This is a genomic window from Bacteroides sp. OM05-10AA (genome assembly GCF_003439055.1).
Classification (GTDB): Bacteria; Bacteroidota; Bacteroidia; order Bacteroidales; family Bacteroidaceae; genus Bacteroides; species Bacteroides intestinigallinarum.
Genome location: NZ_QSUR01000013.1, coordinates 70,822 through 128,492, shown reverse-complemented (window position 1 = coordinate 128,492; position 57,671 = coordinate 70,822). Strand labels below are relative to the sequence as shown.

The window sequence follows — 57,671 nt, the reverse complement described above, 5'->3', positions numbered from 1 at the left end:
ACCATTTCTTCCGGCTGGTAGCCGACCACACAGGTATCCTTGACAGTCAGTGTGGTAGTGTCAACACGTGCTACATACCCCAGTCTGGCGTTAGGATCTATTTTGACAGGGCCTGCATACGAACTGACGTATGCATATTTATCTTTAAAGACGATATAACGGCAATTAGGTATGGAAATTTGCGTGATGTGTTTTGCTGTTTCTACATTCATCACTTCTACGAAATGAGAACAGTTGATGATGGCATATAACTTATTTCCATAGATTTGGATATCATTTCCCACATCCCCCAATTCTTGTACGACTCCCGGGTTCCGTTCCGCATAGATATTCTTATGATAGATACCGGTTTCGTAATCAAAGTAATCAAGGGTAGCCTTGTTGCTTCCCATATTTCCTTCATTGAGTAGAAAGAAACCTTTGACAGAGGTACCGCTTACTCCGGGGGTAACTTGGTTGGGAGTTGACGGAATAATGCGTTCATCTTCGCGACAAGAAGTCGACAGAAGAACAAAACAGATAATGATGGATAGAACAGATATTCTCATAACATGACGTTTAATTTGATTTTAAAACTTGTACCGGGCATAGGATAGCATTGCACTACATCATATTGCTGATTGAAGATATTATTAATTTCTGCCGTTACACGTATTCCCGTTTTCCCCCATTGAAAAGTTTTAGATAGGGAAAAATCGTGGGTATACCAGGGCTGTGCGTAGTTCTCCGGGATATTGGCGACTGCTTCATAACGTTCACCTGTATAAATGAAACTATAGTTACAGGACCATGTTTGGTAACTTCCATTGAGGATGATGGAACCTCCATGCCAAGGTATATAAGGAATCTGGCCTCCATACCATTCACTGGTAGGATCGGTAAAATCCTGTGCCTTTTGATAGGTGTAATTGAAGAGAGTGCTAAGTTCCACCTTTCCGAAGCCCCATTCTCCTCGTATGGCTGCGTCTAATCCCCGAATTTCCACATGTCCGAGATTAATCATAGTCCAACGGAACTGGTTGGAGGTAGGCATGGCAATGATTTTATCATCTACTTCATTATAGTAACCATCTATTTGTAAGTCCAGGCTTTTCAGCCAATGGTTATTCCAGGTGTGAGAGAAAGTGATACCCACATCGTATTGAGTGGTATATTCTGGTTTTAAGTCCTTATTGCCTATAAAAGTATAATACAAATCATTGAGAGTCGGCATGCGAAAGACTTTCTTATAAAAGGCCCGTACATTCAGAGGGAGCTTGGTCAATGGTTGCCAGGTGGCTATGACAGACGGAGTGTATTTGTTTTTGGTGCCTGCATTGGCTCCTTTGGTACGTGTATTGTCGTCGACATGAGTATATAACAGGCTCGCCTGCAACATGAGGCGGTTGAAGTCAAAGGACGTGGCAGCAGAAGTCAGGATTGTATTACGGGTTGGATAGACAAAATCTATGAGATCGGCCCGTAATGTATTCCATTGAAAATCGTTGGATAATGACATACTCCACCAGGGATAGATGGTGAATAAATGGGCGGCCGAAGCATAGATTTCTTGCTGTCGGTAGTGATTGTCTACATACATGGTGGTGACATCCAGTCTGGGATCGGATAAATAGTGGAGATAGTCATAAGCATATTTTCCGTTGGCTAGCAGACTGTACCAAGGCTTAAAATAGTTTTGAAAAGATCCTTGCACAAACAGATTGGTATCCCATTGCCGGTCCTGATGGCGAAACTTACCCGGTTCTTCTCTTACCGCAGCTCCGGGGTATCCCCGTTCCGAGTTGTATAGGTATGCTTTGGCTTTCCATTCTCCTTTGGGGACTTTTCCGAAGAATGCATTCTCCAAACGTAACATTCTTACGTCTCCATTTTGACGAACAGCTGTTGTGTCGTAACCATCTTTCTTGGCGTATGTGAATTTATATCGTCCTGATGTATACATATACTCCGTACTGATGGAACTGCTTATTCGTTCGTTGAAACGGTGTTCCCAAAGTAGTGACGGATTGATGGTGGAGAATGAACCGCCTTTCACCCCGATGTTCAGATTGTTTTTCTTTTCCCCTTTGAATATGGGCTTTCGTGTCTGCATATATATGGCACTTGCGGAACTATAATCTTTGGCAGGTTGGAAGATGGCACTTTTTTGACCATTATACAGTGAAATGACTTCCATATTATCTAATGAAAACCGGCCTAGATCGACGACTCCATTTTGCGCATTTCCTAATTCAATACCATCATAAAATACTCCGACATGATGACTGCCCATACTTCGTATATTGACGGTTTTTAGTCCTCCAATACCTCCGTAATCTTTTATCTGTACTCCGGAAAAGTAGCGCAAAGCATCAGCAACGGAGTAAACATTGAGCTTCTCCAGTTCTTTGCCGGACAGAATCTGTACAGGAGACATCTTTTTTTGCATCCGGTTGCTGTAGATAGTAACTTCTTTGAGTTTGAGAAGTGTATCAGACAGAGAAGTCTGATGCCGAACCCTGGACTGGGAAATGGCCGGTAATGTGGTAAATAAAGATAGAATCAAACATAATATCCACCGTAAATGGATACAATGCTTATGGTATGAATGGACTTGAATAGAAAGCATGTCTTTTATTTTATAGGTATAAAAAATCCGTTTGTTCAGATCTGAATTCAATCTACACAAACGGACATATAGCTATTATACCAAATAAAAGATAATTGCTTATTTTCTATTTGACTACTACCCGAAATCCCGCAGGTGTAAATCAGAGCATCAAGGCAGGTCTTCTGACTCATCCCATTTTGCAACGCCTTCCCAGATAAACTATCCAGTGACTTTCGTGTTGCAATTTTGCTCTCTGATTACAAGGAGCGGAGATTTACAGCAGCAGGTTCTGTTGCCGGTTTACACGGCATTCCCTTTTCATTCCTTAACAACGTGAAAGTTGTTCAAGGAAACCTTAACGGCACAAAGTTAGAAAGTTTTTATTAATTAGTTTGTTTTATTCTAAAAAAATATCCCACTGACCAATAACAAATATTCCGGCATCTGATTCTGTTTTCCCCATTTGTTAATAATCAATTGGATGGAAAAAGGATATATTAATATGTTATCCCAACGACAGAATCAATATTTGTGCCGTCAATACTCGCAGAAACATGGTGAGCGGATATACCGTAGCGTAACCAACGGCAGGTGCATCACAGGAGGTCAGGTCATTGGAGTAAGCCAATGCCGGCGGATTGGTAGTAGAACCAGCCAGAACCCCGATAAGCGTGAAATAATTCAGCTTGCAATAATACCGTCCTATCAATCCTGTAATCAGAAGTGGCAGGATGGTTATAATGACTCCGTAGCCTACCCATACATATCCTCCGCCATGAATGACTGTGTCTACAAAGCCTTCGCCTGCTCCCAAACCTACGCAGGCGAGGAAGATGGAAATACCGATTTCACGAAGCATCAGGTTGGCACTCATGGTGGTATAAGTAATCAGCTTGTATTTCGGACCGAAACGGCTAATCAGGATAGAAACGATGAGCGGACCGCCTGCCAATCCTAGTTTCACAGGTTGTGGAATTCCGGGAAATGCGAAAGGAAGACTTCCCAGAATACATCCTAAAGCGATACCTATAAAGATAGGAATCAGGTTCGGATGATTTAAGCGTTTCATGGAGTTGCCAAGTACTTTCTCTGCATGGGCAACAGCCAGTTCGGAACCTACAATGGTGACACGGTCTCCCATTTGTAACTGTAATTGTGGAGAGGCTACCAAGTCTACTCCCGAACGATTGACGCGGGTGATGTTTGCTCCGAAGTTATTTCTGATTTTGAGTTGTGAAAGCGTTTTCCCGTTCAATTCCGGTTTAGTAATCAGGATACGGCGTGAAATGAGCTCTTTGTTCAGTTGTTCCCATTCCATTTTGATTTCCTTTCCGAAGAATACAGTGATTGCTTCCACGTCAATCGGGGTAGAGATCACTAATATGATATCCCCTACATGTAGGGTTGTCTCGGAATTAACCAATTCGGTTTCTCCACCTTCGCGGTGTTTGATGCGGGAAATGACAAATTTACGGTTCAGTAACGGGCGGAGTTCTTTAATCTTGATACCGTTTACCGATTCGTTTCTCACCTCGATGGAGATAGGGCGTACAGTAAGTTCCTGAAGATGTCCCAGACCGACTTCTGCATCTTTTTCTTCTTGAGCAGTATTGATGCGCAGGAGATATTTCAAAGCAAGCAGTGAGAGGATGATACCTACTACACCCAGCGGATAACTGACAGCATATCCTAAAGCAATTTCGGGAGCGTCTATACCATTCAAATCACTGTTGGCCTGTTGTGCGGCTCCCAGTCCCGGAGTGTTGGTGACGGCTCCGGACAGAATACCTACCATTGTGGTAATCGGAGTTCCGGTGGTGAAGTGCAGGATGATAGTAATGGTTACTCCTAATACTACTACTAGCATGGCCAGCATATTCAAGGTGAAGCCACCCTTTTTGAATGCCGAAAAAAAGCCGGGCCCCACTTGCAAACCAATTGAGTAAACAAACAGAATCAATCCGAATTCTTTTAGAAAGTGGAGCAGGTGTTCGTCCAGATTCATGTTGAAATGGCCGAATACGATTCCGACAAAGAGTATCCAGGTAACTCCCAGAGATACTCCCCGCACTTTGATTTTTGCAAGGATGATTCCAAACGCTATGGTTAGTGACAGAATCAGTACGGAGTGTGCCACTCCGCCGCCCCAAAGATTGGGGTAACCTTCAAATAAATTTCTTAGAACTTCCATTGTGATTATTATATGATGATATTTAGTTTAGCTAAAAGTACCCCCGGAGAAATCACTTCTGCGGGGATACGCACACATTGAGCATGACGGTCTAATGCCGTCCTTTTGATATTTTAGCTAGAGAGAATTTATCCTCCTTCAATCATTTCCGATGTCATGACTACTCGATTCTTTTTTTACAGTCTGCCGTTTTCCTATCCCACGAGTAAAAACAACTATAAAGGTATGAATGGCAGGTCTTCTGACTGACTCCCTTCCTGATGCCTTCCCGACCTTGACTATCGATACCTGGTCAGTGGTAAAAGTAAATATCAAGAAGTTGAATGGAGTTTCACAGCAGCGGGACTGTCCGGGATTTACACCCGATTCCCTTTTAATTCAGATAGTTGATATGGCTATCTGAAACCAATTCGGGGGCAAAGATAGCGAATTTATATAGGAACCCAAATGAATGCTACCTATTTATTTTATACACAGTCTGATTCTTGTCGGATATCTGTTTGTTTATTTGATGCGTACTCTCATCTCCTGCACATCAAACGTGACGGATTCATTTCGGAAAAGTCTTTCTATATGTCCGCTGGCCACCATTTCCGGAGTAGGCAGCGTGTACATCTGCGGATTATCTATGAGCATGATGGAGTCGCAAAGCGATAAAGCGATGTCGAGGTCATGAGTGGAGAATAAGACACATTTTTTTTCTTCCTGTGCCAGTTTCTTTAAAAGCAAACAGAGCTCGTAGCGGTTAGGTAAGTCCAGGAAGGCGGTCGGCTCATCAAGCAGGATGACGGGAGTATCCTGTGCAAGAGCACGGGCAATCATGATTCGCTGACATTCGCCATCGGACATTTTATCCATTGTCTTTTCTGCATAACCGGACATACCGACTAGCTGCATAGCGTCATCCACCCGCTTTTGGTCTTCCGGTTGCAGTTGGCCGATCCAGTTGGTATAGGGAGCACGCCCTAAGGCTACTACATCTTTACAGCAGAGATTGGCGATGCGTACTTTATCGGTGGTGACAAAGCTGATATTCCGGGCTAATTTTTCCGGTTTCAATGAAGCTATGTTTTTTCCTTGCAGAGTAATTTCTCCTGATTGAGGCTTTTCCAGTCCCATCATAGCACGGAGCAGGGTGCTCTTTCCCGTTCCGTTTCGTCCCAGCAGGGCAACGAGTTGTCCGCCTGTGATTCGGGCATTTACCGTTTCCAACAGCGTGCGCTGTCCATATCCTAATGTCAGTTCTTTAAGTTCTATCATTTGAATCTACGCAAGTTTTTAGCAATTACCCATAAAATAACCGGAACACCTAGCAAGGCGGTGATGCAGTTAACCGGAAGTAGGAACTTCTTGGCGATGATGTCGCAGAGAAGCATGCTGATAAGCCCTGTCAGCATGGTGCCGGGGACCAGTATCCGGTGGTCGGCATTGTTGAATAGCAGTCGTGTGACATGCGGTACTGCCAGGCCGATAAATCCTACCGGACCACAGAAAGCGGTGACCGTTCCTGTCAGCAGTGCGGTAGAAACGAAGATGAACGTGCGTGAACGTTTTATGTTCATTCCCATCGTTCGTGCATAATTTTCACCGAGCAGTAGCAGGTTCAGCGATTTGATACAGGCTACGGAAATCAGTAAGCCGATACATAGCATCGGTATCATAATTCCCAGTTGGGTGACTGTGATATGGCTAAGAGATCCCATTGACCAGAGTGTGAACATTTTCAGTTGTTCGGCAGAACTTAGGTATTGGAGTATCTGAATGATAGCGCCTGCTACGTAGCCTATCATAACTCCCATAATCAGCACACCGAGAATGTTTTTTACTTTCCGGCTGATAATGGCTACTCCCAATAAGATTATGGCAGTTCCTATCCAGCCCGAACCTACGATACCCAGCGACTGAAGAATTGGAAACTCCGCCCATCCAAGTAATGGAGCACCTAGTATGAACAGAGCTACGCCCAGTCCTGCACCGGAACTTACTCCCAGCAGGTAAGGATCTGCCAACGGATTCTGGAATACTGTTTGCATCTGTAAACCGCTAACGGAGAGTGCTATTCCTATCAAAGCCGCTACCACTACCCGTATGAAACGGATAGAAAGGAGAATATTCCGTGTCATTTCGTCACATTCGCCTCCGGTGAGTACAGCCCATACCTTGGTGATAGGAATATATGTATCTCCCGTTGCCATGTCTATCAGTAATAACAGTATGGCAACTATACCCAGTGTAATGAATAAAAAGGGAGTACGTTTATCAGGCTGTTTCATTCCAGGTGTCTGTAATAGTAAAGTGAATCGGATACGAGTTCGGGGTGAAAGATATGAATCAGATCACGCAATACGACGTCGGGACGTACCACTGCAGATTCCCAGTAGTCATTACCTCCTGTCGGTGTTGTTCGTAAATTGTTGTTGTAAACAGTTTTTTCGCGTACAGCTTTGGCGTCTACAAATTTAGGATTGACCGTCTTTAATTCATCCAACGTAGAAGCCATGCCTACATTAATCCAGTAGTCGGCCTTTTGTATCAGTTTGTAAGCTGTTTCCAGTCCGATGGGAGTGGAACTGTTAGAAGTGTTTTCTTTGTAGATGTAATCCGCACCTGCATCAGTTACCAATTGTGCCATGTAACTTTGTGTGGAAGGCATCACCCAACTGTCGTTCCACGGGGTATTGAGCATAACGGTAGGACGTTGCTCTACCGATTCGGTGAGCGCTTTCAAAACTTGATAACGTTTAGGGATTTCACGGAATATTTCGATGCCTTTTTCCCTGCTGTCTGTTAATTCGGCAAGAGCTACCAGCCATTCGGCTTTACCAAGCGGTGATTCCTCCAAATATTCTCCTACATACATATAAGGTATATACAGTTCTTTCAGTTTGTCTGTTACGGCAGTTTGCGCATCTCCGATACCGTATAACAGGACAACATCCGGTTTCAGTCCCAATAATAACTCATAATTCATTTCGGGACCCATGTCCTTGATAGAATCTTTGTGTGCAAGAATATATGGATTGGATACATAGTCGATGCCCGATACTCCGACAATTTTGTCCACTTGACCTAGAGCGTCGAACATGGCGATGTAGGAAGAAGCCATACATACGATACGTTTTGCTCCGGCAGGAATCGTAGGACCGGTAAATCCGGCAGGCGCTTGTTCACCGTTGCGGGAAATGAAATAAGACATTTTCACGTCCTTGGCTCCCTGCCATGGGTTGGAAACCTGAATAAGTGTGCTGGCGGTATTGTCCGCACCCAGAATCTTGAATCCGGTTGCGTATTCAGGTGTATAGACATCCTGTTTGAAAGCCTCGAGAGAAGTCTTCTTGTTGGATATACAACTAGCCAGGAAGAGAAGACATAGCCATGTGAGGATTGAAATAGGAGATTTCATCTTTATTCGTGTATCTTTTAAATGAATAAATAATTTTCGGTGTCTGAAGATTGACATTGCGGGGCAAAGATAAGTATCTTTGGAGATATTCTTTCTTTTTTTATTGCATTTTCTCCGAAATCATTCCTATTTATGTATCTTTGCAAGGTGAATTTTGGTGTCACTTTTCCGATGCTACGGAAAGAGTGGTGAAAAGGGAATCAGGTGAAAATCCTGAACAGACCCGCTGCTGTAAGCTCCGCTGAAGTTTTCCTGCAATACTCAAATCCACTGTCTCGATCATGAAGAGGCGGGAAGGGCGTCAGGAAAATGGAGCAAGTCAGAAGACCTGCCAGAATGAAGTTTTCGATACTTTCCGGGAGTAAGGTTCGAAAAATACTTGAATAATCTGAAGATTAATCTTATAGATAAAATATGAGCAGATATAATAGTATGCGGCTGAAAGGAAAATACTGGCCGGTTGTTTGCCTTTTGTTATTTCTCGTTTCTTGTGGACAGAAGAGTAAAAACAATACGCAGGCAGTCGGAGTGGCGGTTAGCGCCTCTGATTCCTCCCGGATCATTCTTCCGGAATATGCTGAAGGTTTCGAAGTGCAATATGTAGAGGGAGGGTGTCTGGTGACCATTCAGGACCCGCAGAAAGAAAAGGGTAAAGGGGAAATTTATCAGTATGCGTTTGTCAGGGATAAGGAAGCCTTTGCGAAAAATAAAGTATCCGCTGATTATGTAGTGCAGCCCGTTCCGATTAAGAATATCATTTGTATGACTTCGTTGCAGCTATCCAATTTTATAAAACTGGATGAGCTGGATCATGTGGTAGGTATCACAAGCACCCGCCATTTGTTTAATGAGGAAGTAAAACGCCGGTTGAAAGAGAAGAAAATTCGTAAGATAGGGATAGAGGGGAACTTTGATAATGAAGTCATTATCTCCATGAATCCCGATCTGATTCTGATTTCTCCTTTTAAACGGGGAGGATATGACGCATTGAAAGAGGTAGGTATTCCTTTGATTCCGCATTTGGGATATAAAGAGAATTCTCCCCTCGGGCAGGCAGAATGGATTAAGTTTATCGGTCTGCTGATTGGAGAAGAGGAGAAAGCAAATGCGATCTTTGATTCGATTAAGACTGAATATAATACATTGAAGCAGCTGACGGCAAAGATTGAGAAAAAGCCGGTTGTTTTTAGTGGTGAGCTGCGTGGCGGCAACTGGTACGCCGTAGGAGGGCGCAATTTCCTCGCACAACTTTTCCGGGATGCCGGTGCTGATTATTTCCTAAAAGATGATCCGAATACAGGTGGAGTGACTTTAGACTTTGAGACTGTTTACAGTCGCGCGGAAAGTGCTGATTATTGGCGGATATTGAACAGTCATAATGGCACGTTCACTTACGACGCATTGAAAGCGCAGGATTCCCGGTATGCTGATTTCCGGGCATTCAAAGATAAAGGAGTGATTTATTGCAATCTCAAGGAGAAACCTTATTATGAGAATGTTCCCACTCATCCGGAAGTGCTGCTGAAAGATTTGATTAAAGTATTTCATCCGGAACTGCTACCGGAATATACTCCCGTTTTTTATGAGCTTTTAAAATGAGAAGGGTATGAAAACTCCTGTCTGGTTGTTGATGCTTCTGTTGGTTGGATTGATTTTTGTTCTTTTCTTCCTGAATCTCGTATTGGGTTCTGTATCTATACCGTTTCGTGCTGTATGGGATATTTGCCTGTGGGGAGATCATGAGAACCACATCTGGACGAATATTATCTGGAAATCGAGAATGCCCCAGGCAGTCACTGCGCTGGTTGCCGGAGCAGGGTTATCCGTCAGCGGATTGCAGATGCAGACAGTTTTCAGAAACCCGTTGGCAGGGCCTTCAGTGTTGGGGATTAGTTCCGGAGCGAGTATGGGAGTGGCTTTTGTCGTTTTATTGTCGGGCAGCCTTGGAGGAGTGGCGTTGAGCAGTCTGGGGCTGATTGGTGAATTGGCGCTGACGGTTGCCGCTATTGCAGGAGCATTGTCTATCATGGCGCTTATTGCTTTCGCCTCACAGAAAGTAAAAGGAAACGTGACTCTGTTGATTATCGGTGTGATGATTGGTTATGTAGCCAATGCCGTGATTGGAGTATTGAAGTTTTTCAGCGTCGAAGAAGATATTCGCGCGTATGTCATTTGGGGATTAGGAAGCTTTTCCCGTATTTCCGGTGACCAGTTATTCCCATTCCTTTGCACAATGGCTGTACTTCTTCCACTCTCTTTTCTGTTGATTAAGACATTGAATCTGTTGTTGCTTGGAGACAGTTATGCGCGAAATCTGGGCTTGAATATCAAACGTGCCCGTTTGTTGGTAATCTCCTGTTCCGGAGCTTTGGTGGCGATTGTAACGGCTTATTGTGGGCCGATTGTTTTTCTGGGACTGGCTGTGCCGCATCTTTGCCGTGCTTTGTTCCGTACTTCCGACCATCGGATATTGATGCCTTCTTCTTTACTGGTAGGGGCGGCAATGGCGTTATTGTGTAATCTGATAGCCCGTATGCCGGGGTTTGAAGGTGCTTTGCCGGTCAACTCCGTCACAGCTTTGGTCGGTGCACCGGTGGTAGTGTCGGTGTTGTTCCGTAAGCGTAAGGGAGAGGTAAATGAATGATAATCAGAACAGGGAGAAACTTAACATGCAAGAGCAAGAAACCATAACTATCAGGAACCTGGTTACAGGCTATAAAGGAAAGCATAAAACGCATATCGTAGCCCGTGATATAAATGCCAGTATTTATGCTGGCGAACTCACTTGTCTGCTTGGAGCCAATGGAGCGGGAAAGTCCACTTTGTTGCATACACTGTCCGGTTTCCTACCGAAATTGTCGGGAGAGATTCGGATCATGAATAAAGAGGTTGAGAAATATTCCGATGCGGATATGTCGAAAGTCATCAGTGTGGTGCTGACAGAAAAGTGCGACTTGCGTAATATGACGGTGGAAGAGATGGTAGCGTTAGGAAGAAGTCCTTATACCGGTTTTTGGGGAGTGTTGAAGAAAGGAGATAAAGAAATTGTTTCCCGTGCGATAGCCGGTGTGGGGATAGAGGTGCTAACCGGTCGGATGATGCATACGTTGAGTGACGGAGAAAAACAAAAGGTAATGATTGCCAAAGCGTTGGCGCAGGAAACACCTGTGATTTTTCTGGATGAACCGACTGCTTTCCTTGATTTTCCAAGTAAAGTGGAGATGATGCAACTGTTGCATCGGTTGTCCCGTGATACGGGGAAAACGATTTTCATGAGTACCCATGATTTGGAACTGGCTTTACAGATTGCCGATAAAGTCTGGATGATGGATAAAGAAAACGGTGTGACTATCGGAACTCCTGAAGACTTGTCACTGAATGGTACATTAAGTAACTTCTTTTCCCGTAAAGGAATCATGTTCGACCAAAATACAGGATTATTTAAAATCAACAATGAATATTCTGTAAAGATGCGTCTTGAAGGGCATGGCCAAAAGTATGCGATGGTCAGGAAAGCTCTTTTGCGAAATGGAATTCTGGCAGGACGTGAGATCGAATCTGATGTTTACATAGAAACAGGTAATCTTCAGACGGAAGGATTTTTGCTGCATTTGCCGGAGAATGAAGTTCGAAAAGCGGAAGACATTGAGGTATTGCTCAAGTTGGTGTCCGGTTATCTAGTGAATAGCAGATATAGTTGATTCAAAAAATCCTCAAAACCGTATAGAAATAAACCTGTCAATAATAGATTTATAATAGGGTAGAGTGAAATTGATATGAAATCTCCCCAGTCTCATTGATTAATAAAATGGCGAGCTCTCCTTTGGGAAAAAGTGGTGTACAGTGTATATGACATAGTTGTACCAACTTGTTGAACAAGATTTCTTTATCTTTCTTGTTTGGTATTCCCCATAGTTCGCGGGCAAGCGTCATTTGTTCGATCAATGCTAAAGTCTCATCTGAACAGCTGCACTGAATAGCTATTTCTTTTAAAAAGTCTTTGTTCATTACCACTTTCTTGCTGTGAGTATCCAAGTGTCCTTCTGCCAGTTTTACCGCTTTTCCTATCATAATCCCCATGCTTACCTTTTGAAAACCAGTCTCTGCTGCTATTTTTAATGTCTCTCCGATAAAGTTTCCGTAATGGACGAAAGCCTGTGGAGGAAGATTCGGATAGAGGCTTCGGACAAATTTCTCACTTTTGGCTCCGGAATTGATAACCAATCGTTCTGTATTAACTGCATAGGCCACTTCCACTTCCTTGCGTATGGCATCGACGAATGCTTCCGAAGAAAAAGGTTTCACAATACCCGAAGTTCCGATAATGGAGATCCCTCCAATAATTCCCAATTTCGGGTTGAATGTTTTCAGTGCCAGTGCTTCCCCTTCGGGAACGCTGATAGTTACGTCCAGCCCTCCTCCATAAAGTAAGGATAGCTCATTGACGATCATTTTCCGGGGAGTCGAATTAATGGCAGGTTCACCGACGGCTAATCCCAATCCGGGGAGTGTGACTTTTCCCACCCCTTTTCCTTGCAGGAAATGTATGCCGGGAGAATCGGAAAAAGATACAGTGGCTACAATCTGATGTCCGTGGGTAACGTCCGGGTCATCTCCGGCATCTTTGATGACACTGGCAGTGGCGGTATTCTCATCCGTTTTTTCTACCTTATATATAGGTAGGACGATCCTTTCTCCATCCGGTAATGTCACTTCCGTTTTTTCTTCAAAACATTCTTCTGTCAATGCTAGTAAAGCGGCTTTGGCTGCGGCTGTTGCGCAGGTTCCGGTAGTGAATCCACTTCTTAGGGCATAAAATCCCGGTACATTTAGTTCAACAGCCCGTCTCAATCCATATTTCCCATTTACTGTAATAAAACCCTCGGGCAGGGGAGGACGGCGGACCACATAAATTTTGATTCCGTTTTTCAGAGCAGCTTCTATTTTTTCGGTGAAGCCTCCCGAACTGCCGCTTTCTTTCGTGATAATCGCTTGCGGGGAAAGTTGCTTAAAAAGGAGTGATTCATCTTCTTCGGGTTGATAGAAAATTAGTTTTTCTTTGGGGAATCCTGCCTTTATGGCAATATCTACGGATTCCGACCGTTCCAGAACCCGAAAGATACAGCCATGCTCTTTCCAGAAACCTTGTAGCTTGGCAATAGTTTGAGTGCCGGTGAGAGCCAGTAGTTTCTCTATACCGTCCTGTTTCATACGGGCGACGGCATCTTCGAAGTCATCACACCAAATGATTTCCTCCGATAATTTCGGATAGATACGTTCCAGGCGCACTACCTTGATGGTTAGTTCTTTTGCCGCGAGGAAGATATTCAGGTGGAGTTGTTGCGCAAATGGATGGGCGGCATCTATTATTAATCGGATGTCGTGTTCACGGCAGAAAGAAATGATTTTTTCTGAATCCATGTTGCCGGTCAGTCGCGTCATATTTCTGCACGTGACTTCCTGAAGGGTGCCACGTGTGGAATAATAAAAGGGTTGTCCTGCTTCATCGAGGGTTTCAGCGGCAGTGCGTCCCTCCGTCGTTCCTCCGAAAATCAGTATCATGGGCGGAAAAGATGTTTGAATTCATCAGCATATAGTCTGGATAATCCCTCCCGGTGGTCGATGGCATTACCGACTACAAGCAGGGTAGTAAGAGTCAGATGGTTGTCACGGACAATTTGAGCAAGATCTTTCAGCTTGCCGCGATATATCTTTTCTTCTTTCCAAGTGAGTTTGTAGCAGGCAGCTACGGGCGTTTCGGGAGAGTAGGCTTGCAAGAGTTCTTCCTGTACCTGCTCCACAATAGCAGCACTTAGATAGATGCACATCGTGCTTTGCGAGCGCGCCAGCAAATGAAGTTTTTCTTTCTCGGGCATCGGTGTCCGACCCTCTCCACGTGTGAGTATAATGCTTTGCACTTCTTCAGGAATGGTGAACTGTGATTTGAGGGCTGCTGCTGCGGCCTGAAAAGAAGAAATGCCGGGAGTGATGTGATACCTCATTCCGTATTGGTCGAAGAATGCCATTTGTTCGGCAATAGCTCCGTAAATACACGGGTCACCTGTGTGGAGACGTACCACAAACAATCCCTTGTCATAGAAAGACTTCATGAGGGTGAATTGTTCCTCCAATGTCATGTCTGCCGAACTTCTAACGGTAGCGCCCGGTTTGGCGTAATACGTCAGTTCGCGTGGCACCAGACTGCCGGCATAAAGAATGAGGTCTGCCTTTTCCAGCATTCTCTTGCCTCTTACAGAAATTAATTCCGGGTCGCCCGGACCGGCCCCCACAATCTCGATATGCCCGTTGTTGCGGTCACTATCAGCAGAAAGTGCTATGGCAAAGGTGAAATTATTTCCTTCGGATAGTATTCCTTTTTGCTTTTCCATCAGCAATCTGCCGTAATCGGAGGCACGGATAGCAGAACTTTCGGCCACCCCATCAACGCCTGTCACTTCTTTCACTTTTTCGGAGGGATTCGGAACGCTGATATCTGCCAGTTCTTCGGCTTTATAAATATGTAGTTCACTGTTTGAGAACTGCGTATGTAATTCTGCAATCAACGGTTCGTCTTTTTTCAGTTCAATCGTTGAAATGCTTTTCACTGCAAGTGGAGAAAGATGGTGTCGCAATAATTCATCTTTCATATAAATGCAGACTCCTTGTGGAGAACATTCTTTTTTGCAGCCTACCCCGATATGAAGCACGGGTGGATAGAACTGCAGTGTCGGGATAGGAGTGTCATATTCCCACGGACCAACAGTGATGAGCAATTGGTATTCCGCCAGCGGTATTTCTTCCAATCTATAATAGATATCTGTATGTTCCGGACGGCTCTGTTCAAGTTCGTCCGTCCCTTTATCCTTGACACTAAGCAGCAGGGCTGTCTTGTGTTTATTCACAAACTGAAAAATAGCCTGATTCATGGAAGCCGGTGTTGCCGAAGTTTTCCATCCGTAACGGGAGGTAAACGTATCCAGCGCCCACAACTGTTGATTATCACTTTGGGTGGTGACGATGGCTTCCCCTCCGGTGATTCCCGCAACGATTCGTGTCAGTTCATTGCCGCCTCCGATATGTCCGGACAGTACGGAGATAACGAAACGTCCGGTACTGTCAACGTTAATCACTGCCGGATCGGCATATTTGTTCCGGATGCAGGAAGCAATACTTCTCACACAGATGCCGAGTGCACCGATAAAAACGATTGCTTTAAAATCGGAAAAATGTTCTTTCATAAACCCGCTGTACGAGGTGATTGTTTCGCATCCCTCTGCTTCTCCTTTGAGGTATATGGCGGATTCTGCTAACTCTCTGCTTATATTCCTGGCTATGGGCAGACTTGACTCGGAGATTAAAATAATTGCTGTCTGAACGCTCTTTTCCATCCTGAAAATAATTAATTGGGGTAATGTTGCAAAAGTACAATAATAATCAGTTTCTTTCCTTGAGAGGTAGTGTAAATTTCGTGTTACTAAAAATATTTTTAGATATGTTATGAGATACAAATTAAATGTAGTAATTTTGCGGCACTTTAGGTGATGTTTTCAATCGTCCGATTGAACATAAAAGGGAATCCGGTGTGAATCCGGAGCAGTGCCCGCTACTGTAACATCCATCTATTGAAAGTTTTACTACTGCCACTGTGCCGGATGCACGGGAAGGCGAACTTTCAGGATGAAGTCAGGAAACCTGCCTAAGGAAGAAACAATAGTTAACTTGTTCTCGGGGCTAAGAACATAAACTATAGAAATTTAAGCATAATCACAAAATGTTGAAAAAACTTATTTTGACCACCATGTTGGTCGGTGTATGTTGTGTTGTGTCCGCTCAGGTTACAATCAAGGGGCGTGTGTTGAATTCTGAAACCGGAGAGCCTGTTGTCGGAGCGAATATTCGGGTGGACCATAGTCTGCAGGGGGGAACTACGAATGCAAAAGGAGAGTTTATAATCAAGGGATTGCCTGATGGCAAACAAACCCTGCAAGTATCACATCTCAATTATGAACCGCAACGGTATTCCACTTCAAAGAGTGTAAATGACGTCGTGATACGCATGACGGAAAGTCATAACAATTTAAACCAGGTGGTAGTGACCGGAACCGGAACACATCGCCGGATGGTGGATAGTCCCATCCCGGTAAATGTATTGACTGCCAAAGATATCAAGGAGGCCAATGTTACGAATCTTGAGGAGGCTCTTACCAAACTCACTTCTAACTTTTCTTTCTCTACCAGCGGTATGGGAACGGAAATGGTGCTTAATGGCTTGAATAGCGATTATATCCTTGTATTAGTGAACGGACGGAAACTGATTGGCGATGATGCGTTGATGCGCATCAACATGGCAAACGTGAAACGAATTGAAATACTGAACGGTTCGGCATCTGCGCTGTATGGTAGTGACGCCATTGGTGGAGTTATTAATATCATCACGGATGATAGCAAAAACAAGATTGACGCATCGAGTACTACCAAGGTGAGTGACCACGGACGTTTTTCGGAAGCTGTGAATCTGGATTTGAATGTTGGCAAACTTTCATCGTATACTTCTTACCAACGCCAACAGTCGGATGGCTGGAAACTTCATCCGATGACCGAAACGGTGAATAAAAAAGGGGAAGTGAAACTGGATCCTACCGATAAACAGGCTTTCACCGGTTATCATTCGAATACGGTCAACCAGAGTTTCTCTTATTCTCTGAATCATAAGACAACGCTGTATGCACAGGGTTCGTACTATAATTTCCTGAATGACCGTCCGGTAACGGAATATAAATATAATATGTATCATGAGAATTATACGTATGGTTTCGGTATGAAGTATATTGTGAATAAGAAAGCATATATCGATGCCGATTTCTATTCGGACAATTACAAATCGGCTTATGACTATATTCAGGAAAGCGGTGACTTTAAGATTGGAGATAAGGAAACCCGTAAGAAACAATATTTTTACCGGGGAAATGTGAAGAGTATTATCAAGGTGAACAGCAAGAACAAACTGTCTGCCGGATTGGAATATCTGGATGAAAAGCTGGAAAGTGAATCGGACAATATCTCTAATAAGACGCTCTACACCATGGCTTTATATGCACAGGATGAGTGGACGATTGCCGAATCTCTGCAAGCAGTAGTGGGATTGCGTTACATTTATAATGAAACATTTGAGGATCACTTCACTCCGACAGCTTCTATTATGTATAGGGAGGGTGGTTTCCGTGGTCGATTGTCTTTTGCAACAGGTTTCCGCACGCCTACTCTTTCTGAAATTTACGCTACGGATCTGGCAAAGACTACCAATCGCTATACTATCGGAAATCTGGAACTGAAACCGGAAGAAAGCAAGAATTTCTCATTGAATCTGGAATATACTCATTCCCGTTTTTCTGTATCAGCAACGGCTTTTGTCAATAATGTGACGGATATGATTAATTACCGTACTTTGAGCGATGAAGAAGCTGCACAATATGGTGATTATGATGAAGTGCGCCAGCGTGACAACATCGATAAAGTGAGAATCAAAGGGGTGAATGTAAATGCAAATGCTTACCTGGGACTTGGATTCAATCTGGGAGCCGGCTATACGCTGTTGGATGCAAGAAATCTGATAACGGACAAACCGATTGACAAAAGTGTCAAGTATGCAGGAAACGTAAATGCGCAATGGTCTAAGAACTGGGGATTGTATGGACTGAACATCAATATGGTTGGTCGCGGACAGGGAAAGAGATATTCCGAAACGTATGACTATGATTCATCCGGTTTTATGCTTTGGGATTTGAATACAGGACATACATTCAATCTGAAATATTTCATTCTGAATGCCGGTTTGGGTGTTGAGAACCTGTTCGACTGGGTAGACGACCGTCCCTGGAATACGAAGAAACCTTATTCGACCATTACACCGGGAAGAGCTTTCTATGCAAGCCTGACGATTCGTTTTAGAAAATAAGGATAAGAAATAATCGATAAGAGAGATGGAAGATTTGAAACCGGTATATATCGTTTCTTTAGGTCCGGGTGAAGCGGGGCTTATCTCTTTGATAGGAGGTGCTACACTATGTCGGGCAAATGCTATTTTTTGTCCGAAAACAAATGCGCGTTCCCGGTCTTCTGTTCTTCTGAAAGAATTGAAGATAAAGAAAGAAGCTATCAGACGCTATACATTGCCGATGAGTAAGAAGCGTGAGATGGCTTATGAGGCTTACGATAAGGTTTTTGAAGAAATAGTCAGCCTGTATTCGGAAGGTTTATGTGTGGCGATAGTGGCTGAAGGAGATGCCGGTTTTTATTCTTCTACCAGTTATTTGGTCGGAAGGCTCAAAAAAGCGGGGATACCTATCAAGCAGATTGCCGGTGTTCCGGCTTTTATTGCAGCGGCGGCTTCCATCGGTCTTTCCATTGTGGAACAGGAAGAACGGTTGACGGTGTGTCCGGGAAAAGTGGACAGGGAACTGTTCAGCCGGATTGCTTCCGGTAGTGAAGTGGCGGTAGTGATGAAACTATCGCAGTGTGAGGAGGAAGTGAAGCATTTTATAAGTTTGGAGGAAGGACTTGTCTGTCATTATTTCGAGAATGTGGGAGCGGACGGGGAATTTTATACGTGTGATAAGAAAGATATATTGGCAAGGGAATTTCCTTATTTCTCTTTAATGATAATAAAAGGTAGATGAAACGAATGAGACAAATATGGTTAGCAGGACTTGTTTTGTTGTCTTTATCCGCAGAGGTAAGTGCACAGAGCAATGTCGCCATGCAGGATTCGATTCCTGAAATAGTGGTGACAGGTACGGGAACGGAACACTATCTGAAAGATGCACCTGTGCAGACGGAAGTGATTAGCCGCAAAATGCTGGATAGTTATGCAGGGGCTACCTTGGAAGATATTTTGAGCGGACTGTGTGCTTCTTTTGATTTTAGTGCTGGTGATATGGGAGCCAATATGCAATTGGGAGGACTCGGCAATGGTTATATATTAATCCTTGTTGATGGCAAGAAGATGCATGGTGATGTAGGTGGACAGAATAATCTGGGCTTGATCGATCCGGCTCGTATTGAACGTATTGAAATTGTGAAAGGAGCTGCTTCGGCACTTTACGGAAGTGATGCTATTGCAGGAGTGGTGAATATTATATTAAAGAAACACCGCGAAAATATTTTGATAGAAAATACAAGTCGCGGCGGATCGTATGGAGAATTCCGGCAGTCGAATACCGTACAGTTCAAGGTTGGTAAATTTACTTCTTCCACTAATTTCCAACTGAAGCATTCAGACGGATGGCAGAATACAACTTATGAAGATCCGAACCGTTATGAATATCCTATAACCAATTCCATCAATAAGACTGTAAATCGCTACACGGACTGGCAAGTGGCACAGCGTTTCGATTATCAGGCTACAAAGGATTTGAGCCTTTATGCTGACGGTAGCTTTTATCGCAAACGGATATATCGTCCTTGCGGAGTGCCTGACTATAAGACTTATGATTTCCTTTATCGTAACTCTTCTGTTGCGACAGGAGGTAAGTTGAAGCTGAAAAATAGCAATAGCATTATGCTGGACGTCAACTATGATAGTCATGCTTATTATTATATGTACACTCGCGAGACTTGGGATAAGGAGTATGATGATAGTGGCAAGGAGATCAGTTTTCCATATTTCCCCGGTGATAAAGGATTGCAAAGCGATCAAAGCCGCTTGTTATTGCAGTTGAAAGGTATATTCAATCTGCCATACTTCAATCGTTTGAGTGTGGGTACTGATACGGAAATCAATTGGCTGGATGCTCCCCGTCGACTGGATGAAAAAGATCAGGTATCCGATTATACGACCTCTTTCTATGCGCAGGATGAATGGACGCCTATTGAACGGTTGAATATCACAGCGGGAGGGAGACTGACAGTGAATCAGAACTTTGGTGTGCGCATCACTCCGAAAGTATCGGCACTTTATAAGTTAGGAGCTTTTAATCTGCGTGCTACCTATTCGGAAGGATTCAAGACACCGACACTGAAAGAATTGCATTACCGTTATATCCGTCAGATGTCAATAATCTCATTGAATCTGGGAAATACGGAGTTGGATCCACAGACCAGCCGTTATGTTTCCGGTGGACTGGAATATAATGGAACTCGTTTCAGTATCAATGTCACGGGATATTGTAACTGGGTCGATAATATGATAACTCTAGTCACTATTCCTCTTTCGCAGGCTCCGGGTGATTTGGTTGTTACCTATGATCCTGCCCGTGTACGCCAGTATCAGAACATGGATGATGCCCGTACTTATGGGGTGGATGTGAATGCCAAATGGACACCGGTCCAATCACTGACTCTAACAGGAGGTTATAGCTATCTGGATACTGAAGCGAATCAATATGATGAAGAAGATCAAGTGATGAAACACGTCATTATTGATGGTATGGCTCATCATCGTGCTACTGTGAGTGCCATCTGGACGTATGCGTGGAGACGGAGTAACTATCGTCTTGGCATTGGAGTTTATGGACGTGTTCAGAGTAAACGTTATTATCAGGATGATGGAAATGGCAAGGCTTATAATCTTTGGAGGCTGAATACCCGTCACCAATTTAAATTGGGTAAACGATGGAATGCAGAGGTGAATGCGGGAATCGACAATATCTTCAATTATTATGAGACAACGTATCACAGCCTGAATTATGGTACAACTACAGCGGGACGAACTTTCTATGGCTCGTTGATGATACAATTCGGACAAAAAAAGACAAGAAATACATGATGTTTAACCCTTTAAAATTTTAAAGACATGAAACAGTTTAGATTTATGATGATGACGGCTTTAGTAGCTGTAATGTCCCTTTCGGCAGTATCTTGCTCCGATGACGATGATGATGTGGCAAAATCCAACCACGATAAGAAGATGGAAGCAGTAACTGCCGAAGTACAAGCCAATAAAAAGCATGATACAGCCTTGCTGCTAGTGACTTTTGGTAGTACGTGGGATGCGCCTCAAACGACTTTCAATAATATGAAAGCGCAGTTTGCTAGTAAGTTCCCTAACATGGATATTTATTTTTCTTTCACTTCGGAGATTTGTATGACCCGCTGCGCGGCAAAAGGTTGGAATTATTATGCACCTTCTTTCTATTTGGAAGCTATTGGTCTGGCAGGATATAAGACGGTTTGTGTGCAATCTCTTCATGTTATTCCCGGCGAAGAATTCCTTCGGGTACAGAATGTCGTGAAAGATTTCCATAATGATGGTGAGCACCCGGAATTTGCCAACGTGAAAGTATATTTGGGTGGTCCGTTGTTGGAAACAGAGGAAGATGTAACCAATGTAGCAAAGATTCTGCATGAAACTTATAAAAGTAAAGTGGAGTCGAATAATATCGTGACTTTCATGGGACATGGAAATCCCGAAAATTATAACTACGGGAATGGTAACTCTCGCTACACGATGATGGAAGCAGAGTTGCAGAAACTTAATTCTAATTATTTTGTGGCTACTGTAGATATGGAAGATAATTATATAGACGATATGATTTCCCGTATGCAGGAGGCTAACAAGAAATCAGGTAATGTGATCTGTCATCCGTTGATGTCTATTGCAGGCGATCATGCTAATAATGATATGAAGGGTGGTGTTGGTGCCACGGCTGAAGAAGGAAGTTGGCGCTATGAATTGTCAAAAGCCGGATATACTTGCCCGTTGGCTAACTGTGATATTAAAGGATTAGGTGATTATTCCAAGATTGTAAGCGTATGGGTTAGCCATATTGAGAAGAAGATCGCTGATAATGATGCAATGTATGATCCGGATGCGGAAGAAGAATAATTAGTTGATTAGTTGAGTGTGAAATAATCATACTGCTAATAAACAAAATAAAGCCAACCAAAATGGTCGTATTTGCTATAAATAAACGGGATCATTTTAGTTGGCTTTTTATATAGTCAGGATATTCTGTGATTTTTTATTCAGAACTATCTCATTACATTTTATCTTGTTTAAGTTTTTATCTTTACCTTTGTTTCAGGTATAATCCTGAAGATGTATGAAAGAAAATAAGATCATAGTAGCAGGTATCGGTCCCGGTAGTCCGGAAGATATTACTCCAGCTGTTGTTAGTGCACTGAAAGAATCAGATGTGGTGATTGGTTATAAATATTATTTTCAGTTTATTACTCAATGGCTGGCAGAAGGAACAGAATGTGTTGATACCGGAATGAAGCGGGAGAAAGCCCGTGCTGAATTGGCTTTTGAATATGCTGAACAGGGAAAAACTGTTTGTGTCATCAGTTCCGGTGATGCGGGAATCTATGGGATGGCTCCGTTGATTTATGAAATGAAACGGGAACGGGGGAGTGAGGTCGAGATCCTCGTGCTGCCCGGTATCAGTGCTTTCCAGAAAGCTGCGTCATTGCTGGGTGCTCCCATCGGTCATGATTTTTGCATTATCTCTCTCTCCGACTTGATGACTTCCTGGGAAATCATAGAAAAAAGAATCACTGCCGCTGCTACTGCCGACTTTGTAACAGCCATTTACAACCCTAAGAGTGAGGGACGTTACTGGCAGCTTCATCGTCTGAAAGAAATCTTTCAGCAATCCCGTTCACCGGAAACGCCCGTAGGTTATGTCCGTCAGGCAGGCCGGGAAGAAGAAACGGTGGTAGTGACCACCTTGCAGGATTTCGACCCGGAAGAAGTGGATATGTTTACAGTGGTACTGATTGGTAATTCACAAACGTATCAGTTCCAGAATCGGATGGTAACTCCTCGCGGATATTATCGCGAACAGGAAAAGGACGAAGTCGGAAAAGGACAGGAGATTATGATGAACTCTTTCCGGAAGATAGAGGAAGAGATGCAGAATAAAGAGATCGACCTTGACCGTAAATGGGCTTTATTTCATGCCATACATACCACAGCGGATTTTGAAATGGAGAAGCTGGTATATACGGATAAAGAGGTTGTAAAGAACTTGTATGAACAGATTGCTTCCGGACGGATTAAGACGATTATCACAGATGTCACGATGGTAGCTGCCGGCATACGGAAAGGTGCTTTACAGCGTTTAGGGGTGGAAGTGAAATGTTTTCTCTCCGACGAACGTGCAGTGGAACAGTCGAAGAAACGGGGAACTACCCGTTCACAGGAAGCTATTCGCCTGGCTGTAGAAGAACATCCGGATGCTCTTTTTGTATTTGGCAATGCACCTACGGCATTAATAGAACTGTGCGATCTGATTCGAAAAGGAAAAGCACACCCGTCCGGGGTTATTGCCGCTCCCGTAGGATTCGTGCATGTGAAAGAGTCGAAATATATGATAAAGACATTCACGGAAGTACCGAAGATTATTGTTCAGGGCAGACGGGGAGGGAGTAATCTTGCTGCTACATTGGTGAATGCGATTTTATGTTTTGATGATGCCCGGACACTGCGCCCCGGCAGAGATGTATAGAAGAGTATAGACATTTTATATGACAGAATGCAGGAATTTCATATCATAGGAATAACAGATAGTCGCGAACTCTCTTTCAGTAAGGAGGTTCAGGCTTTGATTGCCCGTTCTCATGTCTTTTCGGGTGGAAAGAGACACCATGAAATTATGGCTGCCATGTTACCGGAATCATCGGTTTGGATAGATATAACTGTGCCTCTTGACGCTGTGTTCGAGTGTTATGCCGGTTATCAGGAAATAGTAGTTTTTGCTTCCGGTGATCCTTTGTTTTTTGGTTTTGCCAATACGGTGATGCGTAAACTGCCCGAGGCTGTTGTCAAAGTCTATCCGTCTTTCAATTCTTTGCAGCTTTTAGCACACAAAGCTTTGTTGCCTTATCATGATATGCGGACGATTTCTCTGACTGGCAGACCGTGGAAAGCCTTGGATGAGGCTCTTATTTCCGGAGAGACATTGATTGGTTCGCTTACTGACAGAGAAAAAACACCTGCTTCCATAGCTGCCCGGATGCAAGCGTACGGATATGCCAACTACCGGATGATTGTGGGTGAGCAGTTGGGGAATGAAGAGGAAACAGTGGCAGAATATAGTGTGGAGGAAGCGATGGAAAGGCATTTCAGGATGCCGAATTGTGTGATTTTAAAGCGTATTACTGTTCGTGAACGGCCGTTCGGAATTCCGGAAGAGCAGTTTGAATTGTTGGACGGGCGGGCGAATATGATAACCAAAATGCCTGTTCGTCTGCTGTCATTGAGTCTGCTCGATTTGAGAACCAGATCGGTGATGTGGGACGTGGGTTTTTGTACCGGTTCTGTTTCCATTGAGGCGAAGTTACAATTTCCTCATCTCGATATTGTTGCTTTTGAAAAAAGAGAGGCGGGGCGGCAATTGATGGAAACGAATAGTCGTCGGTTTGGTTGTCCGGGAATAACGACGGTGATTGGAGATTTTTTGGATATGCCGTTAGAGAAATTTCCCATGCCTGATGCTGTCTTTATTGGAGGTCATGGTGGCAAGTTGGGAGAAATGATAAAGAAAATAGCTCCTTTATTGCCTGTTGGTGGGACGCTGGTGTTTAATTCTGTATCCGAAGACAGTAGGAATCAATTTGAGAAAGCAATAGACGATAATGGATTGAAACTTGAACAAGTGATCCGACTGACAGTAGACGAGCATAATCCCATTGATACACTGAAAGCTATAAAACGATGAAACAGACCAGTCATTTCTTAATTGGAGCCGCTTCTTCGGGAGGTGGAAAAACAACCTTTACAACAGGGTTGTTAAGACTGTTTCGTGATAGAGGACTGAATGTGCAGCCTTATAAATGTGGCCCTGATTATATTGATACGAAGTATCATGAGATGGCAGCAGGTAATGCTTCCGTCAATCTCGATCTCTGGCTCTCTTCTCAAAAACATGTAAAGGAGACGTATGCAAAATATGCGGCTGCAATGGATGTATGTGTGACCGAGGGAGTGATGGGACTTTTCGACGGTTTCGATGGAATGGATGGAAGCAGTGCGGCTATTGCCGCCTTATTGAATATCCCTGTTGTTCTTGTAATCAATGCCAAATCAACGTCTTATACAGTAGCTCCGATTCTATATGGCTTTAAATATTTCAATCCGTCGGTGCGACTTGCCGGTGTGGTATTCAATCAGGTAGCTTCCGAACGCCATTACTCTTTTTTACAGAAAGCCTGTGAAGATGTAGGCGTAGAATGTTTCGGCTTTCTTCCCCGATTGAAAGAACTGGAAGTACCCTCCCGTCATTTGGGATTGACGTTGGATGCTTCCTATCAGTTTGATAAATTCGCTTCTGTGGTGGCGCAGGCGATTGAAGAGCATGTGGCGGTTGACCGGATTCTTGAAGTATGTAGTGTACCATTGGTTGATTATAATGCACATATCTCGATTCCATCGACAGAAATCTCCAAAGACATTCTTTCTGAAAAAAAATGGAAGATAGCAGTAGCACAGGATGCTGCATTTAATTTCATGTACCGGGAGAACTTGGCTCGTCTGAAAGAATTAGGGACAGTTACCTTTTTCAGTCCCATGAGCGATGAACATCTGCCCGATTGTGATTTAGTTTATTTGCCGGGTGGTTACCCCGAATTTTTCCTGAAAGAGCTGGAAAGTAACATAGCCATCAAGCAACAATTAAAAATGTATGTGGAAAACGGAGGCCGTTTGCTTGCCGAATGTGGTGGGATGATGTATCTTTGTGACAGTATCCGGGGAATGGATGGAAAACAATATGCCATGGTCGGATTACTGCATCAGAGGGCTACTATGGAAAATATGAAATTAAGGCTTGGTTATCGAACCCTCCGGGTAGGAGAGCAGGTATGGAAAGGACATGAATTTCATTACTCTTCCATTGAAAAAGAACTTCCATCCATTGCGGAGGTGACAGATGCAAAAGGAAATCCTGTTTCCACTCCGCTTTATCGATATAAGAATCTGATTGCAGGCTATACACACCTCTATTGGGGTGAAATGAACTTAATGAAACTTTGGGAATGATGAGAAGAATATATACCCGTACGGGAGACAATGGAACTACCGGAATCTTTGGTGGTGAGCGTGTCGAAAAAGATGATATCAGGATTGAGGCTAATGGTACGATTGACGAACTGAATACGGTGATAGGAATAGTCCGCTCACTTCTTCCTGAACAGGATGAATGGCACGAATGGCTGTATGAAATACAGATGGAACTGATGTCATGTATGAGCCATGTGGCTACTCCATCCGTTAAAAGGGGCGAAAACCCGAATACCTTGCGTACGGATCTGACCGGTCTTCTGGAAAAAAGAATGGATATAATGAATGCCGCTATGGAAGATAATGGCTATTTTATACTACCGGGTGGTACACAAATTTCTGCACAATTGCATCATGCGCGTGTTATAGCAAGGCGTGCCGAACGGAGGCTTTGCACATTACATCGGCAGGACCCGGTGCCGCAATCTCTGCTTGAATTCATCAACCGATTATCCGACTTGTTCTTTGTCATGGCACGCTATGAAATGTATCGGCAGCACTGGACTGAAGAGAAATGGAAAGCTTTCGGTTATAAGTGTAAAGCTTCAACCCCTGACCAAAGTAAATAGAAAGATGGAGAAGAAAAAACTAAATTCCTTTATGCTCGCCGGAACAGGTAGCGATGTTGGGAAAAGTATTCTGGCTGCGGCATTCTGCCGCATATTGAAGCAGGACGGATATCATCCTGCACCGTTCAAGGCCCAGAATATGGCTTTGAATTCGTATGCCACTCCCGAGGGATTGGAGATCGGCAGGGCGCAAGCCGTTCAGGCGGAAGCTGCCGGTGTTCCCTGTCATACGGATATGAATCCGTTGTTGTTGAAGCCAAGCTCCGAACATACTTCGCAGGTTGTGTTATTGGGGAAACCAATCGGTGACCGGAATGCGTATGAGTATTTCCGCAAGGAGAGAAGGGAAGAATTACGAAAAGTAGTCAATGAGTCCTATGATCGCCTCGCTACCAGATATAATCCGATAGTGATGGAGGGGGCCGGCAGTATCTCGGAAATTAATCTGCGGGACGTCGACCTGGTCAATATGCCTATGGCAAAACACGCTGGGGCAGATGTTTTTCTGGTAGCGGACATTGATCGTGGTGGTGTATTTGCCAGTGTGTATGGTTCTATTCTATTGCAGACTCCGGAAGAACGTTCATTGATTAAGGGTATTATTATCAATAAGTTTAGAGGGGATATCCGCCTGTTTGAGTCCGGAATAAAGATGATCGAAGACCTCTGCAAGGTTCCTGTGCTTGGAGTAGTGCCTTACTATAAGGGGATTTATATAGAAGAAGAGGACTCTGTGATGCTTGAGTCTAAAAACCGGGAGGCTATGGCCGGAAAAATCAATATAGCTGTGATCTTGCTGCGTCATCTGTCTAACTTTACCGATTTTAATGTGTTGGAACGGGATGAACGGGTGCATTTATATTATACCAATAATGTGAATGAAATAGCGAAAGCAGATATTGTATTGTTGCCCGGAAGCAAGAATACGCTGGATGATCTTTATGAATTGCGCTGTAACGGAGTAGTACAAGCTATTCTGAAAGCTCATCGGGAAGGGGCGACCATCATGGGCATCTGTGGCGGTTATCAGATGATGGGACTGGAAGTACGTGATCCTGACGGAGTAGAGGGAAGTTTTAAATTACTCCCCGGCTTGGGGTTACTTCCTGTTATCACTACCATGCAGGGAGATAAAGTGACCCGGCAGGTGAATTTCACTTTTGATGAGTCGGATACGGTTTGTAAGGGATATGAGATACACATGGGCAGAAGCGTACCTGCTGAAGGATTCTCCCCTTCTCCTTTAAATAAACTGGAGGATGGAAGAGAGGATGGTTACCGGAATGGCCGGAAATGTATGGGAACATATATTCATGGCATACTTGACAACCAGTCATTTATAGATTTCCTGCTCAAGCCTTATGCCGACAAACTGGAACAGCAGACCTTTGACTATGCAACATTCAAGGAAGAACAATATGATAAGTTGGCGGAACATGTGAGAAAACACATCAATATGCCGTTACTTTATAAAATATTAGAAAGAAATGATTGAGGGACACGGAGACGATCTTTATAAATACGGAAAGAAAATAGTTAGCAATTTCAGTTCGAATGTGTATAACCGGATCGATCATTCGGGACTTTACCAACGATTGAATGAGCGGCTCTCTACCATTTGCAGTTATCCCGAGCCGATGCCTTATTCTTTGGAAAGTGAAATAGCCCGGAGGTATTCGCTCACTCCCCGCCAGGTTTGTGTGACTAATGGAGCGACGGAAGCTATTTACCTGATAGCACAAGTCTTTCAAGGACGTATTTCAGCCGTGTTGGGACCAACCTTTAGCGAGTATGCGGACGCATGCCGGGTACATCGACACAAAGTGAAACCTTTTTATTCGTTGGACGCTTTACCGGAAGATGCGGAACTGGTATGGATCTGCAATCCGAATAATCCGACAGGTGAAGTGCGAAATAAGGAAGACCTGAAAGCATTGGTCGATTCTCATCCTGATAAATTGTTTATATTCGATCAGTCTTACGAGTATTTCACATTAAAGTCACTTCTTGGGATTAAAGAAGCCGCTTCCTTTCCAAATGTGATCCTGCTCCATTCAATGACCAAGCAATACGCGATTCCGGGACTGCGGGTGGGCTATTTTACTGCCTCAGAGGGATTGACCGATGACGTTCGTTGCCGCCGGATGCCTTGGTCTGTGAATAGTCTGGCTATTGAAGCCGCAAAATATCTTCTGGAAGAGGGAGACGGCATTTCAGCGGATTTTCCGCAACTTCTGGCAGAACGTGAGCGACTGACAAACCTCCTGCTTGCCACGGGTATGTTGGAAATATGGCCAACTGATACGCACTATATGTTGATAAAACTACGTATGGGGAAAGCGGCGGCCCTTAAGGATTTCCTAGCCGTGAATCATGGAATACTCATTCGGGATGCATCCAACTTTGAGGGATTGGACGAGCGTTTCTTTCGGATTGCTACGCAAACTCCCGAAGAAAATGATAAGCTGGTGAAAGCAATCAGTGAATGGATGGAGCAGATAATGAGTTAAGAGATATTTTTGTTTATGATGAGTTACTTTATCGCTATAGGAGTAGTATTGCGTGTTTTATTGCCGGCCTGGTTGATGGATCGTCTATTCGGTGATCCGGTGTCTTTGCCTCATCCTGTCATCTGGTTCGGCAAGATGATTGCTTTCGGGGAAAAGAGACTGAATAAAGGATCTTATAAGTTGTGGAAAGGAGGAATCATGTCTGTTCTGTTGATCCTGTTCGTTTATTCGGTCACCATAGGAATCGAATATGCCCTTTCTTCTTTAGGAACTCCTGCGGTGATCGGTTTTGATATAATCTGCATTTTCTTTTGTCTGGCCGGAACTACGTTGATTAAAGAGGTTAGAATGGTATTTGAGGCGGTTGATCGTTCTTTGGAAGAGGGACGTATTCAGGTTGCCCGTATTGTGGGGCGTGATACCTCCGAACTTTCTGCACAGGAAGTCAGGACTGCTGCTCTTGAAACTTTGGCGGAAAATTTGAGTGACGGAGTGATTGCTCCTCTTTTCTGGTATTTGTTGTTGGGCGTTCCGGGAATGATGGCCTACAAAATGGTGAATACGCTTGATTCCATGATTGGTTATCATAGTGATCGTTATCTTCTTTTTGGGCGTGTGGCAGCTCGTGTTGATGATGTCGCTAATTATATTCCTGCCCGTCTTACTGCTTTTCTGATGGTATTGGCAAGTGGTCGGCTGAAACTTCTGTCATTTGTGAAGAGATATGGCAGAGAACATGCAAGTCCCAATTCCGGCTATCCGGAAGCCGCTCTTGCAGGTATCCTGAATTGTCGTTTCGGCGGTCCTCATCACTATTTTGGTCAACTCTTTACAAAGCCTTATATCGGAGTGAATGAACGTTTGCTGGACACATCCGATATGCGGATGGGAGTTGCTGTCAACCGTCGTGCAGAAGAGATGATGATTGTCTTGACTGTTTGTTTACGGGCGCTCTTGATATAGAAAAACTCCTCCGTAGGCAGGTACTGCCTGAAATGCTTCTTCCGGTTGAATTATCTTTGCATAAATTTGTGCGCAAATCAATACGCCACCATGAGCGAATACTACTATATTTTCAGCCTCCTTTTGTTTGACTTCGTCTAAAAATGCGGCTACCCGTTTATACTGATCGGCAAACGATTCTCCATTAGTTGCTTTTACATTCAAGTAATCGTCGTACCAGCACTGTAGATTCGGGTCTTTGATTTTATCAAAATACTGCATTTCCCAATCTCCGAAATTAAGTTCCAGTATTCTGGGGTCACGGATGGCATCTCCGAATCCGCAATACTGTGCCAGGCGGGTGCATCTGGATAGAGGACTGGTGTAAGCCATATCAAAGTGAATGGATTCGATTTTAGCTTTGGTTACGGCTGCTTCTATCTCAAATGTAGGACGTAAAGGAACGTCTGACTGACCGTAACAAAGACCTTTAGGAACGTCGACAGAGGTATGTCTGATTAGATAAATATTCATAGGTTTACTTATTTTATATAGATAGACATCACTGCTCCCAGCCAGAAACTTATTTCGCTTAAGAGAAATAATGCACCGCAACAATCTCCGGTATATCCGTTCAGACGTCGTTTCATCATCCGGCAGATAAAGAAGAATACCAGAATAGGAAATATACACACGGGCCAGTAGCTTGGAGGAAGTAATAGGAGAGGCAGTATTCCCCCCATCGCAGACATAACGATCTCCCCCAAATTCATTCTTGTATATACTGTTCCGGATTTGCTATCTTCTTCTTTTCGTGCGTAGGGCAGGTAATTGATGATATTGGAAGAAATGAATTTGCTCCAGGTATCTCCGCTTAGTAATAAGAAAGGAGTAACTGTTAAGGGAAGTGCGACCAGTAGATTGTAAGCAAGCAGATAATAGATGATTAATCCCAAAACTCCATAGCTTCCGATATGGGAATCTTTCATGATGCGTAACGTGCTTTCCCTGTTCGTTCCACCTCCGAATCCATCGAAGAAATCGGCCAATCCATCCTCATGCAATGCTCCTGTGATAAGTAAACGTGAAGTCAGTGCCAGAATTACGGCTACTCCGTGAGGTAAAATAGTACTGGCTCCCCAGAAAATCAATGCCATCATTCCCCCGGTCAGCCAGCCACTAAAACTCCAATAACTGACAACGTGTTTGAAACACTCCTGCGGAATTTCTTTTATTTTCCAGAAAGGCAATCGTGTAAAGAATATGAGGGCGGCAAGTATCTGGTTCATCTTAGAAATATTTAGTGATAGAAGCATGAGCAAATGAATCCATCTCATTCAGCATTTTCACAGCAGAATCTACAATGGGATAGGCACAAACGGAACCGCTTCCTTCTCCAAGTCTTAGTCCGAGATTGAGTAGGGGACGTGCTCCGAGATAGTCCAATAATAGCTTATGTCCGCTCTCGTCTCCCTGATGACCGAATATGGCGTAGCTCATCACTTCCGGATAAAGGCGTGAAGCGGCAAGAATACAATTGGTCATAATAAATCCATCAATTAGAATAACCATTCCCAGTTCGGCAGCTTTGAGCATTGCTCCTACGGCCATTACCATTTCGTAACCTCCGAAACGGCAGAGGATTTCTTCTGTGGAATGCTCTCCCGGATACTGTTCGAGAGATCTTTTCAGAACTTCGTATTTGTGATTTATTCCCTGGTGATTGAGTCCGCTTCCTGCACCTACACATTGATCTAATGGGATTCTGGTGAAGCAAGTCATCCATAGGGAAGAGGACGAAGTATTTCCGATTCCCATTTCACCGAAGCTAATGATATTGCAGCCTTCCTGGTGAGAAGTGTCCACACATTGGGCACCATGCTCCAGGCAGAGTTCCATCTCTCCAGGTGTCATGGCTGCTTCATGAAGGAAATTGCGTGTTCCTCTTCCGACTTTCATGTTAATGATACCTTTTTCATAAGGTAAATCATAATCGACCCCTGCGTCTACAATTTTAAGAGTGAAACCGTGCTGTCGGCACAGGAAGTTAATCCCTGCTCCTCCATGAAGAAAGTTACTGATTTGTTGCCAGGTTACTTCTTTAGGAGATGGGCTGACTTTTTCTTCTACGATGCCATGATCTGCGGCAAAGATTATATTTTGAGGATGAGTTAATCGTGGAGAAAGGGATTGTTGGATCAGTCCGATTTGCAAAGCAATTTCTTCCAGTCTTCCAAGCGATCCTTTAGGTTTGGTCAGATTGTTGATTTTGTCAATTAGAGCTTCTTTGATAGCTTCATCCGGCTTTTGAATATGAAACGTTTTCATGTTTATTTTATTTTTACGGGAATACCACTTGCCATGAGATATACATCGTCGGCATGCGATGCGATATATTGATTGGTCCAACCTTGCAAGTCTGTGAATTTACGTTGCAGTTTGTTCTCGGAAACTCCCCCCCAACCAATCTCATTAGTTACAAATATGAAAGTGGCATCCTGCTGGGTAAATTTGTCGAATTCTTTTTTGACGGCTTCCAATGAGGAGGCAACATTAGAATCAAACTCCATAAAGAAATTAGTGCACCAAAGAGTTACACAATCTATCACTACGACTCTGCCCGTTACATTGTGACGGCTCAATTCTTTTTCTTCTTCTATATTTGTCCATTCAGGACCGCGGTTCTTTTGATGGCGTTCCACCCTTTTTCTGAATTCTTCGTCCCATATCCTGGCAGTGGCCAAGTAAACCGGTGACGTAGTAAGTTCATGCGCTTTATTTTCCGCGAACGAACTTTTACCGGATCGTTGTCCTCCTGTGATTAGTATAATCCTTTTCATTAAGTTGCTGATTGAATAATGGATGGACAAAGGTATAAAAAATAACTCTGGGATTAACCGTTTTACGTAAAAGTTATTAACTTTGTCCCGATTTGTTTTAGATCAACATAAATATCAGACTTAACTACTATTGGATATGAACGCTTGTAAGTTAGTGGGATTGCTTTTGCTGCTACTTTGGGGACATACTGCTCTGTATGCTCAACAAGTGAGAACTGTGCGAGGAAGAGTGCAGACAGTGGAAGCCGGCAGTAATGAGAAGCGGGCATTACCATCTGCCAGTATTGTTATTTTGGCGAAGAGCGATTCTGCCTTTATCAAGGGAATAACAAGTGATAAGAATGGGCGTTTCGTTCTTAATTATCAACCGCAGAAAAAAAAGAAATACCTGTTGAAAGTCTCTTTTATGGGAATGCAATCTGTATACCGGGCACTGGAAGACTCTGTATTGGTGAATATCGGTACAGTGGTATTGAAAGATGATGATATTCAGATTAGTGAAGTGACGATAACGGGAAAATTGCAGGAAGTAGTGATGGAGGGAGATACTACGGTTATCAATGCTGCTGCTTTTAAAACTCGTGAAGGAGCTTATCTGGAAGATTTGGTGAAGCGTGTTCCCGGATTGGTATATAATAAGAAAGATAATTCGTTGACATACAACGGACAGCCCATCAGTGAAATCAATGTAAATGGCGAAGCTTTTTTCTCCGGAGATAAAAAGACGGCACTCGAAAATCTTCCGGCAGACCTGATTAGTAAGTTGAAAGTATATGATAAGAAATCGAAAGAAGAGGAGTTCACCGGAATTAGTTCAGGAGAAAAGAAATATGTACTCGACTTGCAGACTAAAGATGAATTGAATAAAACCTGGCTGACAAATGCAACGGTAGGATACGGGAATAACCAGAAAAAGGATTTTGAGGGGCAAGTGAATTATTTTAGTAAAGACGGAGATAATCTTTCTTTTATCGCACAGTCTACCAACAGATACCAGAATAGTACGTACAAGGATAATATCAACAATTCGGTAGGAATGAATATGACTCATAAATTCGGTAAGAAATTCTCCCTGACCGGAAGTGTGAACTATAATTTGAACCGGAACGGAAATCTTTCTTCCATTTATCAGGAACAGTATTTGCCGGCAGGTAATCAATACTCTGCGTCTACTAACGAAAGTAACTCTAAGGGGCGATCGATTAGTTCTAACTTCATGGGAAGCTGGGAAGTAGATAAACGTACACGTATACATTTTACCGGTAATTTAGGAATCTCTCCTAATAGGAATGAAAACAGTAGCCAGAATGCATCCTTTGATGCTCCTCCCGGCATAAGTCATGAGAGCTTGTTTGATGACTTTGAATCTATTCCCCGGGATATAAAAGTGAACCGTAGTGAGAACCGGTCGCGTTCGGAAAATCAGTCGAACCGTTATAGCTGGATGATGGGTATTATGAGACGTCTGAATGAAAAAGGTACAACGCTGGCATTGAATATCCAGAACTCGGATTCGTGGGGAGATAATGAAAGTTTTTCGCTTTCCAAAACTACTTATTTCCGTCTTGAAGATAAATTGGGTAATGATTCGGTGCTTTATCGTAACCAGTATTTGAAGTCGCCGCAAAAAAATAATTCATGGAGAGTCGGGATTACCTTTGCCCAGCCTATTGGCAAGAAGATGCATTTCCGGGTAGCATATAACTGGGATACTAACTATGAGCGTGATAATCGTGATACGTATGAATTATCTTCTCTGACGAAGTCGGAAGTCTTTGGTGAGCTACCTCCCGACTATGAAGCAGGATATGTGGATAGTTTGAGTAATCGGAGTCATAGTCGTACGAATGGACATAACCTGGATGTGGGACTTAATTACTCTGATGATACCTGGATGTTTAATGCCTCATTGGGGATGACTCCGCAAAAACGTGCCATTGAACGGAAAATGGGAAAGCTCTATGCAGACACTACCGTGCATACTATCGACTTTCAGCCTATGATATGGGTGAATTGGAAAAAGAAAGAGGCGCGGATCACTTTCAATTATAGCGGTAGAACCCGGCAACCCTCTTTATCTGATTTAATGCCGCTGACGGATAACAGTAATCCGTTGTATATCACCCGGGGAAATCCGGATTTGAAACAGATGTTTTCTCATAGTGTCCGTGTGAGCTTTCAACATTCAAAAAAAGGTATATCTGCGAATATCGGTGGGCAGATGGAACAGAACAGTGTGACGCAGGTAGTGCTATATGATGCAAAAACCGGTGGACGTGAGACATCTCCTATTAATATTAACGGAAACTGGAATGTATATGGAAGTGCTAACTGGTGGAAGCGTCTGGGGCATTTTTCCTTGCGGTTGGATATGAACGGTAATCATAGCAATCGTGTCAGTATGATTAATGAAGACAAAAGCCTCGAACCGAAGAAAAGTACGACACGTGATACCGGATTGAATTGTGATGCAAATATATCTTATCAGCCTACTTGGGGAGGTATTGATTTCTCTACTTCCTGGAATTATCAGTATTCGCTTAATTCTATCAATGATAACGATACTTATACTCGTAATTATAGTTTCCGTCTTGAGGGATATGTTGATCTTCCTTTTGGTTTGCAATTACGGACTGACGGGGCTTATTCTTTCCGTAATGGTACGAATATCCGTAAAGGCGAAGATGACCAGATGTTGTGGAATGCAAGTGCCAGCTGGCGGTTCTTGAAAAAGAAAGAAGCGGAGCTGTCTGCTTATTGGGCGGATATTCTCGGGAAGAGGAAAAGTTTCGGCCGTACGACTTCTTCTGATGGTTTTTATGAGTTCCGTAACCAGGAAATAAAAGGATATTTCATAGTCACTTTCAAATATAACTTTCGTTTGATGATGTGATTTTTAGAAAAAAGTCGTATGTTTGCTACAGAACCATAAAACAAAATGTACTATGAGCGGTAATTATGTTATCAATATCGGCCGTCAGTTAGGTAGCGGCGGAAAAGAAATAGGAGAGAAGTTAGCAGCCCGTTTGGGAATCAACTTCTACGACAAGGAACTGATTAATCTGGCTTCGGAGGAAAGCGGATTGTGTAAGGAATTCTTTGAAAAGGCTGATGAAAAAGCTTCGCAGGGTATTATTGGAGGACTGTTCGGTATGCGTTTCCCTTTTATCAGTGAGGGAGCTATGCCATGTAACAACTGTTTGAGTAATGATGCCTTGTTCAAAGTACAGAGTGACGTGATCCGTCATCTGGCAGCAGAAAGATCTTGTGTCTTTGTAGGACGTTGTGCGGATTATATTCTGCGGGAGCATCCTCGTTGTGCTAATGTTTTTATTTCAGCCTCTAAAGAAGATCGCATAGCGCGATTGTGTGGCATGCATCATATTGATGCGGAAGCTGCAGAAGAAATGATTGAAAAAGCGGATAAGAGACGTTCGGAATACTATAATTATTATAGTTATAAAACGTGGGGAGCAGCAGCTACTTATCATTTGTGCATCGATTCTTCTTCTTTGGGAATTGAAGAGACAGTGCGGTTCATTGAAGAATTTGTAGTAAAGAAACTGCAGCTTGTATGACAGGATAGAAAAGCAGATTGAAAAAATAAATAAAGCCGGCGTATTCCATTTGGATATAGCCGGCTTTATTGTTTATATGCTAAACTTGATTTACATCATTGCTAATAATATCATCTGTCCCGTCAGAATACGGAGGAACATTGATAACGGATAAACTGTAGAGTATCCCACTGCCGGAGCATCTCCGGAGGTTGTTTGATTGGCATAAGCCAATGCCGGTGGGTCGGTATTACTACCGGCTATCAATCCCATCAGGGTGAAGTAGTTTACCTTATAATATAATCTTGCGATAGCACCGATAATCAGTAACGGGATGACGGTGATTAAGAAACCGCAGCCTACATAAAGCAGACCGTCACCTTCAACTACCGTTTGCACGAAATTGGCACCGGCATCTATACCTACACTGGCAAGGAAGAGTACAATACCGATTTCACGAAGCATTAGGTTAGCACTCATGGTTGTATAGGTTACTAAATGTAGCTTATGACCAAAACGTCCGATAAGAATAGCCACTACCAACGGTCCGCCTGCCAAACCTAATTTTAAAGGAGTCGGCATACCGGGGAACGCTATTGGAAGGCTACCCAGAAGAATCCCCAGGAAAATACCGACGAAGATCGTAACAATATTCGGTGTATCCAGGCGTTTCAACTGATTACCCAATACGCCTGCTACACGTTCTACTGCATCTTGCTGTCCTACCACCATTACGCGGTCACCTACCTGAAGGATCAGATTCTGATCGGCAAATAAGTCCATACCGGAACGGTTGATACGAGTCACATTGACTCCATACATGCTACGGAAGTGCATGGAACCTAATGTCTTTCCGTTGATTTCCGGTTTGGTAACCAGGATACGGCGTGAAACCATCGGAAGGTCTTGTTTTTCCCAGTCGAGTTCTACCTCTTTTCCGATAAATACAGTGATAGCGGGAGCGTCTTCTTCCGAGCAGACGATGAAGATCTGGTCGCCTACATGGAATACAGTTTCATGGTCAGGAATACTGACATGGCCCTCATGACGAATCCGGGAACAGACAAAATTACGACCTAAAAACTGTTTGATTTCGATCAGTGTTTTTCCGCTGATTGATTCGTTACGCACTTCCAGACTCATCATGTGAGGTTTGTGGTGTGCATCTCCACTTTGAGTTTTTAAACTTTCTTCCTCTTTAGCCATGTTGACACGGAAGATGTAGCGGATAGCGATGATAGAACCAATGATACCTACCACACCGAGCGGGTAGGCGCAAGCATATCCCAATGCGATTTGTGGGCCGGTATAATTCAGCTGGTTCAGAGCTTCATTGGCGGCACCAAGTCCCGGAGTGTTTGTAACAGCTCCATAGAGGATACCTACCATCATTGGCAGTTCTACCCGACCGTTCCAGAGGTAATAAAGCCCCAGTGCGACGGCAATATTTAACACTACGATGCCTACAGCCAACAGGTTCAATGTCATTCCTCCTTTTTTGAAAGAGGAGAAGAAAGATGGCCCTACCTGAAGACCGATACAGAATACGAACAAGATCAATCCGAATTCACGGATGAAATGTAGGATGTGTGTATCGGCCGTAAAGCCGAAATGTCCCATTAGGATGCCGGCAAACAAAACAAATGTGACGCCCAAAGATACTCCGAATATCTTTATCTTACCAAGATACACGCCGGCAGCCACTACAAATGCGTAGAGGAGCACGATGTGAGCTACGGAGCTGGGGTCCCACAATAAACTTTGTAACCAATCCATAATATAGCAGTTTTTATAATGTTTTTCTAAAAACGGGTGCAAAATTACTCATAACATTGGAGCTAATCAAATAAAAGGAGAACTAAAAATGAAGAATTTCTATGCAGATTGTATGCACTTGACGAATTGGGGCATCCTGTGCGAATTTTCCCTAAAAAAGAGATTCGTTTTAACTTATTGGTTATATTTGCAAGTCGAACGACTGACATTTAGAAAGAGATAGATAAAAATAAAGACAATATTAATCTTGTTTTAATTTTAAATAAACTATGGCAGACAAAAAAGAAAAACTCTTCTCAGACTTTTCTCCTGTCTCCACCGAACAATGGATGGAAAAGGTTACAGCCGATTTAAAAGGTGCTGATTTTGAGAAGAAGCTCGTTTGGAAAACAAACGAAGGGTTTAAAGTGAAACCTTTTTACCGGATGGAAGATCTGGAGGATTTAAAAACTACTGATGCACTTCCTGGAGAGTTCCCTTATTTAAGAGGAACTAAAAAAGACAACAATGCATGGTTGGTTCGTCAGGAAATTAGAGTAGAATGTCCGAAAGAAGCCAATGCGAAAGCACTGGATATCTTAAATAAGGGTGTTGACTCACTTTCTTTCCATGTGAAAGCAAAAGAACTCAATGCGGAATATATTGAAACACTGTTAAGTGATATTCAGGCAGAGTGTGTTGAACTGAATTTCTCAACTTGTCAGGGGCATGTGGTTGAGTTGGCTAATCTGCTGGTAGCTTATTTCCAGAAGAAAGATTATGATGTGAAGAAACTGAAAGGTTCTATCAACTATGATTTCTTCAACAAGATGCTGACTCGTGGCAAGGAGAAAGGTGATATGGTACAAACAGCCAAATCTTTGATTGAAGCCATTCAGCCGCTTCCTTTCTATCGTGTGCTGAATGTAAACGCTTTATCATTGAATAATGCAGGCGCTTATATTTCTCAGGAACTGGGCTATGCTCTGGCTTGGGGAAATGAATATATGAGTCAATTGACTGATGCCGGTATTCCTGCTGCCATAGTAGCTAAGAAAATCAAATTTAATTTTGGTATCAGTTCCAATTACTTCCTTGAAATAGCGAAATTCCGTGCGGCACGTTTGCTTTGGGCAAATATTGTAGCTTCTTACAATCCCGAATGTGTGCGTGATTGTGAGAATAAAGGTCCTAACGGAGAATGTCGTTGCGCAGCAAAAATGGCGGTTCATGCCGAAACTTCTACTTTCAATCTTACTTTGTTTGATGCACATGTGAATCTGCTGCGTACACAAACAGAAGCCATGAGTGCTGCATTAGGAGGCGTAGACTCTATGACGGTAACTCCGTTTGATAAGACTTATGAGACTCCGGACGAGTTCTCAGAACGTCTGGCTCGTAACCAACAACTGTTGCTGAAAGAAGAATCTCATTTTGATAAAGTGATTGACCCTGCTGCCGGTTCTTATTATATTGAGAATCTGACTGTGGCTATTGCAAAACAGGCTTGGGAACTCTTCCTTGCTGTAGAAGAAGCAGGTGGCTTCTATGCGGCATTGAAAGCAGGAACTGTTCAGGCTGCTGTGAATGAGAGCAACAAAGCTCGTCATAAAGCAGTTGCACAGCGTCGTGAAGTGCTGTTGGGTACCAACCAATTCCCGAACTTCAATGAAAAGGCTGGCAATAAGCAACCTGTTGAAGGTAAGTGTTGTTGCGGAGGTGACTCTCACACTTGCGAAAAAGAGGTGGATACTCTGGTGTTCGATCGTGCTGCCAGTCAGTTTGAAGCATTGCGTCTCGAAACAGAAGCATCAGGCAAACGTCCGAAAGCGTTCATGTTAACCATTGGTAATCTGGCCATGCGTCAGGCACGTGCTCAATATTCTTGTAACTTCCTGGCTTGTGCTGGTTATGAAGTCGTTGATAATCTGGGATTTGAGACAGTAGAAGCAGGAGTAGAGGCAGCTATAGCTGCAAAAGCTGATATTGTTGTTATTTGTTCCAGCGATGATGAATATGCTGAATATGCAATTCCTGCTTTCAAAGCACTGAATGGTCGTGCTATGTTTATCGTTGCCGGTGCTCCGGCTTGTATGGACGACCTGAAAGCTGCAGGTATCGAAAACTTCATCCATGTTCGTGTCAATGTATTGGATACCTTGAAAGAGTTTAACGCTAAACTATTGAAGTAAGATGAGAAAAGATTTTAAAAACATCGATATATATGCCGCATTTCAGCCGACTAATGGTGCTGAATGGCAAAAGGCTAACGGTATCTCCGCTGACTGGAAAACACCGGAACACATTGAAGTGAAGCCTGTTTATACAAAAGAAGACCTCGAAGGAATGGAACACCTTGGCTATGCTGCCGGACTTCCTCCTTATCTGCGCGGTCCGTATTCAGTAATGTACACTCTTCGTCCCTGGACTATCCGCCAGTATGCCGGATTCTCTACCGCCGAAGAGTCAAATGCATTCTATCGTCGTAATTTGGCTGCCGGTCAGAAAGGTTTGTCAGTGGCATTCGACTTAGCTACTCACCGCGGTTATGATCCCGATCACGAACGTGTAGTGGGTGACGTAGGTAAAGCCGGTGTATCTATCTGTTCATTGGAAAATATGAAAGTGCTGTTCGATGGTATCCCATTGAACAAGATGTCTGTGTCTATGACAATGAATGGAGCTGTACTTCCGATTATGGCATTCTATATCAATGCCGGTCTGGAGCAAGGTGCTAAACTCGAAGAAATGGCCGGTACTATCCAGAATGATATTCTGAAAGAATTCATGGTGCGTAATACTTATATTTATCCGCCTGCATTCTCTATGAAGATTATTTCTGATATTTTCGAATACACTTCGCAGAAGATGCCTAAGTTCAACTCTATTTCTATCTCCGGTTATCACATGCAGGAAGCAGGTGCAACCGCGGATATTGAGTTAGCTTATACATTGGCCGATGGTTTGGAATATCTTCGTGCAGGAACGGCAGCAGGCATTGATATTGATGCATTTGCACCGCGTCTGTCTTTCTTCTGGGCGATTGGAACCAATCACTTTATGGAAATAGCCAAGATGCGTGCTGCACGTATGTTGTGGGCAAAGATTGTGAAACAGTTCAATCCGAAGAACCCGAAATCACTGGCATTGCGTACCCACTCACAGACTTCCGGTTGGTCACTGACCGAACAGGATCCGTTCAACAATGTGGGACGTACTTGTATCGAAGCGATGGCTGCGGCTCTGGGACATACTCAATCTTTGCATACCAATGCATTGGATGAGGCTATTGCTCTTCCGACAGACTTCTCCGCACGTATTGCCCGTAACACTCAGATTTATATCCAGGAGGAAACGAACATCTGTAAGAATGTTGACCCATGGGGTGGTTCTTACTATGTAGAAACCTTAACCAACGAGTTGATTCACAAAGCTTGGGATTTGATTCAGGAAGTAGAAAAACTGGGTGGTATGGCGAAAGCTATCGAAACAGGTATTCCAAAGATGCGTATCGAAGAAGCTGCTGCACGTACACAGGCTCGTATCGACAGTGGTCAGCAGACAATTGTCGGTGTGAACAAGTATCGTCTGGAAAAAGAAGCTCCGATTGATATTCTTGAAATTGATAATACAGCCGTTCGTCTTGAACAGATTGAAAACCTGAAACGTTTGAAAGATGGACGTAACCAGGCTGAAGTGGACAAAGCATTGGCAGCAATTACCGAATGTGTGAAGACTGGCAAGGGTAACTTGTTGGAATTGGCTGTGGAAGCAGCTCGTGTTCGCGCAACATTGGGTGAGATTTCTTATGCTTGCGAACAGATAGTAGGACGTTATAAAGCAATAATTAGAACGATATCAGGCGTGTATTCATCAGAAAGTAAAAACGATAGCGACTTCAAACGTGCTTGTGAACTGGCCGAGAAGTTCGCGAAGAAAGAGGGACGTCAACCTCGTATCATGGTTGCAAAGATGGGACAGGACGGTCACGACCGTGGTGCTAAAGTCGTAGCAACCGGTTATGCTGACTGTGGTTTCGACGTGGATATGGGACCGTTGTTCCAGACTCCGGCGGAAGCTGCTCGCGAGGCTGTTGAAAACGACGTTCATGTAGTAGGTGTTTCTTCACTGGCTGCCGGACATAAGACATTGGTTCCGCAAATTATTGAAGAACTGAAGAAACTGGGTCGCGAAGACATTGTAGTGATTGCCGGTGGTGTTATTCCTGCACAAGATTACGATTTCTTGTATAAGGCAGGTGTAGCTGCTATCTTCGGTCCGGGTACTCCGGTAGCGAAAGCTGCTTGTCAGATTCTGGAAATCCTAATGGATGAAGAATAAGGAAAACTTTCTTATTGACAGATTGTATATGCAATAAGTGGGAAACCATGAATCAATAGAAAAAAGGGTCAGTTACTGACCCTTTTTTTGTATCCTATTATTGAAAACTTCCTTTTTGGCGTTTTATAAAAAGTATCTCAAATTTGATTTATTGAAAAAATATTCATAATATTGTCATCACTTTGTTAACTGTTGACCCGTACCTTTGCGCATAAATTTCTAAACTATGGTAGATTTCATGGATGATAAACAATTATTGGGAGAGCTGAAAAGAGGCAATAATGCAGCTTTTGAGTTTCTGTTCAAGAGTTATTATCCTCGTTTGCGAGGGTATGCTATTCGTTTTATAGAAGATGAAGAAACGGTTCGTGATATTATTCAAGAGTGTTTCTTACGATTTTGGGAACGTCGCGAAATGTTATCTGCCTTCTCACTTACTTCTCTTCTTTTTTCTATGGTCCGCAATGGATGTCTAAATTATCTGAAGCATCGCTCGATTGTTGAAAAGTACCGGGTGGAGTATCTGGCAAAGGTGGATGGGGAAGAGAGACTCTACTATGCAGACTTTATGCAGGATGCAGAACATAAATTATTATACAAGGAATTGCAGGAGCAGATTGCCCTTGTGCTTAATCAGTTGCCGGACAGGTCGCGTGAGATTTTTTTGTTAAGCCGTTTCAGGGGATTGAAGAACAGAGAAATCGCAGAAAAACTACAAATATCTACCACAGCAGTCGAAAAGCATATAGCAAGGGCTTTGCAATATTTCTCCCGGCATTTCAGCGAACGCTATCCGGTGGATCTGTATATAGTGATATTGGCATGGCTGATGATGGAGCAGAAATAATCAATGCACTCTTCGGTTATATAAAGAATAAGAAGCAGGAAAATTTTTTTCTGCTTTTTTTGTTTCAGAGGTTGGGTAAAAGAAATATGGGTTGTTACATCTTATAGAAAGTGAATATAATGAAGCAAGAAGAAAATATCCGTGAATTGGCTATTCAGTATTTTGAAGGACGCATATCAAGAGCTAACGAAAAGAATCTGTTCGAATATATCGAACAGGTGGAAGGTGGCTATGGCAGGTTCCGTCAATGGGAGAGAGAATGGATGAATCACCGGAATACCGATTCGGAGACAGATGCTGAATGGGAAGCTTTGAAGCATAAGATGTATACGCAGGAAGCGATTGTCCCGTTATTGAAAAAGTCGAAACCTGGTATATGGAAGATAGCCCGTATCGCTGCCGTTATAGCATTGGTTGTCGGTACTACGTTGGGTATTCAACAGGCTATTTACTTGTTTACGCCAAAGACTTTTTTTGTTTGCGAAGCTCCGTTGGGGGATAAGAGTAAGATGCAGCTTTCGGATGGTACAGTTGTATGGCTGAATGCAGGTTCCGTATTAAGATATTCGAATCATTTTAATACAGCCGACCGGGTGGTGGAGCTGGAAGGAGAGGGGTATTTTGAGGTGACTAAACAGAATGGAAAGCAATTTACAGTAAAGACGCATGAATATGATGTGGTGGTAAAAGGTACGAAATTTAATGTATCTGCCTATTCAGACGATTCGTATATAACAACCACCTTGCTGGAAGGAGCAGTAGAGTTGAATTATAAAGAAGATCAGATACGGATGTCTCCGGGAGAATCTATTTCTCTGGATTTGGCAACAGGACAGTTGAAAGGAAAGAAAGTAAATGCACGTCAGGCAATGGCGTGGGCGGAAGACAGGATTGAATATGATGACATTACGTTAGGAGAGATGGTGAAGAAGCTTTCACGTCAGTACGATGTGCATATTCAGTTAGAGTCGGATAAATTGGGTGATATGAAGTTCCGTGTTTCGTTGCGTAATAAAGAGACAATCGTAGATGTAATGGATGCACTGAAAGAAATCATACCTATCAAAGTAGAATATAAGGAAAAGGATATATATATAAGATAAGAACTCAATGTTTAATTGTAAAGAAATCAAGTATGAATATTACTCAAATAGGCAGATTTGGGATGCTGTTGATGATGGCATCTGTTGCAATCTCGTGTTCTGACCCTAATCCTTTGGACTCATACACTCGTGTTCCGTTCGAAAAAACGGAAACGGATGACGGAAATAGTGATGGTGACGGAGACGGTGCCGGCGGTTTGTTCGAGAAAGGAAACGGAACGGACAGCAAACCTTATATGATAATGAATGCTACGCAGATCAGAAATATGCGTAGTGTGTTGAAATCGGGAATGAAAGTTTATTTCCAGTTAGGTGCTGATATTGATATGGCAGGCATTGATGACTGGCAGTCGTTGAATGGTTCCGGTGATTTTCCTTATGAAATAGATTTTGACGGAGACAGCCATGTTATTAAGAACTTCAAATGTTCTGTCGGTGATTATCCAAGTTTCTTCGGAGTATTGTGCGGTGATTGTCGTAATGTGGGCTTTGTGAATGCTTCTGTATCATCTGCTCGGCAGGGGATTGGAATTATTACCGGTTATCTCGGACTTAAAGATAAAGGTAACGGAAATAAGACAGGAAGAATTGTGAACTGCTATACGACCGGCGAAGTAATCGGTTCTGGTGCGGCAGGTGGAATAGCCGGTGTATTGGCAAATAGCTATGATGGGCAGGAAAGTTATATAAAGAACTGTTATTCAAATGCAACGGTCAGCGATCAGGCGGCAAGTGGCGGAAAAGCAGGCGGTATTGCCGGACGAAAAGTAGGTGTCGGCGGATTTATTGAGAACTGCTATGCATACGGAGCAGTCAGTGCAACTAAAGGAGGCGTAGGCGGTATTTTGGGACAAATCGACAAAAGTTGTGACATTGCTATCAAGAACAGCGCAGCATGGAGTAACTTGACCGGAGTGGATGCTTCGTCAACCGTAGGACGCATTGTTGGGGTCTCTGCTTCATTAGGCAGTTATGAGAATTGTTACGCCTGCGAAAGTATTGTACTCAAAGTGAATGAAAAAACGATTACCGCATCAGACGAATCATCAGCCACGGGAACAACTTTTCACGGAGTGGCGAAGTCAGCGGAAGAACTGGGGAATATCATCGTAGCCTGGAATCCGAATCTTTGGAAAAAAGGAACGAACGGTTATCCGATATTCCAGTGGTCTGAATAAATAAAGCCAGTCGATACAAAAAAGCAGAAATAATCTGCTTTTTTGCTTTTATAGGGGTTGGGCAGATGAATGATGAGTTGTTTTATCTTATAGAAGCGATTCAGAGAAATACTACAATCGAATATATATATCCTTAAATATAAATCACTTTAAATTGTAACAACTTAATTGATAAAATTATGAATGACCGAAGAAACTCATTTTTTAGACTGTTTCTCCTGATTCTGTTGTGTTTGGGCGTCCAGTCACTACGGGCGCAGACAGTTACAAAGGTCTTTAAAAATGAGCCGCTGAAGGCGGTATTAAAAGAAGTTGAGCGGCAGACGAAGTACTCCATTATCTATAAAACGGACGAGGTTAATGAAAACAAGAAGATAACGGCTTCCTTTCAGCAGGCAACTGTTAATAATGTGCTTGCTACTGTTTTGGATAAGGATGTAGAGTATAAACTACAAAACCGGATGATTATCATCACAAAGAAAACAGAACGCAATACTACTGCCGTCCCATCGCAGCCTTTACATCGGATTACGGGGAAAGTGGTCGATGTGAACGGTGACCCGGTAATCGGTGCCAGTGTACAGGTGATGGGACAGTCTATGGGAACGATCACGAATTTGGATGGTGAATTTACATTATCCTCGGTTCCGGCCAATGCCCTAGTCGTTGTGTCTTATATCGGATTTGAGAAGAAAGAAATTAAAGTCTCCGACTTGCAGAAATCTTCGAGAGTAATACTCCGGGAGGATACGGCTACGCTGGAAGAAGTGGTGGTGGTAGGCTACGGTACTCAAAAGAAAATAAACCTGACGGGAGCTGTTGCAGTAGTAGACAGTAAAGCGATGGAAGACAGACCCGTGCCGAGAGCCTCACAGATGTTGCAAGGGACTGTGCCCAATATGAATGTAACTTTTGGGTCTGGGTATCCGGGAGCTTCGGCAACTATCAATATCCGTGGTGTGAATTCTATCAGTGGCAATGCATCGCCATTAGTGCTGATTGACGGAATAGAAGGGGATATCGACCGCTTGAATCCGAATGATATCGCTTCCATTTCCGTATTAAAAGATGCATCTTCGGCCGCTATTTACGGAGCTCGTGCTTCTTATGGTGTTATCCTCGTGACTACCAAGGAAGGCTCCGCCCGCAAGACTACCGTTTCGTATGATGGAAGATATTCATGGAGCAATCAGACGACTTCTACTGATTTTGAAACCAGGGGATATTATTCGGCAGGCATCAACGACTTGTTTTATACCAATTATAACGGAAAGCCTTATACCAACTATACGGAAGAAGACTACCGCCAGCTTTGGTTGCGCCGGAATGATAAAACGGAGAATCCCGAACGTCCCTGGGTGGTTACCGACCAACGTGACGGAAGAGATACATACGTCTATTACGGTAACTTCGACTGGTATAATTATCTTTATCGTAAAAACAGACCGATGTGGGAACACAATATCAGTGTCAGTGGGGGAAATGAAAAGCTGAACTATTATTTGTCAGGGAATACAGTTGACCAAACGGGTATCTTCAGACAGAATCCTGATAAATATAAGGTGTATAATTTCAGAAGTAAAATCTCGGCAAAGATCACTCCACGACTGACAATCAGCAATAACACGAAGTACCATTATAATAGTTACTCTTATCCGGGATTATCGGGGATTAATAACAACTTCAATACTGCGGTGAATCATGCACTGGCGAGCTTTGTACCCATTAATCCGGATGGCAGTGCGGTGTATCTGACTTCGTTGAGCAATTCTGCTGTTTTGGATGGCATGGGAGCTATCCTTGCTTATGGAAAACATAAGAATGAAGACCAGCGGTATGAGTTTTCCACGACTTTCGAAGCAAGTTTCAATGTAATGAAGAACCTGAATGTCCGTGCAAACTACAGCTACCTGCACTATAACTATCAGACCATGAACAGAACAGTAAATGTACCATATTCCAAATATCCGGGTGAGATATCCTATCTGACTACCGGAAGCGGTGTGAATCAGTTGAAGGAAACACAGACCAATCATTGGTATCAGGCTTTCAATGTATATGGTGATTATATGCTGGATATTGCCGACCATCAGATAAAAATCATGGCAGGTTACAATTATGAAACCAAGCGTCTGAAAGATATCAAAGTCTCCCGCCAGGGTTTGCTCTCCGATGACTTGAATGACTTAAATCTGGCAGTCGGAGATGCGATGACTATGTCCGGCGGACAGAATGAATATGCGCTTTTGGGAGCATTTTATCGTCTTAATTACTCCTATAAAGGAGGTCGTTACCTATTTGAGACAAGCGGACGTTATGACGGAAGTTCACGTTTCAGAAGCGGACACCGTTTCGGTTTCTTCCCCTCGGCTTCCGTAGGATGGAGAATCAGTGAAGAACCGTTTTTCGGGAATTTAAAGAAGAATATTGATAATGTGAAATTGCGTCTCTCATACGGTTCGTTAGGAAATCAGCAGGTAGGATATTACGATTATATCCAAACCATTAATACCAACGGTACAATGAATTATATCTTTGGCGATCAGAAGAAAGGCTCTTATGCAAGTGTCTCCGACCCGAATTCCGCCGACCTGACCTGGGAAACCGTTTCGACTTGGAACGTAGGACTGGATCTCGGATTCCTGAACAACCGCCTGAACCTGACTGCCGATGCCTATGTTCGTGATACTAAAGGTATGCAAACTTCCGGCAAAAAGCTTCCTGGTGCTTATGGAGCCAACGAGCCCAAGCAAAATGCAGCCAACTTGCGTACCAAAGGCTGGGAATTGATGCTGACTTGGAATGATGCTTTCAAACTGGCAAACAAACCTTTCCGTTATAACCTGTCCGTAGGCTTGGCAGATAATACATCGGAAATAACCAAATTCGATAATCCTTCCAAGATATTGAGTGATTATTATGTAGGTCAGAAATTAGGAGATATCTGGGGATATGTAGTAGACGGACTTTTCAGAACAGACGAAGAAGCGGCAAACTATAATGTCGATCAAACTGCAGTTAACTTCGTTATCAATACAGCGCAGGTGAATCCGGGACTTCACGCCGGTGATATGAAATTTGTTGATTTGGATGGCGACCATACAATATCTTCCGGCTCGAACACGGCAGATGATCCGGGCGACCGCAAAATAATCGGAAACTCATTACCGCGCTATACATACAGTATTCAAGGTGGTTTCGACTGGTATGGATTCGATTTCTCCATCTATCTTCAGGGAGTAGGACATCAAGACTGGTATCCGGGCACTAATTCTGTATTCTTTTGGGGACCATACGCTCGTCCGTATTCATCGTTCATTCCACGCGATTTCTTGAGCCAGGTATGGAGCCCGGAAAATCCCGATGCTTATTTCCCGCGCCCGATAGGGTATCTTGCTCTCGGCAACAACCGTTCTTTGGGAGTGGTGAATGATCGTTATTTGCAGAATCTGGCTTATTGCAGAGTGAAGAATATCACAGTAGGCTATACGATTCCCGCCGTATGGACGAAGAAGGTAAAGATAGAGCGCCTGCATATCTATTTCAGTGGTGAGAATCTGTTTACCTTCTCTCCGCTAAAGAGCGACTACATTGATCCGGAACAAGCATCGGCAGAAAATTCCATCCAATCGGCAAATGGTAACGCAAAGTTGTACCCTTGGTCAAAGACCTATTCTTTTGGAGTGAACGTAACTTTTTAAACTAACTAATATTTGAATTATGAAACCTGTTTATATAGTATCTTGGTTGTTCGCATTGGCGATATCTTTCGTATCTTGCGACGATTGGTTGGATAAGACACCCAAAGACCGCCTGTATCCGGATGTATATTTCAAGACTGAAGATGAGTTGCGATTATTTACGAATCAGTTTTATAACAATCTGGTTCCGTCCGCTGTTGATATTTATTCCGAGTCGTCCGATTTGATTGTCAAGTCCGACTTGATGCTCGAAATGTCCGGACAGCGCATCATACCCGATGAAGGAAACGGTTGGAATTTTACGGCACTTCGCGATATTAATTTCTATCTGCAGTATTCCCATAACTGCACGGAAGTGAATGCCCGTAACCGTTACGATGGTGTTGCCCGTTTTTTCAGAGCTTATTTCTACTTTGAGAAGGTGAAGAGATACGGCGATATTCCCTGGTATGACAAAGCACTCGACTCGGATGATCCCGAATTGTATAAAGCCCGGGACTCACGTGAATTTGTCATGCAGAAAATGCTGGAGGACCTGGATTTTGCGATAGCCAATCTTCCGAAAACGAAGAATGCGTATGTACTGACCCGGTGGACGGCATTGGCTCTGAAATCCCGTGTCTGCCTGTTTGAGGGTACTTTCCGCAAATATCATGGACTGGAGGATTATGAAAAATACCTGAATGCTTGTGTCTCGGCTTCTGAAACCTTTATGAACGAAAGCGGATATACACTCTATAAATCGGGCAGCACACCTTACAGGGATTTATTCGCTTCCATAAATCTACAAGCGGATGAAGTGATTTTCGGGCGTGACTATGAAGCTTCTCTTTCTGTGCTTCATAATGTGCAGAATTATGAGAACTCCACCACAATGGGACGTCCGGGAATGAACAAGAAGATTGTGAATTCTTATCTGATGGCGGACGGAAGCCGTTTCACGGATAAAGCCGGTTATGAAACGATGACATTCGATCAAGAATGTCAGAATCGGGATCCGCGACTGGCACAAACCATCCGTACCCCTGGATATACGAGAATCGGAAGTACAAAGAAAGAAGCCCCGAACCTGGCTTATACCATGACCGGATATCACCTGATAAAATATTCGATGACGGCTAACTACGATGAATATAATAAATCGTGCAACGATATTCCCCTGTTCCGCACGGCAGAGGTGTATCTGAATTTTGCAGAAGCAAAAGCCGAACTGGGCACTTTGAAGCAAGCCGACATCAATAAATCTATTAAATTACTTAGAGACAGGGTAGGAATGACTAACCTGGATATGGAACTGGCAAATTCAAAACCCGACCCGTATTTGATGAGTGCCGCCACAGGTTATCCGAATGTGAAAGGAGCCAATCGGGGAGTAATCCTTGAAATCCGTCGCGAACGAACCATCGAACTGGCAATGGAGGGTTTCCGTTATTACGACATCATGCGTTGGAAAGAAGGTAAACTATTTGAGAACGACCTGCTGGGAATCTATGTTCCCGGGCCCGGTACTTACGATTTAGATAAAGACGGTACGGATGATGTCTGTTTCTACGTAGGAACAAAACCTGCCGGAAATGTACCTTTATATTTAGAGATCGGCGAGCAGATTCGCTTGTCGAATGGCGAAAGTGGTTATATCATCTGTCATAGTCTGATTACCAAGAAATGGAATGAAGACAGAGATTATTTGTACCCTGTTCCTATCAGCGAACGTACTTTGTCCAATGGTGTGATAACACAGAATCCCGGTTGGAATGACGGATTGAACTTTAATTAATTAGATTCAGAAATATAAATTCTTATGAAAAATATGATTTCTTATATATGTCTTTTGGCAACCGTGTTTGCCAACTTGTCCTGTGCCGACGACATGGACAACTCTAAATTCGATAATATGATACCTTACGGTAAACAGGAAGTTTCCTATACTTATCCGAAAGGGGAGGGGAACCTTAGAGTGTTGACCTTTAATATAAGGCATTGTGCCGGTAACGATGACGTGATTAATTATGACAGGACAGCCGCTGTTATCAACGGAATGGAACCCGATGTCGTTTGCCTGCAGGAAGTGGACTACATGACTACCCGCAGTAATAAAGTCGACCAACTGAAAACCTTGGCGGATAAAACAGGCATGAATCACTATTTTAGTAAGTCAATCGCTTACCAGGGTGGTGAATACGGTAATGGCCTTTTGTTCAAAGGGACGCCGATCAGCACGAAGACTTATCCCCTTCCCGGTGCCGAACTCCGTTCTGCTGCCATAGCCGAATTTGAGAACTATGTAGTTATCTCCACCCACTTGGCTTTGGAAGAGAATAATAGAGTTGAATCTGCAAAACAGCTCACAGACCTTGCCAAAACATATAATAAAGTGGTTTATATGGCTGGTGACTTTAACGAGGACTTGATGAATGGCACATTCTTTACGGAACTGAAGAAAGAATGGGAGGTTGTCAGTTCTACAGAAAACACTTTTCCTACCGGACAGGCTACCAAACGGATTGATTTTGTCGTTACTTTGAAAACTCCACCTACCACTGTGGTAAAATCGAATGTAATATACAACCTGGATGGTGTCAACGTAGCAATAACTTCCGACCATTATCCACTTTATTGTGATTTTAAGAAGCCGACCGGACTTGAAGAATATCCGAAGGCAGAAGGTGACCTGCGCATAGGTAACTATTTCCTGACCTATTGTAAAGGCACAGATGGCGTGATTGATTACGACCGGACAGGACGTATTATCGCCAAAATGAATGCGGATATTGTCTGCTTGCAGGGACTGGATAAGGAGACGGAACGTTCGGAAGGTATCGACCAGTTGAACGTACTGGCACAGAAAGCAAATATGCATGATTACTTTGCTAAAGCCATTGATTATAAAGGCGGTGAATTCGGCGTTGGTATACTGACAAAAGAAGAACCTGTAAGTGTAGACAGATACCAAATGGCGGGAAAGAGCGAGATGCGTGCAGCCATGGTAGTGGAATATGAAAAGTTTGTAGTAGCCAGTACCAACTTCGATACGGATATGGCAAAGCGTATAGAGGCCCTTCAAACGTTAGAAACGAAACTGTCCGCCTATAATAAACCTGCATTCCTGTTAGGATACTTCAATGAGGGCGACTTGGAAAGCGAGTTTTTCCAAATGGTGAAGAGTAACTGGAATCTTCTTAGTGCCGATAAGTCTACCGAAGTCAGTGGTAAGAAACGTCGCCTTGACTTTATCGTGTCTTTGAAGAGTCACAACGTAAATGTGACACAGGCTGATGTGATAGAAAGTCTGTCGGGAGTAGATGTGACCGTTGCTTCTACACATTATCCTCTTTTCTGTGATTTCTCCGGTTTAAAATAGAAGCGTTATAGAGAGGCTGCACAGAGCTATGCACATATCGTGTGTAGAACTGTGCAGCTTCATTATATAGCTTATCAAACATCAAATGGAGTGGTATAAAAAAGTAGAAAGCGGTACATCTTGAAAACTATTCAGTTGAAGTTATCATTCTTTCTCCGATCTATGCCTTTATGGACTTTTTTCTCTCTTCATGCGGTCAATGAGAAATAATCGTGTAACTTTGTAAGCTGTTAGTGTAAAAACAAGAAGAGAAAAAATGATAGTTTGCATAGCCGAAAAGCCATCAGTAGCACGCGATATAGCCGAAGTACTCGGCGCTCATACCAGAAAAGAAGGATATATAGAAGGAAACGGATACCAGGTGACCTGGACATTCGGGCATCTTTGTACCCTGAAAGAACCGCATGAATACACGCCTAACTGGAAATCATGGAATTTAGGTAGCCTGCCAATGATTCCTCCACGTTTCGGCATCAAGCTGATAGAGAATCCTACATACGAAAAACAATTCCACATTATCGAGGGACTGATGCAGAACGCAGATGAAATCATCAACTGCGGTGATGCCGGGCAAGAAGGAGAATTGATTCAGCGTTGGGTGATGCAGAAAGCAGGTGCACGCTGTCCGGTGAAACGTCTGTGGATTTCTTCATTAACAGAAGAAGCTATCCGGGAAGGGTTTGCGAAGCTGAAAGATCAGACAGATTTTCAGTCACTCTATGAAGCCGGACTTTCCCGTGCAATGGGTGACTGGTTATTAGGAATGAACGCCACCCGTCTTTACACCATTAAATACGGTCAAAATAAACAGGTACTTTCTATCGGCCGTGTACAGACACCGACTCTGGCACTGATTGTCAACCGCCAGTTGGAAATAGCCAATTTCGAACCCAAGCAATACTGGGAACTGAAAACCAACTATCGGGATACTACTTTTTCCGCACTTATCCGCAAAAGTGATGAAGAAATAGCTGCGGAAGAAGAAAAGAACGGTGGAAAAAAGAAAATAGATAATCCGGGTATCGACCCTATCGCTAACCGGGAAGAAGGCGAGGCATTGGTAGAACGCATAAAAGATCTTCCGTTTGTAGTCACCAGTGTTGGCAAGAAAGATGGGAGAGAGTTCGCCCCACGTTTGTTCGACTTGACTTCTCTTCAGGTAGAATGTAACAAGAAATTCGCTTATTCGGCTGATGAAACGCTGAAACTAATCCAGTCTCTTTATGAGAAGAAGGTAGCTACCTATCCGCGTGTCGATACTACTTTCTTGAGTGACGATATTTACCCGAAATGTCCCGCTATCCTGAAAGGACTCCGTGATTACGAAATCTTGACGGCTCCGTTAGCCGGCACTACACTTCCTAAATCGAAAAAGGTATTTGACAACTCGAAAGTGACGGATCACCACGCCATTATCCCCACCGGAGTCTATGCTCAAAACCTGACGGATATGGAACGTCGTGTCTATGACTTGATAGCCCGTCGTTTTATAGCCGTGTTCTATCCGGACTGTAAGATTTCTACTACTACCGTTATGGGCGAAGTGGATAAGATAGAATTCCGGGTAACCGGAAAACAAATTCTGGAACCGGGATGGCGTGTCGTGTTTGCAAAGGACGTAAAAGATCCTACTGAAGAAAAAGAGGAAGAGGATGAAAATGTACTCCCTACCTTTGTAAAAGGTGAAAGTGGTCCTCACATTCCCGACTTGAACGAAAAATGGACACAGCCGCCCAGACCTTATACTGAAGCGACCTTGCTTCGTGCAATGGAAACAGCCGGAAAACTGGTGGATAATGACGAACTTCGCGATGCCTTAAAAGAGAATGGTATCGGTCGGCCGTCTACCCGTGCTGCCATTATTGAGACATTATTCAAGCGGAATTATATTCGTAAAGAAAGAAAGAACCTGATTGCCACCCCAACAGGAGTGGAGTTGGTGCAGCTCATTCACGAAGAATTATTGAAATCGGCGGAACTGACAGGTATTTGGGAAAAGAAGCTTCGCGAAATTGAAAAGAAGACATACGATGCCCGCCAGTTTCTCGAAGAACTGAAACAGATGGTTTCGGAAATAGTGATGAGTGTACTTTCTGATAATACAAACCGACGCATTACTATTCAGGATGCAGTAGCTGCAAAAGCTGAAGAGAAAGAAAAGAAAGAAACTAAAAAGCGCGAACGTAAACCGAGTGTACCGAAAGAGAAAAAGCCGAAAGCAGAAAAAGCGGTAAGTGAAGTGAGTTCTAATTCGGCACCTTCTCCGGCTCCGGTTACTACTCCTGCTTCAATTCCTTCTGCTACAGGTGATGTAGATACGTTTGTAGGTCAGCCATGTCCGCTTTGTGGTAAGGGAATTATTATTAAAGGAAAAACCGCTTACGGATGTTCGGAATGGAGAAATGGATGTACTTTCCGGAAAAATTTCTAATAGAAAAGGGATAAGATAATTGGAAGTAAAAAGTCCGTCATATCACGAAGAGAGTGAGAGATGGAGGTTCTGCAATTAGCAGGTTAGATTTAATCTGCATGATATGAATGCGGCCTCTTTATTATGCTGTATTGAAATAAATTAAGTGTGTTTGCATTCCAGGCAAATTTCCTATCTTACTATTGCTTTTTACTGATTTATTTTGTATCTTTAGTGGTTTTCATCCTTTCAGAGATAGATGGTCACCTTATAGAATGATTAATATCACCTTATAAAGTGACGTTCGTCATTCTATAAGGTGACTATTGTCCCGTTGTAAGGTGACAACTACTCGAGTGCATAAAAGATTCTAGTTTTCTGCATAGAAAATCTTAAATCTATGCACTGAATAATCTTAAATACAATAAAGATTATGGAGATATTACTTTATGGAAGTAGAATGTCTTACTCCATTTTTATACGAATTTTACTTTTTTCCATAGCTGTTATCTTGCGATTAATGCCTTCTTGTACTGTTGATTTTCATTTTATATGCTGCCGCACGATGACAAGGTAAAGTACACTGCTGAAAATAGTTAAGTAAAAAACTACCTGGTTTGTTGAAAAATACTATATTTGTACACAACTCTAAATGTTCTATTTATGAAACACGACTGTCAACCAAATCCCATTGATACGGATTATATGGTATTGGTGCATGATATGGTACGATTATCAGAACAAATAGCTCGAAATGTACACAATATGGGCAGGACTTGTATGTTTTGCCATCAATAAGTTATAAGCATGAACCGTTTTATAAACTACTACAAGAAGATATTCTCACAAGAGTATATGGATCGCACCATTTCGGGGGGTATCAAGTCGCAGCTCACTCTGTTACTCGTTACTATTGCTACGGTGCTGGCTATCTTCTTTATCATCGTGATGTTCTTTTCTATCCAACTGTATGGACATGAGGAATGGGGCGAAAGGCTCTGGGTGGTGTACAACAACTTTGTGGATCCTGGTAACCAAATGAACGAGACAGCTTGGTCCAGCAGGCTATTGCTGGGAATTGTTAGCTTTTCGGGATCCATTTTATTGGGCGGTGTACTCATCTCTACCATTTCCAACATTATAGAGCGGCGTGTGGATGTAGTAAACACGGGGCGAATGACTTACCGCAACATAACTCAACATTATGTATTGATAGGTTTCAATGAACTGTCTATCAATATGATACGCGAACTATATAACGAATGTCCTTCGGCACGTATCTTACTGATGAGCGGTATAGAGGCGGCAACGGTACGCCATCGCATACAGTCTGCCTTGCCCATCGAAATAGAGCGGCAAGTGCTTGTTTACTTTGGCAACATTGAGTCGATCGAAGAACTTCAGCGGTTGAACATAGCGAGCGCGAGTGAAGTGTATGTACTGGGTGATGAGGAACGTTGCGGACGCGATGCTAAAAATATAGCGATTGTGCATTTGGTAAGTGCTCTGCGTGGCAAATGCCCCGATGGCAAAGTGATGCCTGTATATGTGCAGTTTGACAGTATCCCTTCGTACTCTAACATACAGAAAATGAATCTGCCGCCGGAGGTGTTTTGCATTGAGGGGAAACCTAATATCTTTTTCCGTCCCTTTAACCTCCACGAGAATTTGGCACGGCAACTATGGAGTCTCTATGCTGCCGATAGTGAAAGGTATTATGATCCGCTAGACTATCGCCCCATAAGCATAACGCAACAACCTGATGGAAGCTGGAATGCTACTAGCCAAGACTATGTGCATCTGGTTATTGTGGGATTCAATCGGATGGGACGCTCGTTGCTGCTTGAAGCACTACGTATCTGCCATTATGCCAATTACGATGACCGTCTGCCGACAGATGAACGCATACGTACCCGCATCACTTTGGTAGATCGAGAGATGGAGTCACAGAAAGACTACTTTAAAGCTCAATTTCCTTATATAGAGAGTCAGATAGACGACATAGAGGTCGAATATTGCCATGACGATATTTGTAGTACTGCTATGCGCACCCGTTTACAACAATGGGCACAAAATAAACACTGTATGCTTACAGTGGCTATTTGTGTGCATGATCCCGATTTGAGTCTCTCATTAGGGCTCAACTTGCCGCATGAGGTTTATCAGCATCAGTGTCGTGTACTTATCCGTCAGGATTTTAATAACGATTTGTCGTCGATAGTGGACGATGAGCAAGGGCGTTATCGTTATGTCAAGGTGTTCGGCATGGTAGACAGGGGAATGAAGAAAAACATTTTGCAGGATAAACTGGCTTTGTATGTGAATTATCTCTACGATTGTTGTTATACGGATGAAAGCCTCAAGCAGAAAGAGGT

General features: G+C 43.3%; 39 protein-coding genes and 4 riboswitches (2 of these 43 only partly in view). Of the genes, 26 read left to right on the top strand and 13 right to left on the bottom strand.

The window, feature by feature from the left end; translation table 11 throughout:
- The 6 genes from DXB58_RS12350 to DXB58_RS12325 form a co-directional block, all read right to left on the bottom strand.
- Positions 1–548, bottom strand: partial view of a DUF5074 domain-containing protein gene (locus DXB58_RS12350; protein ID WP_004312388.1) — the 5' portion only. 610 nt of this gene lie to the left of the window's left edge; only the first 548 of its 1,158 coding nucleotides appear in the window; its start codon is at positions 546–548; the stop codon falls past the left edge of the window.
- Positions 545–2,608 (bottom strand): TonB-dependent receptor, encoded by a 2,064-nt coding sequence (locus DXB58_RS12345; protein ID WP_122136911.1) that lies wholly within the window; start codon positions 2,606–2,608, stop codon positions 545–547. Before DXB58_RS12345 ends, DXB58_RS12350 begins: the two co-directional genes overlap by 4 nt.
- A 136-nt stretch (positions 2,609–2,744) precedes the next feature.
- Positions 2,745–2,963, bottom strand: a riboswitch (cobalamin riboswitch).
- A 132-nt stretch (positions 2,964–3,095) separates the two neighbouring features.
- Positions 3,096–4,781 carry a putative transporter gene (locus tag DXB58_RS12340; protein WP_008998869.1) on the bottom strand — a complete coding sequence of 562 codons (1,686 nt, stop codon included), beginning with the start codon at positions 4,779–4,781 and terminating at the stop codon, positions 3,096–3,098.
- A 213-nt stretch (positions 4,782–4,994) separates the two neighbouring features.
- Positions 4,995–5,206: riboswitch (cobalamin riboswitch) on the bottom strand.
- 79 nt (positions 5,207–5,285) lie between these two features.
- A complete protein-coding gene (locus tag DXB58_RS12335) occupies positions 5,286–6,041 on the bottom strand; it encodes an ABC transporter ATP-binding protein (RefSeq protein WP_008998868.1) in 756 nt (251 codons plus the stop codon).
- Complete coding sequence (locus DXB58_RS12330) at positions 6,038–7,054, bottom strand: iron ABC transporter permease (RefSeq protein WP_008998867.1); 1,017 nt, start codon at positions 7,052–7,054, stop codon at positions 6,038–6,040. The genes DXB58_RS12335 and DXB58_RS12330 overlap by 4 nt, the downstream gene beginning before the upstream one ends.
- A complete protein-coding gene (locus tag DXB58_RS12325) occupies positions 7,051–8,184 on the bottom strand; it encodes an ABC transporter substrate-binding protein (RefSeq protein ID WP_008998866.1) in 1,134 nt (377 codons plus the stop codon). Before DXB58_RS12325 ends, DXB58_RS12330 begins: the two co-directional genes overlap by 4 nt.
- Before the next feature lie 138 nt (positions 8,185–8,322).
- A riboswitch (cobalamin riboswitch) is annotated at positions 8,323–8,535 on the top strand.
- Between the two features lie 63 nt (positions 8,536–8,598).
- Here DXB58_RS12325 and DXB58_RS12320 point away from each other — a divergent pair.
- Genes DXB58_RS12320 through DXB58_RS12310 form a run of 3 tightly spaced genes read left to right on the top strand, consistent with a single transcriptional unit; the run spans position 8,599 to position 11,885 of the window.
- Positions 8,599–9,783, top strand: coding sequence for an ABC transporter substrate-binding protein (locus DXB58_RS12320; RefSeq protein WP_122136910.1), 1,185 nt, complete (start codon positions 8,599–8,601; stop codon positions 9,781–9,783).
- Between the two features lie 7 nt (positions 9,784–9,790).
- The gene (locus DXB58_RS12315; RefSeq protein ID WP_122136909.1) at positions 9,791–10,828 is read left to right on the top strand and encodes an iron ABC transporter permease; all 1,038 of its coding nucleotides are present in this window, start codon (positions 9,791–9,793) and stop codon (positions 10,826–10,828) included.
- A 25-nt stretch (positions 10,829–10,853) separates the two neighbouring features.
- Positions 10,854–11,885, top strand: coding sequence for an ABC transporter ATP-binding protein (locus tag DXB58_RS12310; protein WP_233527287.1), 1,032 nt, complete (start codon positions 10,854–10,856; stop codon positions 11,883–11,885).
- A gap of 49 nt (positions 11,886–11,934) precedes the next feature.
- Here the strand turns inward: DXB58_RS12310 and cbiD are convergent, their stop codons facing one another.
- Positions 11,935–13,746: a cobalt-precorrin-5B (C(1))-methyltransferase CbiD gene (cbiD, locus tag DXB58_RS12305; RefSeq protein ID WP_122136907.1), complete on the bottom strand. Its 1,812-nt coding sequence runs from the start codon at positions 13,744–13,746 to the stop codon at positions 11,935–11,937.
- On the bottom strand, positions 13,743–15,572 hold the full coding sequence (gene cobM, locus DXB58_RS12300; RefSeq protein ID WP_122136906.1) for a precorrin-4 C(11)-methyltransferase: 1,830 nt from the start codon (positions 15,570–15,572) through the stop codon (positions 13,743–13,745). The genes cbiD and cobM overlap by 4 nt, the downstream gene beginning before the upstream one ends.
- Before the next feature lie 131 nt (positions 15,573–15,703).
- Positions 15,704–15,899: riboswitch (cobalamin riboswitch) on the top strand.
- Between the two features lie 56 nt (positions 15,900–15,955).
- On the opposite strand from cobM, the gene DXB58_RS12295 reads away from it, so the two are divergent.
- The 11 genes from DXB58_RS12295 (at position 15,956) to cbiB (ending at position 30,224) form a co-directional block, all read left to right on the top strand.
- Positions 15,956–18,139 (top strand): TonB-dependent receptor, encoded by a 2,184-nt coding sequence (locus DXB58_RS12295; protein ID WP_008024874.1) that lies wholly within the window; start codon positions 15,956–15,958, stop codon positions 18,137–18,139.
- Positions 18,140–18,164: 25 nt separating this feature from the next.
- On the top strand, positions 18,165–18,860 hold the full coding sequence (locus tag DXB58_RS12290) for a precorrin-2 C(20)-methyltransferase (RefSeq protein WP_122136905.1): 696 nt from the start codon (positions 18,165–18,167) through the stop codon (positions 18,858–18,860).
- The gene (locus DXB58_RS12285) at positions 18,857–20,947 is read left to right on the top strand and encodes a TonB-dependent siderophore receptor (protein ID WP_233527285.1); all 2,091 of its coding nucleotides are present in this window, start codon (positions 18,857–18,859) and stop codon (positions 20,945–20,947) included. Before DXB58_RS12290 ends, DXB58_RS12285 begins: the two co-directional genes overlap by 4 nt.
- A 27-nt stretch (positions 20,948–20,974) precedes the next feature.
- Positions 20,975–22,006, top strand: coding sequence for a sirohydrochlorin cobaltochelatase (locus DXB58_RS12280; RefSeq protein ID WP_074557587.1), 1,032 nt, complete (start codon positions 20,975–20,977; stop codon positions 22,004–22,006).
- Positions 22,007–22,223: 217 nt separating this feature from the next.
- Entirely contained in the window at positions 22,224–23,630 is a 1,407-nt protein-coding gene (gene cobJ / locus DXB58_RS12275; protein WP_122136904.1) for a precorrin-3B C(17)-methyltransferase, read from the top strand.
- 27 nt (positions 23,631–23,657) lie between these two features.
- Positions 23,658–24,842: a precorrin-6y C5,15-methyltransferase (decarboxylating) subunit CbiE gene (gene cbiE / locus DXB58_RS12270; protein WP_122136903.1), complete on the top strand. Its 1,185-nt coding sequence runs from the start codon at positions 23,658–23,660 to the stop codon at positions 24,840–24,842.
- Positions 24,839–26,161 carry a cobyrinate a,c-diamide synthase gene (locus DXB58_RS12265; RefSeq protein WP_122136902.1) on the top strand — a complete coding sequence of 441 codons (1,323 nt, stop codon included), beginning with the start codon at positions 24,839–24,841 and terminating at the stop codon, positions 26,159–26,161. The genes cbiE and DXB58_RS12265 overlap by 4 nt, the downstream gene beginning before the upstream one ends.
- Positions 26,161–26,751 (top strand): cob(I)yrinic acid a,c-diamide adenosyltransferase, encoded by a 591-nt coding sequence (locus DXB58_RS12260; RefSeq protein WP_199487948.1) that lies wholly within the window; start codon positions 26,161–26,163, stop codon positions 26,749–26,751. The genes DXB58_RS12265 and DXB58_RS12260 overlap by 1 nt, the downstream gene beginning before the upstream one ends.
- Before the next feature lie 4 nt (positions 26,752–26,755).
- Positions 26,756–28,246 (top strand): cobyric acid synthase, encoded by a 1,491-nt coding sequence (locus tag DXB58_RS12255; RefSeq protein WP_199487946.1) that lies wholly within the window; start codon positions 26,756–26,758, stop codon positions 28,244–28,246.
- Positions 28,239–29,261 (top strand): threonine-phosphate decarboxylase, encoded by a 1,023-nt coding sequence (locus DXB58_RS12250; protein ID WP_122136899.1) that lies wholly within the window; start codon positions 28,239–28,241, stop codon positions 29,259–29,261. The genes DXB58_RS12255 and DXB58_RS12250 overlap by 8 nt, the downstream gene beginning before the upstream one ends.
- A gap of 15 nt (positions 29,262–29,276) precedes the next feature.
- Complete coding sequence (gene cbiB / locus DXB58_RS12245) at positions 29,277–30,224, top strand: adenosylcobinamide-phosphate synthase CbiB (RefSeq protein WP_122136898.1); 948 nt, start codon at positions 29,277–29,279, stop codon at positions 30,222–30,224.
- On the opposite strand, the gene cobC is transcribed toward cbiB, so the two are convergent.
- From cobC to cobU, 4 genes are read right to left on the bottom strand one after another with little or no spacing between them, the layout of a single operon-like run.
- Positions 30,204–30,737: an alpha-ribazole phosphatase gene (cobC, locus tag DXB58_RS12240; protein WP_122136897.1), complete on the bottom strand. Its 534-nt coding sequence runs from the start codon at positions 30,735–30,737 to the stop codon at positions 30,204–30,206. The genes cbiB and cobC overlap by 21 nt on opposite strands.
- An 8-nt stretch (positions 30,738–30,745) precedes the next feature.
- Complete coding sequence (locus DXB58_RS12235) at positions 30,746–31,492, bottom strand: adenosylcobinamide-GDP ribazoletransferase (RefSeq protein WP_122136896.1); 747 nt, start codon at positions 31,490–31,492, stop codon at positions 30,746–30,748.
- A 1-nt stretch (position 31,493) separates the two neighbouring features.
- Entirely contained in the window at positions 31,494–32,531 is a 1,038-nt protein-coding gene (cobT, locus tag DXB58_RS12230; RefSeq protein ID WP_122136895.1) for a nicotinate-nucleotide--dimethylbenzimidazole phosphoribosyltransferase, read from the bottom strand.
- A 2-nt stretch (positions 32,532–32,533) separates the two neighbouring features.
- On the bottom strand, positions 32,534–33,043 hold the full coding sequence (gene cobU / locus DXB58_RS12225; protein WP_122136894.1) for a bifunctional adenosylcobinamide kinase/adenosylcobinamide-phosphate guanylyltransferase: 510 nt from the start codon (positions 33,041–33,043) through the stop codon (positions 32,534–32,536).
- Positions 33,044–33,179: 136 nt separating this feature from the next.
- Here cobU and DXB58_RS12220 point away from each other — a divergent pair, with 136 nt between their 5' ends.
- The gene (locus tag DXB58_RS12220) at positions 33,180–35,936 is read left to right on the top strand and encodes an outer membrane beta-barrel protein (protein ID WP_122136893.1); all 2,757 of its coding nucleotides are present in this window, start codon (positions 33,180–33,182) and stop codon (positions 35,934–35,936) included.
- 52 nt (positions 35,937–35,988) lie between these two features.
- Positions 35,989–36,621 (top strand): AAA family ATPase, encoded by a 633-nt coding sequence (locus DXB58_RS12215; protein WP_004299434.1) that lies wholly within the window; start codon positions 35,989–35,991, stop codon positions 36,619–36,621.
- A 90-nt stretch (positions 36,622–36,711) separates the two neighbouring features.
- On the opposite strand, the gene DXB58_RS12210 is transcribed toward DXB58_RS12215, so the two are convergent.
- On the bottom strand, positions 36,712–38,376 hold the full coding sequence (locus tag DXB58_RS12210) for a putative transporter (protein WP_122136892.1): 1,665 nt from the start codon (positions 38,374–38,376) through the stop codon (positions 36,712–36,714).
- Positions 38,377–38,645: 269 nt separating this feature from the next.
- Between DXB58_RS12210 and mutA the strand changes: the two genes are divergently transcribed.
- The 10 genes from mutA to DXB58_RS12160 all read left to right on the top strand — a co-directional run.
- The gene (gene mutA, locus DXB58_RS12205) at positions 38,646–40,547 is read left to right on the top strand and encodes a methylmalonyl-CoA mutase small subunit (RefSeq protein WP_122136891.1); all 1,902 of its coding nucleotides are present in this window, start codon (positions 38,646–38,648) and stop codon (positions 40,545–40,547) included.
- 1 nt (position 40,548) lies between these two features.
- Positions 40,549–42,696: a methylmalonyl-CoA mutase gene (gene scpA, locus DXB58_RS12200; protein ID WP_122136890.1), complete on the top strand. Its 2,148-nt coding sequence runs from the start codon at positions 40,549–40,551 to the stop codon at positions 42,694–42,696.
- 226 nt (positions 42,697–42,922) lie between these two features.
- Complete coding sequence (locus tag DXB58_RS12195; protein WP_004312400.1) at positions 42,923–43,543, top strand: RNA polymerase sigma-70 factor; 621 nt, start codon at positions 42,923–42,925, stop codon at positions 43,541–43,543.
- A gap of 119 nt (positions 43,544–43,662) precedes the next feature.
- Entirely contained in the window at positions 43,663–44,646 is a 984-nt protein-coding gene (locus DXB58_RS12190; protein ID WP_122136889.1) for a FecR family protein, read from the top strand.
- Between the two features lie 32 nt (positions 44,647–44,678).
- Positions 44,679–45,824 carry a peptidase M26 gene (locus tag DXB58_RS12185; RefSeq protein WP_122136888.1) on the top strand — a complete coding sequence of 382 codons (1,146 nt, stop codon included), beginning with the start codon at positions 44,679–44,681 and terminating at the stop codon, positions 45,822–45,824.
- 179 nt (positions 45,825–46,003) lie between these two features.
- The gene (locus tag DXB58_RS12180) at positions 46,004–49,525 is read left to right on the top strand and encodes a SusC/RagA family TonB-linked outer membrane protein (protein WP_122136887.1); all 3,522 of its coding nucleotides are present in this window, start codon (positions 46,004–46,006) and stop codon (positions 49,523–49,525) included.
- Between the two features lie 19 nt (positions 49,526–49,544).
- Positions 49,545–51,302 carry a RagB/SusD family nutrient uptake outer membrane protein gene (locus DXB58_RS12175; protein WP_122136886.1) on the top strand — a complete coding sequence of 586 codons (1,758 nt, stop codon included), beginning with the start codon at positions 49,545–49,547 and terminating at the stop codon, positions 51,300–51,302.
- 24 nt (positions 51,303–51,326) lie between these two features.
- On the top strand, positions 51,327–52,886 hold the full coding sequence (locus tag DXB58_RS12170; protein ID WP_032843990.1) for an endonuclease/exonuclease/phosphatase family protein: 1,560 nt from the start codon (positions 51,327–51,329) through the stop codon (positions 52,884–52,886).
- Between the two features lie 256 nt (positions 52,887–53,142).
- A complete protein-coding gene (locus tag DXB58_RS12165) occupies positions 53,143–55,317 on the top strand; it encodes a DNA topoisomerase 3 (RefSeq protein ID WP_122136885.1) in 2,175 nt (724 codons plus the stop codon).
- Between the two features lie 786 nt (positions 55,318–56,103).
- Positions 56,104–57,671: the 5' portion of a hypothetical protein gene (locus tag DXB58_RS12160; RefSeq protein WP_122136884.1), read on the top strand. 472 nt of this gene lie beyond the right edge of the window; the window shows 1,568 of its 2,040 coding nt (coding positions 1–1,568); the start codon lies at positions 56,104–56,106; the stop codon falls past the right edge of the window.

Coding starts and splice junctions, on each gene's coding strand:
- DXB58_RS12345 (WP_122136911.1), bottom strand. CDS start 2,608: ATGCTTTCTATTCAAGTCCATTCATACCATAAGCATTGTATCCATTTA.
- DXB58_RS12340 (WP_008998869.1), bottom strand. CDS start 4,781: ATGGAAGTTCTAAGAAATTTATTTGAAGGTTACCCCAATCTTTGGGGC.
- DXB58_RS12335 (WP_008998868.1), bottom strand. CDS start 6,041: ATGATAGAACTTAAAGAACTGACATTAGGATATGGACAGCGCACGCTG.
- DXB58_RS12330 (WP_008998867.1), bottom strand. CDS start 7,054: ATGAAACAGCCTGATAAACGTACTCCCTTTTTATTCATTACACTGGGT.
- DXB58_RS12325 (WP_008998866.1), bottom strand. CDS start 8,184: ATGAAATCTCCTATTTCAATCCTCACATGGCTATGTCTTCTCTTCCTG.
- DXB58_RS12320 (WP_122136910.1), top strand. CDS start 8,599: ATGAGCAGATATAATAGTATGCGGCTGAAAGGAAAATACTGGCCGGTT.
- DXB58_RS12315 (WP_122136909.1), top strand. CDS start 9,791: ATGAAAACTCCTGTCTGGTTGTTGATGCTTCTGTTGGTTGGATTGATT.
- DXB58_RS12310 (WP_233527287.1), top strand. CDS start 10,854: ATGCAAGAGCAAGAAACCATAACTATCAGGAACCTGGTTACAGGCTAT.
- cbiD (WP_122136907.1), bottom strand. CDS start 13,746: ATGATACTGATTTTCGGAGGAACGACGGAGGGACGCACTGCCGCTGAA.
- cobM (WP_122136906.1), bottom strand. CDS start 15,572: ATGGAAAAGAGCGTTCAGACAGCAATTATTTTAATCTCCGAGTCAAGT.
- DXB58_RS12295 (WP_008024874.1), top strand. CDS start 15,956: ATGTTGAAAAAACTTATTTTGACCACCATGTTGGTCGGTGTATGTTGT.
- DXB58_RS12290 (WP_122136905.1), top strand. CDS start 18,165: ATGGAAGATTTGAAACCGGTATATATCGTTTCTTTAGGTCCGGGTGAA.
- DXB58_RS12285 (WP_233527285.1), top strand. CDS start 18,857: ATGAAACGAATGAGACAAATATGGTTAGCAGGACTTGTTTTGTTGTCT.
- DXB58_RS12280 (WP_074557587.1), top strand. CDS start 20,975: ATGAAACAGTTTAGATTTATGATGATGACGGCTTTAGTAGCTGTAATG.
- cobJ (WP_122136904.1), top strand. CDS start 22,224: ATGAAAGAAAATAAGATCATAGTAGCAGGTATCGGTCCCGGTAGTCCG.
- cbiE (WP_122136903.1), top strand. CDS start 23,658: ATGCAGGAATTTCATATCATAGGAATAACAGATAGTCGCGAACTCTCT.
- DXB58_RS12265 (WP_122136902.1), top strand. CDS start 24,839: ATGAAACAGACCAGTCATTTCTTAATTGGAGCCGCTTCTTCGGGAGGT.
- DXB58_RS12260 (WP_199487948.1), top strand. CDS start 26,161: ATGAGAAGAATATATACCCGTACGGGAGACAATGGAACTACCGGAATC.
- DXB58_RS12255 (WP_199487946.1), top strand. CDS start 26,756: ATGGAGAAGAAAAAACTAAATTCCTTTATGCTCGCCGGAACAGGTAGC.
- DXB58_RS12250 (WP_122136899.1), top strand. CDS start 28,239: ATGATTGAGGGACACGGAGACGATCTTTATAAATACGGAAAGAAAATA.
- cbiB (WP_122136898.1), top strand. CDS start 29,277: ATGATGAGTTACTTTATCGCTATAGGAGTAGTATTGCGTGTTTTATTG.
- cobC (WP_122136897.1), bottom strand. CDS start 30,737: ATGAATATTTATCTAATCAGACATACCTCTGTCGACGTTCCTAAAGGT.
- DXB58_RS12235 (WP_122136896.1), bottom strand. CDS start 31,492: ATGAACCAGATACTTGCCGCCCTCATATTCTTTACACGATTGCCTTTC.
- cobT (WP_122136895.1), bottom strand. CDS start 32,531: ATGAAAACGTTTCATATTCAAAAGCCGGATGAAGCTATCAAAGAAGCT.
- cobU (WP_122136894.1), bottom strand. CDS start 33,043: ATGAAAAGGATTATACTAATCACAGGAGGACAACGATCCGGTAAAAGT.
- DXB58_RS12220 (WP_122136893.1), top strand. CDS start 33,180: ATGAACGCTTGTAAGTTAGTGGGATTGCTTTTGCTGCTACTTTGGGGA.
- DXB58_RS12215 (WP_004299434.1), top strand. CDS start 35,989: ATGAGCGGTAATTATGTTATCAATATCGGCCGTCAGTTAGGTAGCGGC.
- DXB58_RS12210 (WP_122136892.1), bottom strand. CDS start 38,376: ATGGATTGGTTACAAAGTTTATTGTGGGACCCCAGCTCCGTAGCTCAC.
- mutA (WP_122136891.1), top strand. CDS start 38,646: ATGGCAGACAAAAAAGAAAAACTCTTCTCAGACTTTTCTCCTGTCTCC.
- scpA (WP_122136890.1), top strand. CDS start 40,549: ATGAGAAAAGATTTTAAAAACATCGATATATATGCCGCATTTCAGCCG.
- DXB58_RS12195 (WP_004312400.1), top strand. CDS start 42,923: ATGGTAGATTTCATGGATGATAAACAATTATTGGGAGAGCTGAAAAGA.
- DXB58_RS12190 (WP_122136889.1), top strand. CDS start 43,663: ATGAAGCAAGAAGAAAATATCCGTGAATTGGCTATTCAGTATTTTGAA.
- DXB58_RS12185 (WP_122136888.1), top strand. CDS start 44,679: ATGAATATTACTCAAATAGGCAGATTTGGGATGCTGTTGATGATGGCA.
- DXB58_RS12180 (WP_122136887.1), top strand. CDS start 46,004: ATGAATGACCGAAGAAACTCATTTTTTAGACTGTTTCTCCTGATTCTG.
- DXB58_RS12175 (WP_122136886.1), top strand. CDS start 49,545: ATGAAACCTGTTTATATAGTATCTTGGTTGTTCGCATTGGCGATATCT.
- DXB58_RS12170 (WP_032843990.1), top strand. CDS start 51,327: ATGAAAAATATGATTTCTTATATATGTCTTTTGGCAACCGTGTTTGCC.
- DXB58_RS12165 (WP_122136885.1), top strand. CDS start 53,143: ATGATAGTTTGCATAGCCGAAAAGCCATCAGTAGCACGCGATATAGCC.